A 49,665-nucleotide genomic window follows, 5' to 3' on the forward strand; every position below is an offset into this window, starting at 1 on the left:
ACTGAAGGTCCTGAACGGCGAGAAGTAGCCGTCAAAAAAACACTCACCCCTGTGCCCGTTTGCGGCGCAGGGGTTTTTGCATGTCCCGGTCAGGTCCACTCACACTGTGGACTGCCGACGGGCTGCGTTCTCCTTGGAAGTGTCCTGTGTATGCGCCGGACACCGCTTGCTGTGCTTCGTTGCAGCCATAGTGTCCAATGCAGTCACGCGCTGATGCCAATGGCATCATGAGGTAACGACATTGGACACGGTATCGCCGCTGTGCCATGGACAATGCTGTAGGAGAAGGACGACCGTCCTGACTTCGACTCCCTAGACGCCTGACAGCTCGCCAAGTTCGACGTGCTTGTCGGGCCGCTGTTCCTCCATCAGGCCGAAGCTGTTGCCTTCAGTGTCCTTGCAGGTCACCATGCGTCCCACCCCGGGGATGGTCCGGATGTCGCCCACAATCGTACCTCCGGCAGCAGTGACTCTCGCCATGGCCTCTTCCAGCGATGTGACGCCGACGGTCAGGGTCGTCTGGAGGGTCCCGCCCGTGGACGGGACAAACCCTCCGTTGATGCCGGGTTCGCCGGGCGCTCCCGTTATGATGTCGTAATACTCGAACGGTCCGTTCCATTTCTCCACGGTCCAGCCAAACGCCGCCTTGTAGAATGCGATCGCACGCGCCGGGTCTGTCGCCCCCAGGTCAAAGTGAATCGGTCGTGGCATGTCACGCCTCCTGTGGTCGTAGGCCTCTCGGGCCCCTAACCCAACCATACTCCATGCCCCTCACCTTGCAAGGCCATCCTTGACATTCACGTCACAATGCACAAAGCCATAATGTTGTAGTGGTGCTCGGACCACACTAGGAACCTCTCCGTGACGCCTGGGCAGACGAAACGTTGCTAGACATGCGACCGATATGCGCTCGTGTGTGAGGGCGTGCGGGAACCAGAACCCGCTGACTGTCGTCCAACTGGAAGAAGGATGGTGACCCTCAGGGGTCGCCAGATGGAGGTGAAACCGATGAAGAAACTATTGATTGTGCTCATGATAGCTGCTCTGGCAGTCACGCTAAGCGTGCGCCAGGTAAGCGCGGCCGACCCGCCCGTCGGCATCCGCTACGCACCGCCAACGGTGACGCTGGCGACAGGGAAGCTGTCGTACGTATCGGGTGAGGCCATCGACTGGCGCTACACCCTGTACAATGGCAATGACCAGCCTCTCGTCCTGACCTTCATGACATCCCAGGTCTACGACCTCATTCTGCGACAGGGCGGCAAGGTGATTGCCCGGTGGTCGACCGGCCAGATGTTCGCAGACATCGTGACCACCCGCACCGTCATGATGGGCGAGACCATGAAACTCAACGGCTCATGGCAACTGCCCGAGAAGCTCGCTCTCGGCACATATGAGCTGGAGTTCGTGCTGACCAGCACGACGACTGAACCGACCGGAGCGACGACACAGGTCGCGGTTGCCGAGGCGGGCATTCCGGGTCTGAGTGTGAACTTCACGACGGACAAGCTCATCTACCGTGTGGGGACGACCATCACGGTCAAGTACACGATCACGAACCTGACCAACAAACCACTCGTCCTGACCTTCCCCACCATACAGCAGTATGACTGGACCGTCACCGACGCCAAAGGCAACCTCGTCTACCGGTGGTCAGCCGGCAAGGCGTTCGCCCAGGTCGTCACCCACCTCACGATCCCCGCCGGGGCCAGCAATAGCTTCGAAAGTTCGTGGCCCATCCCGCGGGACCTCAAGCCCAATGGCTTCTACATTTATTTCACCATGCTGGACGACAGCCTCGGCGTCCTGAAGACGCAGCGATGTGCCGTCCTCATGGGCAGCACGCCCCCTCCACTCTAGACGCAGACGCCCCCTCGCTTGAGGGGGCGTTTTCTTCTTCCCTGTCCCTATTCGTCATTTCCGCGTATGTGAGTCCCTTGGTCTGTCATTCCCGCGTATGCGGGAATCCAGTCCTGACCAGGCGTACTTACCACTGGGGCACGTAATTACCAGCTGACCCCATATCAGACCCCATATCACCCCCATATCAATTCTTTTGGAACCGCTTTCGCGGTTAGAGAAGAGCAAAACTTGGAGAAGCGCTCAGAGTAGGTATTACATTATTCCCTGTATTCATCCTCTAACAGACTCATCATTATAAAGTCGGAGTATTTTCCATTATGGAAATATCCTTCTCTCTGTATCCCCTCTTTTTTAAATCCGATACTTTCCCAGAACTTCAAACCTATTTCATTAGAACCGACTACCCCTATTGCTAATCTGTGGAAGTTCAAATTATTGAAACCATATTCCAGCATCAGATTTGTAACTTCTTTTCCTATTCCTTTTCCCCAGTATTCCTTTTTTCCTATGATTATCGAAAGATCGGCTGTTCTCCATGGGTTGAATATTCTTAAAAATCCTGTCTCTCCGATAACTACATCATTTTCTTTGTCTACAATAACAAACCAGATTCTATCCTCTGTTTTCTGAGTCTCTTCATAAAATTCCTCAAGCCCTTTTTCTGTCATCGGGTAAACCTCACCTGTAATGGATCGGATCTCCTTATCATTAATCCATTCAGAAAAAGTTTTCAAATCATCTTTCTCAACAGGTCGTAAGTACGCACGATTGCCTTCAAGAAATTTATTCATCTTTAACTCCTGTCGTACTATTTAACCCAAATCGGGCGATTCCTTTTCTCAACTTAACAAGTTGAGCACTCTTTCGTCTCTTGGAAGTTGGATCATAGTATAGATATTTTCCATCCGACCTTAGCATATTGTCATTGTGTCATAATGCTTTCAAGTATCCAGCCTTGGCGAGCACGAGGGCCGAGAGATCGCCCCCTGGTTTGTCATTCCCACGCATGCGAGAATCCAGTCTTTCCCTTGGCTCTGGGACGTCAATGGCCGAATCGACCTTGTCGGGCAAGTGTAACATTCTCGGGACGATTCCATTTAAGGCGAGAGTGTTACAGTTGAATGTGTCATGCCCGCGTCTGCGCGCATCCAGTCCTGACCCAGCGTACTTACCACTAGGGCACGTAATTACCAGCTGACCCCATATCGGGGTCTACGCTAGACCCAGCTCCAGTTCGATTTTCGGCGATAGTTCCGGACTCCCGGAGACATCAATCCAACCCAGTGAAGCGAGGTTTCGAATAACTACCGCGATTTCGACCTTGTCAAGAGGTGGGCGGCGCCGTTCTTTCCATGCCACGACTTCCCGGAGAACATCAACTTCAGTCGGACGACTTGGATTCTTTTCATGAAGTTCCTTGGCAGCAAAATGAACTGTCGCGGCAACTTCAGCCTGTCGCGTATTCATCCTGCACATCAGATCGACCACTTTCGTAATCTGTTGGTCATTCTTGTCGATAGCAGCCCGATTTTCGGCTAGTTTTATTGCATCAGCATACGTCGGCCCCGCGCTAATCACGCTTCTACTACCAGTCCACGTCTCCGTCAGCAACCCATTGTTCAGAAGGGCGGACTCCACTAACTTAAGTCCAGGCGCAAAGGGACCATAACTGCCACGTGCATAGACGAGACCGGTATTCACCCCCAACATGGTGGCAAAATACCCGATCTTCTGAAACATTACCCTGCCAATTGGCCAGTGATAGGACATGTTTTCCAATCGATGAACGATTTCCACAAGAACCATATAGTCAGGAGTGATCTTGCGTTCTGACACGCTGCTTTCTTCAGCAACTAGCGTGCCAACAGTGCTATCCAAGAACGCACGGTCAAGTTGAACAGCAGGTGTATTCGTCGGCGCATATAGCCTGACATCGATGTCAAGTTCGGACAAACCTTGGTAGAGTGTCGGGCCAACGATAGACCAATCAAGGCCACCAAGGCCGCACCCTAATGGAGGCACGGCAATTGACGTAATACCCCACTCACGATAGTGTGCCGCGAGGTACGACAGCCCTGCTTGAATATCCGCCAGCCGAGACAACGACCGCCAATGTTGTTTCGTCGGGAATAAGAGTATGCAGGGAGGAACTACATAGCGGTAAATGTAGGGCTGCCCCAGATGAACCTCATCCCGGCTGCATCGATCGACGTAGTCATCATACATCTCGGGGTATCGCCGTCTGAATTCCAAAGCCAAACCCTTGCCCATGACGCCCACACAGTTGACTGTGTTTACGAGGGTCTGGACTCCCGAGTCAAAAATATCGCCAACAACAACGTTGATCATCTATGCCTCACAGGAAGAAGACTTCTCTGTTTATCGTTATCTTATCACACAATGGCGTCCCGATCAATTGATGAGCAGCCGCTGTTTTGGCAGACTCACAACTGACAAGTACCCCCGCCAACCAGGAAGCACTGACGACATCAGGAACAAGGATTTCTGCACAAACGGCACTTTTATGACGGTAGTACTCCACCTGATCCGAGCTTCTCTAGTCGCGTGCAAATACAAGGTTTCCATCAATGTCATTAAGACCATTAGGTGAGGGAAGAAACTTGCACCATCCTGATGCAGCATTGCAGTCAGTCAAAACAACATCGGGGAGGTCCAGGATCTCTGGACTAACCTGCACAACACATATTTCAGCGTGACGATCGAGTCTCCTATACATCATCGCGTTTCGAGCGTTGAAATAGAGGTTCGCGTACGAATGCAGTTCGCGCGAGCCATTCTTGCCTGGGACGCGCACCTTGTCACGGCGGTCCTGAACCGAGGGATCGGCAATCGAATCATGTGCTGTCCCATGCATACGATTGTTGGACAGAATGCCTTGTCGGGCAATCGATCCAAGGTTGACAATTGAGACAATATAGTATAGATGCCTTACATCTGACCTTTGCATGCTGCTATTGTGTCATAATGCTCCCAAATATCCAGCCTTCGCTGGAACGACGGAGGAGAGACTGCCTGCCGTAGTGTCATTCCCGCGTCTGCAGGAATCCAGTCCTGACCAGGCGTACTTACCACTGGGGTACGTAATTACCAGCTGACCCGCTATCGGCCAACCCCGACACTCGCTCCAACAGCACCTGTCGGTGAGCAGCCGACCAAATGACGAGATGGCTCGTCATTTGGTCGGTCCAAATGACGAAGTCCCTTGTCATTTCGTCAACCCATGCTATGCTTGCACCAAGCAGAGGAGGTATCCGCGATGAATATTGAAATCTTCAACATGCGCAATCCGTGGCGTACCGGCCGTCCATACGAGCATTCGTGGCTTCCACGCCGTGAGTTGGAAACGCTTGCCGGCTGGATGGACAACCCGTACGTTGTCGTCATCACCGGAGCGCGACAGGCTGGCAAGACGACACTGCTGTCCATGCTCGTCCAGCGGCTGCTTGCCAATGGCGTGCCCGCCGCCGACATCTTCTACTTCAGCATGGACGACCCTGGGGCAGCTGAGCTCATCAGCAACCCGGGAGACCTCCTGCGATTCTTGCGTGATGCCAATAGTGGTCCGCGCGCCTACATCCTCATCGACGAGGTCCAGCGGCTTCCAAGCCCCGGTCTAGCCCTCAAAATCCTGTATGATCTGGGCACCGGCATCAAGCTCGTCGTGTCCGGCTCGTCGTCACTGGAGATCCGCAGTACCACGCGCGAGCACCTGGTCGGGCGGTCACGCGAGCTCATCCTGTATCCGCTGTCGTTCAGCGACATCGTCCGACAGAACATCCCGGCAGCCAGCAGAAATGACGGCGATTTTGCTGCATTTCACCGACTTTACGGCCAGTCACTTGTGCCCCTGTTTGTCGACTTTGCCGTCTGGGGTGGATACCCTGCCGTCGTCACAGCTCCATCCGCAGCCGAGCGCGCCGAGCAGCTGCGCCAGATCTACGACACGTACGTCACCCGCGACGTGTCCCAGTTCCTGCACGTCGGTCGTCCCGATGTGTACAACCGACTCGTCAGGACACTTGCGCTGCAGGTTGGGAGTCAAATGACCTGGGAGGGACTGGCCAACGAGGTGCGGTCGTCGTCTGAGACTGTTCGTCACTACGTCGCCATGCTGCAGGGGACGTATGTCTGTGAGCTGGCCACGCCGTTCTCAAGCAACAAGCTGACCGGACTGCGCAAAACGCCCAAGGCCTACTTCGTGGACTGCGGCATGAGGAACAGCACGGTGCCCAGTCTTGCCGCCCTCGACAGCCGAACCGACCGCGGTCACGTCGTCGAGCAGGTCGTCTTCCAGGAGCTCCTCAAGGTCCTGCCTGCGACGGATGAACTGCATTACTGGCGCACCAAGGGGACGACGGACGAGGTCGACTTCGTCGTGACGCGCGGCGACCGCATCTTGCCTATCGAGGTCAAGGACACTCACTTCAGCGAGCCCAGTCTCCCCGGTGGCCTTGCGCGGCTAGTAGACGAAACGCATCCACGGTATGCAGTCGTCGTGACGCGCGACTTCGTCGCACAGCGCACCGTCGGCACAACGGCTGTGCACTTTGTCCCCGAGGGGACCTTCCTGGCACGCCGCGACATGCTCCTCCAGCTCCTGGACGACGCCCTCGGCTGACCAGCACTGACTTGTCATTCCCGCGCAGGCGGGAATCCAGTCCTGACCGTGAGCATGTACCACTCGGACCTATTTACCAGCTGACCCCATATCGCAGCAACGAGCAGAGAACTGAGAGCGCCTCCATCACACTAGATGCAGACGCCCCCCCACCTGAGGGGGCGTTTTCTTCTTCCCTGTCTTGATTCGTCATTCCCCCCCGAGTATTTCTTTTCAATACGAGGGGGTGCTTTCGGCGTCTGCAGGAATCCAGTCCTGACCGGGAGCATGTACCACTTCGACCTATTTACCAGCTGACCCCATATCGCACTGGATGACAGCCTCGGCGTCTTGAAGACGCAGCGAGCCGCCGTCCTCATGGGCAGCACGCCTCCCTCCCACTAGATGCAAGCGCCCCCTCACACGAGGGGGCGCTTTTCTTTCTCCCTATCCTGATTCGTCATTCCCGCGCAGACGGCGTACGAGGCCGATGCTACTTCTTGGCTCCCGAGGNNGTTGATCTCAGTTTCCGCCTTGGCCTTGTCATAGCCATACCGCTGCTGCAAGACACCGGAAAGTTCTTCCGTCTTGCCACTCAGTTGGGTAAGATCATCGTCAGTGAGTTTTCCCCACTGCTCTCGCACGTGGCCCTTAAGTTCATGCCACTTGCCAAGCAAAATGTCATTGGTTGCATCCATGTCAATTCCTCCTTGGTCTATCTACAACCCGTTATCGGTCGCTTACCAATACCCCGGACCGTGCTGCCGGTTGATGGCGTATCCTCGTGTCTCCGTTGCATCTCGCATGCCAAAAACAGGCCACCATCAAACCCCTTCTCTGATGAGGTTGGTGACACCACGCCATTCATTGCCATAGCCTAATTAGTTTGGCAGAATCGCCGATGCGCGTCAATGGCAGATTGGAGCGGATACCGAAGCAAGTCCATCCCATGTTTCCAGGCTCTGCTCTGCCATCACGCGCTCTGCTACTGCACGTGTTGTTTCAACAGAAGTCTCATCCGGCAACCGCCAGGCTGCCAGCAAACCTTGCAAGAATTTTGCATGAGTGCAAAATGTGTGGAGAGGGAGTGCGATCTACTTCACATTTGCTCTAGGAGGTGAGATGGCAGCACGGGACTTTCGAAAAAGCTTTCACACAAATCTAGAATAATCTGGGAGGGTTAAATGAGTGCAGGGTTGATCCAAACGATTCTTCTTGTGGTAACAGTTGGTCTGATTATCTTGTTCACCGCGAAATACAAAGTCAATGCCTTTCTCGTGCTGCTTCTCGCAGCTATCTTCTTCGGCTTCTTTTCCTTCGTGCTCACCGGCACTCCAATTCTTCTCAGCAAGACCGCCGACGGCACGACGACACAAGGACTGATCGACCTTATCACCGGCGGCTTTGGCGGTACCTTGACGAGCATTGGTATCGTCATCGTGCTTGGCGTCATTATGGGCTACTTCCTCGAGAAGACGGGAGCCGCCCTGGTCATGGCGCGAGCCATCCTGAAGCTGGTCGGCAAGAAGAACGCACCTCTTGCCATGGCTATTTCCGGATATGTCGTCTCCATCCCTGTCTTCTGCGACTCCGGCTTCGTCATCCTGCAGGCCCTGAACAGGTCTCTTGCGCAGAGCTCCGGCATCTCGCTGGCGGTCATGGGCACGGCCCTGAGCATGGGTCTCTATGCCACACACTGCCTCGTGCCTCCGACACCTGGTCCCATCGCCGCAGCCGCGAACATCGGAGCAGACCTGGGACTGGTCATCATGCTGGGCCTAGTTGCCTCCATTCCAGCCATGCTGGCCGGGTGGTTGTTCGCGACACGGATCGGCAAAAAGATCTGGATCGACCCCAATGCCCAGATGTCCTATGAGGACATGCTCAAGAGCTTCAAGAACCTGCCGTCCACGTTCATGGCCTTCCTGCCGATCGTCCTGCCACTGGTACTCATCGCACTGAACTCGATTGCAGCCTTCCCCAGCAGCCCCTTTGGCACGGGAGTCATCAAGACGGTCTTCGTGTTTCTCGGCAACCCCAACATCGCTCTGCTCATCGGCGTCTTCATTGCCGCAGCGCTTGTCAGGGGACACGCAGATGTATTCGGTGAGTGGACCTCGAAGGCCATCGAGTCTTCCGCCATCATCCTTGTCATCACGGCTGCCGGTGGAGCCCTTGGCATGGTCCTGCGAGCAAGCGGCGTCGGAACCTATCTGGGAACGACTCTTGCCCAGGCGCATATGGGTATCCTCCTGCCGTTCATCATCGCCGCAGCCATCAAGACCGCTCAGGGGTCATCGACGGTCTCTCTCGTCACCACCTCTGCGATCCTGTTCCCCATGCTCCATCAACTTGGCTGGACCACATCGCCCCAGAAGGCGCTCATCGTCCTGGCTATCGGTGCCAGCGCCATGGTTGTCTCGCACGCAAACGATTCGTACTTCTGGGTCGTCGCCAAGTTCTCCGACATGAAGGTCGACCAGGCATTCAAGCTGCAGACACTGGGCTCGCTGATCACCGGTATTGGAGCTTTCCTCGGCGTCGCCGTTCTCTGGCTGATCTTCGCGTAGCACAGGAGCTGATATGGACCTCAAGGAGTGTGCCTTTCAGATCATTGAGGAAGTGAAGAAGGCAGCAAATCCGAAGCAGTACATCAAGGAATGCATACGATTCGACCGGGACAAGCGCGAGATTTGCGTCGAGGACAAGGTCTTTGCGGCGCATGGACACATCTATGTCGTCGCGGTCGGCAAGGCTGCCCCCTTGATGACGGAAGGACTCCTTGAGGTCCTTGGAAGTTCAGTGGAAAAGGGTTACATGGTCATTCCACATGGGTATGACTTTGCGGCACCCGGGTTTACTGTCTTCAAGACGGGACACCCGGTGCCGGATGAGCAGGGAGAGCTGGCCGCAACAACAGTCCTGGAGTTCCTGGAACACACCGGTGAGGGCGATCTTATCATCTTCCTGCTGTCAGGTGGTGGTTCAGCGCTGCTGCCTCTCCCACGCGACGGCATCACCCTTCAGGACAAGATGGAAACGACCAAACAACTTCTCGCGTGCGGCGCCCGCATTCAGGAGATCAACGCCGTGCGAAGGCACCTGAGCAAGGTCAAGGGTGGCAACCTCGCCCAGAAGACGAAGGGGACGCTGATCACCCTGGTCCTCTCTGATGTCCTTGGGGACCCTCTTGACAGCATCGCCTCCGGCCCAACCGTCGCCGATCCGACGACGTTCGAAGACGTATCCAGCATATTCACGAAATTTGGCCTGTGGGGCAAATTGCCCGCAAATGTCGAGAACCTGGTGAAGAGGGGCCTCCAGGGCTTGGAGGAGGACACCCCCAAGGCGGTCCCGGAGCGGCACTTTGTCAAGATCATCGCCTCCAACAAGACCGCTGTCAGCGCGGGCACCGCGAAAGCAAAGGCGCTCGGCTTCAATACAATCCTGCTGACGACGTACTTGGAAGGCGAAGCGAGAGAAGTAGCGCATGTGCTCTCCTCTATCGCCAAGGAAGTGCTGCAGTCGGGCAACCCCGTCAGCACGCCTGCTGCCATCTTTGCCGGTGGTGAAACAACAGTCAAACTGACAGGCAAGGGGTTGGGAGGACGGAACCAGGAACTGGCTCTTGCGTTTGCCCTGGACGTGCAGGACATGCCCAATGTCCTCGTGGCAACCTACGCGACCGATGGCAGGGACGGTCCCACCGACGCGGCAGGGGCCATTGCGACGGGAGAAACGGTCCAAGCGGCACGAGCCGCTGGGCTTGACCCCGCCACCTTCCTCATGAACAATGACTCCTACCACTTCTTCGATAAGCTGAGAGACCTCATCCGGGTGCCACCGACCAGCACCAACGTCAACGACGTCACAATCGTCCTGATCGAATAACCCTGCCGTCACCGCAGTGCTCGTTCGTCATTCCTGCTTGCGTCTGTCATTCCCGCGAAGGCGGGAATCCAGTCTTCCTGCCATACATCTGTTGGCCAGCCGTGTCCGCATGCATGGGTGTGCCTCGTACCACGCTTCCCTTGCATTCTTGAGACTAGTGTATCCAATACCCCCATGACGTGATGCCAATGGCTTCATGAGATGACGCGAATGTACAGACCACGCTGGATGACCGATCGATTGAGGCTTTCAGAGAACGTCTGCCCGGCATCCGCGACGCCATGCCCGCCCAAGCTGCCCTCTTCTGGGAAAGCTACATTCAGACGTACATCGAGCGTGACCTGCCCGGCATATCGGCGGTCGCCTCGACGATCGACTACCAGTCAGTCATGCGCATGATCGCCATCACCACCGGATCCTTGCTGGAGTACTCCTCGGTCGCCAACAACACCCGTGTCAGCTCCTGGATGACGCCCTCCGCTGACCGGCCTACTGTAACATTCTCGGGACGGTCCCAATTTCGCGAGAGTGTTACAGTCAGATGTGTCATGCCCGCGCAGACCGGGAGCATGTACCACTCGGACCTATTTACCAGCTGACCCCATATCAGACACCTGTTCGAGGCGCTCGTCTGCATGAGTATCGAAGCGCTCGCAGACCTGGACAGCCTCTCCGTGTGGTTTGTCCAGACACGACTTGACATGCTGCTTTCCCAGACACTGTTCAGTCTATTCATGGTATGAATAACATCTATTCACATCGTGAATAGCCTGACGGCCAAGCCTTGTCAGCTGCTCTGCGACAGCGCTCAACGTAGTTGCATCTGATGACTAGTGTTCTGCTCCGGCGGTCCCTATCAACTCCATCGCCCATTCCTCGACCGCCCCGTGCCCATCCGGGATGATAAACTCCTGGCCCTTCTGCGCAGCCCTGAAGGTATCGCCGTGCCAGCCGAAGGCAGCGCTGCCGCAGTGATAGGTCATGTCGTCCACCTCGCGGAAGCAGCTCGGCAGCTCCCAATCGCAGAGACCATCACTCCCCTGTCGCGTCAGTCGGAGGCGCTCATCCCAGAGGAAACGCCCCCACCCAGGGATGTTCATTCCAGGCACCACCGGCGCGGCGATGAAGATCTGGTTGTGCTTGTAGGCCGGGGAGTCGAGGAAGCACTCCTGCGTGTGCGGATGGCGCAACGCCCAGTCCGGGAAGTGCGTTGTCCTGCATCCCTGCAGGATCTCGCCCACATACAGGTATCCAAACAGGGCGTGCATATCCCTTCCCTGCGCAAAGGACAGATACCTGTCGACACGTTCCGCGTGCCGGAAGCGCCCGAAGAACAGGAACAGGTCACCTGGGCCGACATTGTGGTTCAGCAGATGGCTGGACGCCGCATTGGCCTGCCCGAGCATGCCGCGCCACCCGGGAAGCCGCTCCAATGCGAAGGCCACAAGATCAGGGTCAAAATGCGCCTTGATCCCCTCGCTTGATGCCAGCCACTTCTTGTGCGAGAGAACCAGCCTGCCTTCATGCCCCTGTCGCAGCTCCCGCATGGTCTCCAGATAGGTCTGGCCATTGCCAGCAGAGAGATCGTCATAGGACACGAGTCCGTTGCTGGCCGGAATGGGCAATGAAAGCATTCTCCCATCAGGAAGAATGGGGCTTGCCCACCCACCATATCCGCTGTCGAACCCCTTGCGGCTCAGGATGACCTTCACGTGGTTCTTCCTCCGTTTTCCATGCGTGGCTCCACAATCGGTGTCCTGACTGCCTGAATGCTGGTATGGTTGCCTACCGAGGAGCCGGGTAATGAATTGATTGCTTTTTCTTATAGGGAAGGAGGATCAGATGGATCGAGGTGAAAGGCTCCCGTATCCATCCGTTCCACACAAATCTTCTTGTCGACGAAAAGACGCTCCTGCTCCTCAAGTAGAAGTTACGAGCGCGGCGGCGGCATTCCATGAGCATTCTTGCATCCTCTCCAAACGTCAGGCTCTCATCGAATCGGATGTCGTTCAGGAGGTCCCGGCGTATAAACTGGATGGATTTGGTCGTTCGGGTAGCATAGCTGATGAAATTGTAGAAATGATACCATCCTCTGGCGACCCTCGAGTCAGGAACGGGAAGGAGCGAAACCATGCCCGTTCCCAGATTTCTGCCGGCGTTCGCCCGCAGGAAGCGGTCAAGTTCCCCGAGAAAGGTCGCTCCAAAATAGGTGTCGGCATCAAGGAAGATGGCCCAGTCGCTTGCCTTGGAGACCAGATCTATGCCCCGATTCTTGGCGCGTGAAACCCCTGACTCTTCAATCCTGACGATTTTCCAGGACACAGGCGCGTTTGCCGCGACAACGCTCTCGGTCTGGTCTGTGGAGCCATTGTCCACGATGATGACCTCAACCCTGTCCGGCGGATAGTCCAGCTCCTTCAGCGCCGAGAGTGTCTTGCCAATATAGTTTTCTTCGTTGTAAGCAGGAATGACAATGGAGAAGAACAACACTTCATCGCTCATGTTCAGTTCCTTTGGCCTTCTTTCCGAAGCGACTGAGATTATTACTAGTTGCCTATTGCATAAAGGTAACCGTCCCATGACCCTACATAGATTGTTCCATCGGAAGAAATTGTTGGTGAAGAGAAAATCCCGTTGCCTGTTTCAAATTTCCACTTAAGTGTGCCGTCAGTATTCAGTGCGTAGAGGTAGTTGTTGTTCGACCCTATGTAGATTGTTCCCTCTAAAGAAATAGCTGGTGAAGAGGTAATCTCATCAAGACCTGCTGTCGACCAAGAAGGCATTCTTTTCAAAAGGTTCTGGAATGGACCGGCACTGGGCCAACCTGTCTTGAATGTCCACTTGAGAGTGCCGTTAGAGTTAATTGCAGACAGGTAGCCGTCCCATGACGCCACATAGATTGTTCCGTCTGCAGAAATGGCGGGAGAAGAGACAGACGAAGAGACAATCCAGTGGCCTGTCTTATATTTCCACCTTAGCGTACCATCAGGATTCAAAGCATAGAGATAACGATCATTTGATCCTACGTAGATTGTTCCGTCTGAAGAAATGGCTGGGGAAGACCAGATCCTGCCATTTGTCTTATATTTCCACTTCAGCGTACCATCGGGATGAAGTGCATAGAGATAACGATCGTTTGACCCTACGTAAATTGTTCCGTCTGGAGAAATGGCCGGGGAAGTCTGGATCCTTCTGCCTGCCTTGAACTTCCACTTGAGTGTTCCGTCAGGGTTCAGTGCGTAGAGGTAGCTTTGCAAAAAGTTGAAGATGTCAAGGTGGTTGATATTTGCTCCCACGTAGATCGTTCCATCCGAGGCAATAGCAGGGGAAGAGTAAATCACGTCACCTGTTTCAAACTTCCACTTAAGCGTGCCGTCAGGATTGATTGCATAGAGATAACGGTTTCTTGAACCTACGTAAACTGTTCCATCTGATGCAACAGCAGGTGAGGAGACAATCCAGCCACCTGTCTTGAACTTCCACCTGAGCGTACCGTCAGGGTTCAGCGCATAGAGGTAGCGGTCCCTTGAACCAGTATAAATCGTTCCATCTGAACCAATGGCTTGGGAGGACCAGATCTTCTCGCCTGTCTTGAACTTCCACTCGAGATTCCCATTGTTTGTTGACGTATCATACGGGCATTGCCCTGTATGCCTTGCATCGTACCCTTCCATTGGCCAGATTGGCTGGGTTTCTGCCTTCACGAGTTCTACTCTTGTCGTCCCCTGAAAGGCAGAAAACAGAACCAAGGCTATCAACAATACTCCGAGGTACCTTTTGATAAGATCTTCCTTTTATTTGAAATTCTTGTCGTGTGTCCTGTCTTCCTTGGGCCGGGTGCTCGTGCAACGACCGTGCTATTGCGGCTTCTTCTCCGAGATGATGACTCCGAGGATATCCGGCCCCACCTGGTTTCCGAGGACAGGTTCAATCTGGGCCAGGATGCTCGGCAGGTTGTACCTGGAGGTGAACTCACGCTGGAAGCCCTCAACCTCGGCCCGGTTGGTGCCGTACTGGAACCCGATGTATTCGATCCCCTTCTGCACATGCTTGTCGATGATCGCCCACAGACGTTCCAGCGCAACTTTCTTGGTGCGGGGACGGTCCTCGACATCCGTGACTCCTTGGGTGAAGGTGAGGATGGGCTTGATCTTCAGGACGCTGGCAGTGATGGCAGCGGCCTTGCCAATGCGCCCGCCCCGCTCGATATACGTGAAAGAGTCGAGGACGAAGTAGGTATGGGTCCGCAGACACAGTGCTTCCGCCTCAGCGACGACCTGCCACAGCGGCACTCCTGCCTCGGCAAGCTCCACTGCCCGCATTACCGGGAATGCGATGCCAAGACCGGCATTCCAGGTGTCTACAAGCTGCACGTGAACCGTTTCCAGCTGGTTGCGCCCGGTGAGAGCCGCGTTGAGCGTGCCCGACAAACGTGAACTGACGTGAAGCGACACGATGTCTCCTGCAGGATCCCTCTCCAGAATGGCACCATATGCAGAAGCGAACTCTTCGGGCGACGGCTGCGTGCTGCCCCCTTTCGCGCCCGCCACGAGGCGGCGGTAGAATTCGTCGTTGGTGATGTCGATGCCATCCCGGAAGTACTCTCCGTCGAGCGAGACCCTGAGTGGCACGACGGTGACGCCATGCTCCTGGGCATACCCTTGCGGCAGGCATGCCATGCTGTCCGTTACAATGTGGATCGCCATTGCTGGCTCCTTTCCCCGCGGGTGCATCCGTTCCCGGGTCCACAACAGCATACCCAGGGCGGCGATCTCATCAACTGGCACTCCCCTGACAGGGGCGCGTCAGGCCAACATCATTGCCTCGGTTGCTTGCCGGCCACGACAAACACAACTGACCATTTTGTTGACGCCAACAATATAATCAAACCCCGCTCAGCAAGCCAAGGTTGCATCCATGCTACTGAACTCAACCTCTCGAGACGTCCGACGTCATCTTTCAGTTTGAGCCATTTCCATTTTGGAAACAGCTGCCGCGTGATGGCCATGACGCGAGGTCTGGCACAAGATCTTCCCGTCACCCTCGCCCTCTTGACATTGCTCATCCACAAAGAATGAGCCGGACACCTCCGGACAAGGCTCTGAATGCTGCTTTATCGGATACCGAGCTGCCTAGTCCTGGTGCGAATAGCATCTATTCACGTCGTGAATAACATGAAGGACGAGTCCTGTCAGCCGCTCTGTGACGGCGCTGAGCGCAGCTGCGCTTGGCTAGACGCTTCTAGTTGCTGCCCTGGGAGCAGATGTGGTATCATGTGATTGCTGCAGATTCCTGAAGGGGGTGCAAGCATGTTGTTGACGCTTCTGAAACAATACTGGTGGATCGTCCTGGTTGTCTTGGCTCTTCTCGTGCTTCAGTCTACTAAAGGCTCTCGGAACAAGGGAACATCTTCGGAGAAATCCGAGGACCTGCCCTACGTCCTCAAACGGTACCTGATGACCAGGGCAGAACGCTCGTTCTTCGGCGTACTGGAGCAGGTGACGGACAGTTCGAAGTACTACATCTTCCCGCAGGTATCGCTGAGCAACCTCGTGACTGTCGAGAAGGGCACTGGATCCTACCAGGCCTACCACAACAAGGTGGACCGCAAGTCCGTCGATTTCGCGCTCTTTGAGAAGAGTACGATCTCACCTGTCCTCGCCATAGAGCTGGATGATTCATCCCACGACCGCGAAGATCGACAGGAACGTGACGCGTTCGTCGACGGAGTCCTGGCAAAGGTTGGATTGCCTCTCCTGCACGTCAGGGCGCAGACCACCTATGACCCAAAGCAGCTTGCTGCATCGATCGGCGAAGCGATCCGAAGGTAGACGGAAGGTAACATGGTACGCAGAAAGGCACAAGGTGGCACAATGGCAACAGTAGGAAACACTCCGGCACATAGTGTTTTCATTTGGTGGAAACATTTCGGTTTTGCATCGGAACCAATGCTATCCATCAACGGTGCAACCTGGAAGACGAGGAGAAGATCTTCGTTGGTAGAAGCGAAGAGATCGATCACCTGCGTGAATGGGCGGAATCCCAAGATAGCAACGTCGTCTTATTGACTGGACCTGCTGGATCGGGAAAGACCAGTCTCGTGCATCGTGCGTTTAGCGAGTATCCAGAATTTGTTCGCATCGATTTTGCCAGAGGAATGAAGCCGGAGTCTTTTCCATACCTGCTTGCGATGGAACTTCTCGATGCTTGTTCCCAACTGTCGAACCTGTCTACGGATGACACAAGCCGTATCAAGGATATCCAGACAAACCTCATGAACGATACAGGCGTGACAACAACTATTGCGGCTGGTGCCAGCGCAAAGTTTCTCGGAGCAGGTGTGGAAGCTAAGGGATCCCAGGCAACTGAGACCAAGCCCATCAAGATGCCCGACAGCGATGTGCCTGCATGCCGGCATTTGGCCGACATCCTTTACCGATCACACCATAAACATTTGATCCTGTCCCTTGACGAAGCCGATTCGGAACTCGTGCCAGGAATAGCACCAGCATACGTCCTGGGGTTGATACGTGCCCTGGAAATGCCTGATCACTCCGTGACAATCTGGCCTACTCGTGATCGTCAGATACGAGACAACTCCTCGAGTATGAAATCGGTTGAGAAACAAGTCTTCAGCGAGAGACTCACGCTATGCGGCTTGGGAGATGATGGCGGACCTGGAGCAGTAGAGATACTTCAGAGTCGTTTTGCCCAGGCCGGTACTTCGTGGTCAGATTCTCCCATTTCTTCAGAAGTGGCCGAATTCATCGGACGTTTGTCGCGAGGCAATATCCGCGAGTTCATTCGCTACACAAGAACTGCGCTGGAAGAGTCTGCAAGATCTGGCAAGAACGCTCCAATAGAGATGAGCTTTGCCAGGGAAGTCCCTGCAAGATGGTCAAGTGGTGAATTCGATTTTCTGAAAAACTGATTCCCAATCAGCATAAACAAGAAGCGGGGCCCGAGTCGGGACACAGTTTCTGCATATCAATATCGATTCATGATCTGGATTGATTTGATTTTCGAGTGAGTTGGGAGTTTTGTTTGATCTATTTCACCAGCTAGCCCCTTAGATCTCGAATACCAAATGTTTACATTAAACTCCATGGGCAGGTTGGGTATTGGCGTAGGGTCCCATTGCACTCTTTCATAAACAACATGTCCATCAACGTGCCAACGTAGAATATTCTCGTGCCACTCGATCTCGTATTGATGAAACTCTTTTGAAGCATCGAATCCAAGATCAATCAGAACTGGCGTCCCTCTGTAGCCATACTCAAGCTTCGTACCTTCCAAGCCTGGATTGTAGAATACATTTACCAGCATCTTAGTCGTATCTTTACCGAGAAACTCAATATCTATTTCTTGGCGGGGACTGTTCCTATATAGAAACATTCCAGTAACAAGACCTCGGGCGTTCGTAGGTTTAAGTGTTGCAACGAACTTGCCGAACAGAAGTTTCTGTTGAGTGACAATTGCCGCTGATGTAAACAAGCGTACGGCAGTAGTCTGCTCACGAAGCGTTAACTGAGTGACATCCTGACTATCTATTTCGACATTATCCGGCGTGAATATGGACAAGTTGTCAGGAAATGTATCATCGCGAAGTTTCCATTGAGGGTCATCAAGGCTGTTTCGACCAGACCACGCCGCAACAATCTTTGTTCTTGATTTAACATTTCCATCTGCCTTGGCAATTGTAATGCCTCTCCACCCATTCGACGATATTATCCAAGGCGAAGTATCAAACCTAAGTTGCTTATATGTAGTAAGCCTGTTGTTTGAATCACCCCTCTTTATGGTGACTTGCCGGTCAATATCATCGCATGTGGGATATGAAGATGCAGGATATTCACATTTGAGAAATCTACTTAGTACGGCCCATTTATCTTGATGTTCTTTGGAAAGAAATAGCACATTTTCTTGACGGGCCATTGTAGCCCGTCCAACATCAAGTGTAGTAAAGATGAACCTTGCATCCGGATACAGCTTAACAATATCCCTAATTGACCAATTGCGAAGTGACCCGACATTCACATATGCATTAAAACGGCGTCCGTGTCTTCTTGTAACGAGATCATACTGCTCTTGCTCCGGCAATTCTGTAACATCACTGCAACATGTATAACCTAGGATTGAAAGCGCCATAGCTAATCCGGTCAATCCGGAACTTGGGCTACCAAAAGCAAATATTGGGCCAAGAAGTTTATGCTTTGTGGCAATTAGCGGTTTCTCGTGTGTGTACACTCCTATTTGAGATAATACTGGCATTATAGAGTAAGAATTAGTAGAAGGAACGTCCACACGCTGTTCGATAATAGGTCGTCTTGTAAGGAAAACGTCGAGCCCTTCAAATTGTAGATTTAACCAAAGATCAACAGGACCGTATACCGGTAGCATTTTGAGCAGTGCTTGGGCTCCTTTTAGAGAAAGAACATATCCTGACGCTTGCCATATTCCACAATCTGGTTTTCGAACTAATCCTGCTTGCGATTTCTTGGTCTTTGAGCTAATGCCCACTTCTTGAAAAGATAAAAAAAGTATATCAAAAGCCGAGCCTTCTGAACCATGATCTATGATACTACGCCATGCTACGTCCATATCTCGGGCAAAGCCATACTGAAAGTAGACGTCGTCCTCCAAAATAAGAGTATATGGAACATTACTAGCAGCTACCGACTTCCAAACTTCAATATGGGATAGCGCCACAGCAATTTCTTGAGGCGTCATTTCTATGCGAAGCGCCTTGGCGTAAGCGTCATTTTTCACAAGTCGATTTGGCTCAACTCTCAGTTGGTCTGCTAATGAAAAGAATGGACGTAACATGCTATTGTCAATTTTGCCATCAAAATACCGCGCATCAATAGCTGAAAATCTTCTGCTGATACTCAATAACGATGCCCCTGACCGACTCCTAATTCTCTTGAGCTCACGACTAACTTGTCGCCATCGATCCGGTTTTCGATCAAGACTGATTATATAGATTCTTTGGATTGCATCGCCTGCTTCGCTACTGGTAAAGGAATTAGATTTGGTCTTTACGTCTAGTAATCTTGCCTGGGTTATCAATCTATATAGTAACCTTTTAGAGAACCCAGAATGCATTTTCCTATTCATAAGATAGAGCAAGTCCCAACTCTATATGTCAGAATTCTATATGTCGTTACCATCCCAGATCCTCCAATTCCGCTTATCTTTTCGATATTCTAATGGCCATTGTGGCAGGGATACGTCATCCCAATTAGCAACAAAAAGAAAATCTTGTACCTTACCAGCGTATTGAAATTCAAGAGCGTGCCGAACCAAACTAGCCGTCAAATTACCCGGTCCAGTTGTCGATTGAATATCTCTAACATTCTTTGTAGAAGCCAAAAGAATCTTTGTAGAACGTTCCAGTGCCATACGAATCAGCGGATGACTTGGAGGCGCAATAATGGGATCATTATTAACGTAATATACTAAATGATTAGAGTAGTTGTGGGTGGAAACGCAATCTGTTGCACTAACCATTAAATCCGTTGTTGTGTCGTAACATAGTGGTTGGATTTTAAGCCTTCCGTCATTAAACCACGCCTTAATGTCAACACCTTCATATACATCGTCAGCATCAACATAGAATCCACCTCTTTTATAAATGTAGCAGAGGCGAAAATAGTCAGATCTCATGGCTGGATGTTTGCAGCGTTCAAAGGCATCTAAGTAACGGCGATTGAAATTGCTCACAATAAAGTCCTCGGCGCTGTCATCGTCGAAAAGGAGCCTATCGAAACCATATTCATCGAATGGTTGCCAACTGTCTATGCATTTTTGAACATCTGTAGGTACAGCCTTTGCATCGTCCCAAAACTGAATTAATACACGAGGAATTATCGATGTAGTATCTTGGAAAATCTCATTTACAGAGTTGTGGATTAAGTGCCATATGCAGCGTGATCTCAAATCATCGTCTTCTGAAATATCAAGGGGAGAGAACCCATTTATAGAAATACCAGAGTCGGATTCCGATACCTTGCGGTTACTATCAACTTGAGCAAATAATGCCTCATCAAAGCAATAATCTTCATTCATATTACTATCCTTGGTTCGCTAATCTGCCCGTAGTACGATCCCGTTGTCGCCTTGCGGAAGGTTTCCGTATTGACAGTTCTGACGGATTGTTGATCATCAGCACTGGCAGTCGTGGCCGTTTCTGTGCCACCTGGTGACACAGTTTTCTCCGCTCTCTGCATTTGCAGGGTGATGCTGACATAGTTGAACTCGTCGATTGCCTTGGCGAAGCTTTTCCCATTCTTACGGAAGGAGACGCTCGCGAATCTATTCTGCATGTCCCTCAGGAACTCAAGGTAGTCCTCTGCACTGTCTCCATATCTCTTGATATCCCAGTCACCGCGTTTCACGATGTCGAGTTTCTCGTAGCTCTTCCTCGGCTTCAGTCCTCGTATGTAGGCATCCCACATGACGAAGAGGTCTCTGTTTCTCAAGTGCATCATCTTCGGCGCGCCCGTGTACTGGATCCCCTTGATCTGTGACAGCGTGTTGTAGATAGCGGAAATGTCCTCGCGCAAGCTGTCAAAATCGGCAGTTCGGATGTCCTTGCCGTCAAGGTGTTGGAAGTTCACCTCAAGCGACTTGACGGTGGCGTCGAAGGCAACCAGATCGAAACTCGTCACTGCGTATCTGAAACTGGCGAAGTTCCACGTGGCCAGAAGCAGCAAATACGCCTCTTTCGTGAATCCCCGATCGAGAAGATTTGCTGCGATATCGTAGAAGCTTCCGCGGCTTTCTTCCGCCTTGTATCTCAGAACAGCATCTCGAAACATCTCGTCGGTTATCATGGTCGTCTCCTTTGACTACACACGTCAGCTCGACTCCATTTGCTTATCGTGCCATCGCACCTGCGCTACGGCGTTCTACTTCTTCTCCTGTCCGAATCCCCTGGAAGTCGCACTGTACGTTTCGATCTGCATCTCGCAAGTCTCATCAAGAGGCCCTGAGAGCCGGTAGTAGCCAGGATTCTTGTTCTCCCGGAAATTGTATACACGATACAAGCGGTAGCGGCTGCCCTTCTTGTGTGAAACATCCAGTTCATTTCTGCTGACGAAGAAGAGACGGTCGGCATTTCCCGTAGTTGTCTTCACCTCAATGAACAGTTCGTCTCCTTCTTCGTCAAACGACGAGATATCGTAGCCTCTGCTGTCGTCCTCAAGGGAGACCATCTTCACCTTGTCCACGAGGTCTGTGCGTCCCAAATCCTCAAGCCGCTCCTTCTCCCAAAGCATGACGAGTTCCTCGCCAGCCTTCCCAAGCGCACGGTTGTTTGCGTCCCTCCGTGCGAAATCGACCTTCAGACGCCGGTTATCGCTCCTGCCAGAACTCGGTAATCTTGATGGCATCGGCGGCGGTGTCTCTGCTTCCTTCCACGGCCTAGTACTAGCCGGAGGGACTGGCGGCGTCGGAGTATCCAGAAACAGCATCACTTCGCTGGCTAGGAGCTTCTGGTAGTTGCCACGCGGCTTGTACCCGTGGATATAGCTCCTGCCCATCTCCGCCAGTACTGCGCTGATATTCTGGTGTTTGAACTCTATCGAGCCATCGCTTCGATTGCTGAGCTTGGCCTTCAAGAGCCTCCGGTGCTCGGTCTTGTCGTATGGATCGCCGTCGGTTTCCGCTTCAAACATGGCGAAGTAATCCTCGACGATTAGCTCAACCTCCTCTGCGCTCCAGTCTCTTCCGGTCGGACCGCCTGAAGCCTCCTCCAACAATCCCAGGAGAAGGTCCCCGTCAGCATCATTCTGAAATCGTGTCAGGCCGGTGCGCAGGAATCCTTTGTAAGTGCCCTTGTCCTCAGGGGTCTGATAGAAATCCACCTTCCCTTTGAGCCGCGCCATCGGCACGGCAGTGTCCAGATCCAGCAGAACCGCCGGCTCTACTTCCAAACGGACAGGGTAGATGCCAACGCCCCAGATCGGACGTTCGTCGGCACTTGGTCCGATGACTCTCATCGCTCCGATCCATTTCTGGACCACCGTGACGTAGCATATGAGAATGTCGCCAGGAGCAACCTTCTGGATCGTCTTCGCATGATGCTCGGACCAACCGGATGTACGAGCTCCGGCATCCAAGAACTGCTTCAGACTCTCAGTGGTGAAGAGATCTATCCAATAATGCACTGTCCCCTCCCTGTCATGCTTCTCCGTTGCTTCCATGCCCCTTACAGTTCTGGGCCGTGTTCCTGCTCTTGCCCTGGAGACCAAGGCAGGAACCGTTGTATTCTCTCGGATTTCCACAGCATGATGTGGTAATGACTACTGGTTCACCGACGTACGTTCTGCGACGATATCTTGCACGACCTTCTTGCACGCCTCCAGGGTGGTGGTGCTCATCCCAGTGCGGTGTCCCACGATGACGCTAATCAGGTCCTTGCCGTGCACAACACGAACGGGAACGGTAGCGTTGACGCGGCGGAGCTCAAGTCCGTCGGGGACCTTTGCTGCGGCTGGGAATGCCAGGATGGGCTCGACGAACACGCGACTCTCCTGCAGACGCTCGGACAGTGCGACTTTGAGTTGCCACGATGCACCACTAGCCTGTCGTTCATAGTCCTTCTTGGGTTCGTCGAGGCCCCGGATCTTGAGGCGCCCGTTCTCCATCTCAACAGTGCCACGATTGGACTTGGTCTCGATGACGAAGATGCCCGTTGGCCCTACCACGACGTGATCTAAATCGCCATAGCCCAGGTAGACATTCCGGAAGACAGAGTACTTCGATTCGTCAAGTCCCTTGAGCACTGCATCCACTGCGTCCTCAGCTGCACGCTCGCGCCGGTTCGTAGCAATCTGCTCATTGTAGGTTTTGACGACGGGCAGCAGTATGCGCGGGATGCCGAGAACCAGCACGAGCACGTAGATGCCGAGGAATCCTACTCCGACCCAGCCGAGGTAGGAACTCCGTTGGAACCATAGGTCATAGAGATGCCAGCCGCCGGCAACAACGACACCGAGAAACGCGATCCCGGCACACATTGAGAACGACCGCGTGAGGTTGACCCTGTCGAGCGCATCGGTGAGACCCTCATACTGAACATCCAACAAGCTTGATGAAACGTTCCCTCTATGCATCGCTCAACCTCCTTCGTTCGCCATTCCTACTATCGCCTTCGCCCCGCCATGCAAGAAAGGCAGGAGCGAACGCAGATCCTGCTCTGGTCTCATCAACCGTCCCGGGTATCCAAATATTATCCTTCGTCGCTGTCTTCACGTGGTCTGGTCCCGACGAAGACGTTCTCCTGTACGACTGTCTGTCAATGCCAGAACACAAGCAAGGATTGATCCTTTCTTCATCAGTTCACATTAGAGCAAAGTCTCGATCTGTCGGACCATATCATCAAGCGTACGACTGACATGGCCCTGAGCAGCAGCAAGTTCGAGGATTTGTCTGATGACCGACGAATTCTTGATAGCGTGTTCCTTCTTGGTTATCCCCAGTTCGGTCATGGCCTCTGAGAGACAACCCTCGAAAACCTCTGAAGTCAGCTCCTCTTCCAATGTTGCCTCAAGATCGTTCTTGAAGCATCCATATCGGTCACCAATGGTGGTTGGGGGCCAATCGGCTGTATCTCCCTGCACAAGCTTCAGCAAATACTGGTTGATTCGAGGGTCTGCCTTCTTGTCTAGAGCTCGATGACATGTGGGGCACACGCCGTCTGTCGGACCCAAGTGTGAGTCCCCATCCCAGATGACGTACGTCGGAATACCAAGGTCCTGGAAAACAGCCCAGGGGCGTGCCAAGTTGTTCTTGCCGTTACATGGTATCACCGCTATGCCCTGCCCCTGAAGGTCTACCTCGAGGCGCTTTGCGGTGGTGAGTATCGCGGCGCGATCGTCTTCCCCCTCCACCAGCACCACCAATCCGGCAAAGAAGCCCTCGTTCATCCACGGATTCATGAGAGTTTCCAGCTTCGAACACAGTTCTTTCTCGGTACATGCGTATGCGGACCCGAGCTTTGACAGGACGGAGGCGACAGAAGATTGGACAATGGATGTTTGTTTGGGTACACTTGAGTTCTGCCCCGGGACCCTGCGTACGAGGCGCACGCTGCTGAACTCACCCATACGTACGAACAAAGGAGAGTGCGTGCTGTAACAGACCTGGGTGTCATTGGACACGCCAGGAATACCAGCGCCAGCCAGCCGTGAGAAAACTTCTGCCAAGTAGCGCTGACGGTCTGGATGCTGGTACAACTCTGGCTCCTCCATGACAATCATGTAGCTTGGCAGACTGGCGGCACCTGCTGCAAGAGGACTGCTCCCGTCTGCTATCTTGCGTGATCCGTTGCCAGCAGCCAATTGCTCCATGAGGCTAATCACACAAGCTCTCTGCAGGCCGTTGCCAGCGTGTGTGACTGGCGCCCTATACCCACCCTCAACGAGGAAAGCCAGCGCGGTTGGAGGTTTGATCTCCACGGGCTGTGACGTGTCCCATTCGAGTTCAACGGAGGAGCCTGGAGCAAGCTTGTCCAGATAGCCAGTGATGCCAAGCGCCAGCACCCCCAAGTCGCTAGCGTGGTGAGACACCAAGTCAGAGAAACCTTGTTTCATCTGTTCACTGAACTCAGAGAAGTCAGATGCCCCCGCGAGAGCCTTACGAGCAGACATGTCAACCAGCTGAGTTAGGGGCGAACTCCTGCCTTCCTGTGCATCCTGCGCAGCGTTCTGGATAGCAGGAATGTAGAGAACTCGCCAGTGGTCCTTCAAATAGCCATTCCCGACGCCCTTCCATCCAAAAAACTCGCCATTGTCCGCACGGTAGGGACACCTCTCCGAGTGTTTCAGGACCCATTCCGAGAGATATTCATCTATGTCGTCGGCCTTCATCACACTGGGCATCTCTGAGTACTCGGGTTTCTTGCGCAGTTCGTTGTAAGCTGTCTTCTTCCCTGTGGCACCCCCCTCGGCATGCTCAATGCAATCAAATTCAGCGTTAGCACGACGAGTACCATGCGACTCTGGGCTAATCTTATCTCCCACATACGAAAAGAGCCTCTGTATGATGAGGTTTTCTCCGTCTAAATAGGGAGCGAATTGTGCCTTCTCGCCATCGTCCAAAAGTCCGAATGTCCCTGTCAGACCTATGGATTGTTCTATGTTCCTAGCATAGAAGTCCTCCCGACTAATGGGTAACGTTGGGTCCTGAAAAAGGCGAATCGCATTTAGGAACGCCGACTTTCCCGCACCGTTGGCACCGACCAATACGGTCAGGCTATCGAAGTCTAGAATAGCATCCAGTACGGATCGGTAATTCTGGACGTGAAGTGACTTAAGAATCATCTTCAACGCACCTTCGCGAAGTGGTATACAGTCTTGATGTGGCTACTGAAGTAGCCGCCATGAGATGCCGCCCTCAGCAACCCATCATAAATAGCGGCGGGCACGTGGTCATATCTGTAGACAGATGCATCCTTGAATCCGATGGTCAGTTGTTCAGTTTCAGAATCATACTCAACCCAGTCAAGATTGCTCGATTGAACTCGAACTCTCTCCGACATTATTCCTCCTCTGATACTCCCGAGAGCCTACTTCTTCCTCTGTTTCGTTTGTGCCAGCGCACTTGCAGCCGCCGACTTCGATTCTTTGCTCGTTCGACCGTCTCTAAGGACTTTCGATGCCGCTGATGCTGCAGCCGAAGATGTTGACTTCTTCGGCGCATGTGTCTGAGACAATGCACTGCCAGCAGCTGTCTTGGTCTTGTTGCCTGTCTCTTGACTTTGCAATGCCTTCGATGCACTGGATGCTGCCTTGCCCCCCGTAACCTTGTTCTTTGCCATGATGACTTCCCCTTTCTTGATTCGTGCTAGTAATTGGACCTCTGACACTCAGCCAGTACTCTGATGCCGTCCTGCATTGTCCATTCTGAAGATAGGGCCGATAGGCGCAGCTGGGCCCCGTTCACCATGCCGATGACCGCCTCGGCCTCATGCCATGGGACATCGACGTTGTGATGATCAAGAGTGTTGCGGAAGACGTCGTAGAGACCAGCCAGCAGGTTCCTACTGGCTTCACGTTCAACAGACCTCTCGACCATGTGTGGTGCCGCGCATCTGGGTAGTTGCTGTCAGCGGTCTTCTGTCCGTCGCATACAGAGTATAGGCGAGACAGTTGCCACACTTGTTGCATTCTCCTACGTTCAACGCTCAACCTCCTCCGCAAATCCCCTTATGAATCCTCTGATTCTATTCGTCGAAGAGCAAACCAGGCATGATTCCTGGTAGAAGTTGAACATGCCACATTCGTCAGAAGGCATCGTTTGCGTTCACAGGCAGCCCGGCAGCCTTCAACTCACGCAGCAATAGAAGTTTCCAACGCTCGTCTTCGGACCAAGGAATGAAAGTAACCCCAGAATAGTCCGAGGGTAGCTCTACTCCTTCTCCGTATAGAGCACAGACACGCGACCTGCCGAGCAGGCCGATGAAATACCCCAATTCGAAGATGACGTTTTGGCGGGCACGCGGTAGGAGGGTATCTGCCACCCGTCGCAGACGGCCCTCATCGTCGCCAGTCAGCAATACGACTGCGAACCCTACATCAGCATTCGACTCCACCTTCTCAATGATCGTCTGGCCTTTGTTCGGCTCGTCTTTGAGGATAGTAATAACCAAGCTCAGTTTCCTCAGGAATGCTTCAACACTCCCCAGTGCTCCAGTATCACGGCCATGGACCAAGAATACCTTTGTGGAAGAAGCCGGTTTGGAGGAAAACGCTTGAGCTGAGGCCGAAGCAGGATCAACCTCTTCTCGTATCAGTTCCAATCTTCCAATGATGGACTCCAGATGAGTCACCTTGTGCGTAATGTCCCTACGCTGATCATCAACCCGCCATTCGAACGAGGGTGACAGTGGAAAGACACCACCGTGCACGTGGGAGTATTCCTGCTGCAGTTCATCTGTCGTAAAACTTCGCCTGAGATACTGCGCGTTGAAATCATCCCAGACACAGTAGTCGTGCCGCACTTCGTCCAATTGCTGTTTGCTCTGAATGGGCTTGGCTAGTAGTTCCTTTCCCTTTGCGACAAGTTCTGTGAGCTTCGCTCTGGCTTCTACATGCGAAACCCTGAGATTGCAGTCTCCTTGTGGGCGTCCCTTGTCTGACTTCGTCGTCATTCAGTGCCCCCTATACGTGCAGGTGTATCGCTTGCCACAACACCACTCCTCGGCCCCACAGAATCCGTGTCAGAGGCTCTAAATCTGCTTGTCGCAGCTGCAACAGCGAGATAGTTCTCATCCAGTCGAGGTTGAAGAAGAATCAAAGCCGACAGGCGGCGAACCATCTCGGTGACGTACCGTGCTTCGTCAGTGGTCAGGTCACGGCCCAGAAGAGTCTTCTCGCGGTAACTCAACCACTTCTTGATGACCTGATAGCCACCGATGACGTAGTTCCAGACGTTGACCGGCACGTTCTGCCAGAACGCGAGGTCGTTGAGCCAGACGTCGCACGTCTGGCGACCCAAGACGGTCAACGCGTCATCGAGTGTCATGCCGGTCGCAACGGCGCCCGCTTCAATGGCCTCAAGTTCGGGAGCAGAGTAATCGCGCTTGGTCAGGCGACCCTTGCCAGGCATGGTGACGCCATCTTTTCCCCCGTGACCCCAGCCTGCGGTGATACCCAGATCACCAGCAACAGTATCCAGTACGTGCCCCGGGGACACTTGCAGCGTGCCCATACACCGTAGTTCGCGGCGGACAGTGCCGACGCTAACACCGTCGACCGGTGATTCAGTATCCAGTAGTGCAGCCACTATCTTGCCTAGTGCAGCTGAAGATTGCAGCAGTGCACGCGTTGCCGGCAACGGGATGCGTGGCCAGTCCTGGCGAATGCCATCAGCGTTCTCAGTCAGGTAGGCGGGTGAGTATCCGATGGCAAGGGCATGCATCCAGATGGCCCCGGCGGTGTCAACGTCTTTGTCCGGGTCAGTGATGCCCAGCGAAGCAAGATACAAACGAGCATACGTGGACACGTTGGCCGGGCGCTCTCTCTCGCCGAAGAGCTGCGGTATAGATCTCGCTTGAGATCGCAGGAAAAATGGAATGTGCTTAGCTTCGACTGCAAGCGTATGGTAGTCACACACCAACGATGAATAGTAGAATGGCGGGGAGTGGGGCGCCACAACGCTGGTCTCGCGCGTGACGAGATACCTGTTGTCAAAGACCCTTTGAGAAAGTAGTTCCGGGCTTGGTCGAGAGAAAAGGGGCTGCAATGATGCATCTAGGTATGCCACCCGGACGTCAAATGGTTTGAATGGATACCGTGTGAGATGACCCGGATCATACGTGACCTTTCCCTTGAGCGCGGTCCGCACAGAGACGTAGTGGTACTCGCCAGATGATTTCGTGAGACGACTATCCACTGCAGCCACCTGATCGTCGCTCAGTTCCTTGTTCAAGTAGGCTTGAAGCCCGGTCATCGTGGCTTCGGCACTAGAAAAGGCGAGCATTGAGTTCCCGCGGCGTTCGATAGGCCCGTTGATGGGATCCTGTGATGCCAGTTCGGCGATTGTGGGCCATGTCAGATATCGACGCGAGGCGTTTGATGGGCGGAACGAGAACTTGTTCCCGCGAGCTGGAGAAGCAATGGCATAGTGCGCGTCGAAGTCTGGGCTCTCTGTCGAGGCAACCAGGGCCCGCCTGCGATCCACGGCCTTTGCGTTGTCGATGTCGTCACGATAGGAAACCAATGCTTGGCTCCCCTTCCGTTTGCCGCTCTTGACCCACAGGGACGTTGCGACCCCTACCCTGATGCCCGAAGAGAAGCCCTTCACTGCGAAGATCGTTTCGCTCGTGCGACCATCGGGAGCGTATTCCGAAATCTTGCGATTACCATGCAGCTCATCGATCCAGAAGCTATCAAATGACTTGATCAGATGTTGGCGCAGAACAACGAACGATGGTTCCGTCAACCACGAGTGGTTCGAGATGAATGAGACGACTCCCCGGCCCGTTGCGTTTATTCGTCGCTCCGCGACCCCGAAGAAACGTACGTACAACTCATCAAGGTTGAACTTCATGATGCCCCAGCCGCCATCCTGCACGGCAGTATTGAGACCGTCCTTGTAGCAGTCGACCAGATCACCCTCTTCCTCTGCGTGGACGCCGGCAAAGGCGTTGTACGGTGGATTGCCCAGAACAACAAGAATCTGCTCCTCCTGCTTGATGTGTCGGGCTGCGTCACGCTCATCCGTCATCTCGGGGAACAGCAGTTCCTCTGGCGTCGGTTCATGAACGCCGGACGCAGTTGGTGTCCAGCCTGTCAGCGAGTTGGTCAGGTACACCCCGACGCGCTCCTCATTCTGCAACGGCGCACCCATCGAGGTGAGCAGCAGGCCCAGTTGCAAATGCGCGACAACAAAGGGTGCCGGCATGATCTCGAACCCATGGATACGCGTCATGGCAGCTGTCTTCACGTCCTGAGCGGACAGCGCATCCTCGCCCTCGCCCTTCAGCGTGCGCTGGATGCGACGCAGAACCTCCACCAGGTATGTGCCAGTACCGCAGCATGGGTCCAACACCACGACCCGGGGATCGGCCAATCCGCGCGGAATGTCCAGTTCTGTCCGCAGTACATGGTCAACCCGCTTCACCTGATAGCGAACGATCTCCTCGGGCGTGTACCACACACCCAGGTCCTTGCGAAGCACGGGGTCGAACTCCTCCAGGAAGGGCTCGTAGAAGTACTGCACCGCCTGTTCTTCTCTGAACGTCGCAAAGAACTGTGTGCGGTCGACCCGATTGAGGACACCCGCTGCCCATTCCAGCGGCTCCACCAGGTGCAGTGGCAGCAGCTTGCTGGGCTGAGAAACCTGCTCGAAGAGAGCGCGGATCATGGGAACATGCAGTGACCACTGGGCATCCTTCCAGTCGAAGTCCTCGTTGTCCCTGTGCGTTCGGCACCACAGTACCCACGCCGAGAACAGCCCATAGAAGAGCGTTTGAATCAGGGTCGACCGGAAGAAGTGATCACCCCTCTCTCCTTCAAACGTCAGCCCCAATGACGACTCCAGCGCCGTGCGCACTGCTGTCAGTGCCTGAAGGTCGGCGTGCTCGATACGTGCCCGAGCATCACGGGCGTACGAGGCGAGAAACCACGCCACCTGTTTTGGCGAAGCCAGTTCTGCCTTTGCCAGCATCACACGCAGCAGGTACTCCACGAACCGCTCGCCGAGCTCGTGTGCAGCCTTCTGCGGGTGGATAGTCAGGGTCCAGAACTCTGGTTCCGACGCAGCCAGTGTGAAGTGCTCCAGTACTTCGGGTGCACCTTGACCATTCCGCTGCACGAGCGCGAAGTCACGCAGGTTGGTCACCAAGACGAGTCCGTAGGTCTCGAGGTATTCACGCACTTGCACACTCATGGCCGTCATCGTGACATCGTCAGCCGGTGACTTGACCTCCAGTGCGCCGCGCTCGGGTGTCGGTCCGCTACCGTCCCAGCTGCTCACATCATGGCATTGCAACTGCTGGGTCGTGAAGAAGCCGCCATCTGGCATACCTGCGCCGATGTTCCGAAGCTGAGTCAAACAGCGAACAGCAGGCCTGAGTGATTTGCCGACATCATTGAGCAGATTGCTAAGCGCGGGGTAATACGAGGTCTCCCTGACGCCTGCCCCTGACCGGTGGATGTCGCCGATCTCGCGCAGATAGGTTTCTAGCGGACTTACCGGCATGGCAGCACCAGAACAGCGACGCGGACAGTGCTACCAGCACACACTTCACGAAGCAGAGTATGCACGATGAACCCTCGAGCTTTTGTCAATGCGTTTCACGTTATCGAAATTATACCACAAGAAAAGAGTTCTGGAGACACCGAGGAGCAGCAGGTAGTCTCCAGAGCACTGTACGATGATGTGTGCCCATAGACGGCAAGACCTCAGCACTCTGTGCCCGAGCGCGTCTCTGTCTGCGCATGCCCTTGAATCCGCAGACAAACGGACAGCAATGGTCGGTGAGCGACAGTCAACTTCTCGCTGTTGTCAGTCGCGTCAGCTGGTGCTGCCTGGTGGCGTCCTGCTGTCCCAGTTCCGGACGCTGACCTGCTGAGCGTCCGGAACCTCACGATCATTACTCCTTGTTCCTTGGCGCGATGAGGTACCTGAGAGCTCTCAGCTCCAGTTCTATAGCGCGCTCCATGACTTCATCCGTATCCGCACCCAGGCAGTTGCGTCGTGTCAGCTCCTTGGCTGCGATCTTGGCTAGGTATCTCAGATTCCTCTGGCTGGATAGGTTGCTGCATTCCTCGATGTAGTCAGGACAGTCCTCGTTGACAATAACTCTACCTCCTTCACCGAGTTGGCTATGTACAGTGGTACCAAGATGGCGCCAGTCAAGCATGAGCTGGGTATGATCTGATTTCGGTCGGGCCAATGCATCGGGTGGTCTTGGGGGAGGATTGGCGACTTTGTCCTGAGTCTCATCGCGCTTTTCGTGTGCTGTCCCCATATTCTCACCAGTTCCAGCAGTGCCACCAATGTTGTGTGATGCGTCTCGACTGCCCTCGAGTTCCAGATCATGCAGGGCGTGTCCCATGGCCTCCCGCAGCTTGCGCAACGCGTCCGATTGTTGTTCAGTGGAGTGCTTCTTGCGCGCATTTTCGACCTCGGCCGCCAGCTGCGTCTCGACAGACGCCACCGCATGCGCAAATGCCTCGAAAGCCTCGTCTCGCATGTAGTTGCTTCGAGTCGGGGCGACGGTCAAAAAAGATGCTTCAATGGAACCGTGCAGCACGCCCTCCGTCCATGGTGCATGCTGAAACTCGGGCAATCGTATGATTTCCTTCACGACACCTCGGCCCTTGCTCGTCACTGATACCCCGTCACCTGACTCAATGCCACTTGCAATTATGGAAAGCGACACGGTAGCCACTCCGAAACCGGGAACGTCCAGACTAGTGATACTGAAAGGAGTTCCTTCGATGGGCGGAGGGGTGACTCGCTGCCCTCCGACAAATACCATGATCGACCCATCCCGACGCAGCAGGTCCGCGAAATTCTTCGCCAGATACTGCTGGAGCGTCTTGGACGAAAACAACCGCATCGTGTCTCGCGATATGTCTCTCAATTCGGCATACGTGCCGTGGTCAAGGCCGAGCAGCTTCTCCTTGTCGGGCTCAAGTGCTGGCTCGATGCGGGCCGAGGCCTGCCCTCTTCCCATCGACAGCCGCCAGACCGCACTGCTCCCTTGTATCTTGGAGACAAACACGAGTTTCACCGCAAACGACTGGTATCCAAGGATGCCAATACCCATTTTTCCGATTACCTTGGCCGGGTCTATGTGCCTCTTTTGCAGCTCCTCCGAACTCGTCTTAATAGAGTTCGCCAGATTTCGCACGATGCGGACCATCTCCGACTCCGACATTCCACACCCGTCATCGACCACTGACACTGTGTTTACCTTTCCATTCTTGCACGCTATATGGATTGACTGTGCACCCGCGTCCATGCCATTGACGATGAACTCAGCCAGTGCGACTCGCGGATCCTCATACACATTTGCCAACAGTGTCATCACCTTCGCCTTGTCTGGAAAATCGAACGCAACTTCGCTCATGTTCGTCTACCCCCCTTCATTGGAAAATCCTGAAAAGCTTGCCACAACGTAAACTTCTGCTCGTCGAGTAATGCCCCGAGTAGCGTTGTAATATAGGCCACGTCCGCCTTGTTGATGCGTCTGCGAAACGCGTTCCGTCGACTCTCATCCGACGCCACGACTGCAAGGGTCGAGCTAAGATCGTACAGTTGCTGTAAGAACACTTCCAGCAGATGATCTGTTCCAGCAGGACTGTTCTCGGTTGCCTTGACTGCCTCTCCCAACAATGCAAGCTTCGCGTTGAGCTCGGCCGCAAGACTGCGTACTTCATCAATCAACATCTGCTCTGACCCCTTATCCGCGACTGTCCCTTTGGCCGCTACAGGTACAACATGCACGGATGGTCTGAAGGGCAGGCCATCCTCAGGCTCTGCTGGGATCGTTTCGGCCTGGATCAACATCATCAATTGGTCGCGGATTTCCTCATTCTTTGGAAGGACGCGCCCTGAAAACCAACCCCACGCCGTCTTGTATGGCACACCGAAGTACTCAGCGAGCTCCCGTGCTGTCCTTGGCGCCTTGCTCCGTGATTCCAAACTCTTCCTGATGTCATTCATGCTCCGTCACCTCATTGCCTTGCTGTCCATGATGCAGCTCATCCCACACTCCATTCCCAATTCGTACTAGTTCTTTCCCCTCGGCTTGCTTGAGCGCTGCGCGAACCGACGTTTCCTTTACACAGTATTTGTGCTCAACGAACAGAAACTCTCGAATCTCATTCAACGTTACTCCTCCCCCCTTGGTCCGAATCATGTGCACGACGACGTCTAGCGTACTACCGGCCGCCGGATATCCCCACTCACGCAGAGCATAAGTGCCTAGACCAGCCCACGTGAAACGGAGATCGCGTCCCAGGATGGACAACACTTGCCGAGTTTCTACGCTTGTCGCAAGTCCCTTCTCCTCAAGAGCTCTAGCGATATCACTGTAATGGCACGGTGAACCACAAGATCTCATGACTTGCCCAATCCGATCGGCCATGGTGGCATCGGGCAGGGCCGACAGCAATTCTGACACTGCGCCCGGAACGCAAGCAGAGGGAAGGTCCGAGTGAGACATGACAAACATCGTAGCTGCACCAATGGCGCTGTCACCTCGATATAGGCCCAGTTCGCGCAGGTAACCTAAGATGGCTGTGAGTTGGCCAAGGGTACCGCGAGCGTATTGTATCTTCCTTCGCCCAACCGAGTATGTGGCGAGAAGATGGCTTGATTTGAGGCTAGACATCAGAAATTGGGCGATGGCACTGACGTCAACTGTGTCTGCAGTGTCTCCCAAAGCCGATTGAATGGTGGGTGTAAGCGTCGCCGGGCTCACTACACAGAACTTCTGGAGCTGCTCCCAGAATCTCACGAAGCTTTCTTGCTCCTGCAGGTCCGCAAGGAGACGAGCATCGGCTCGGGTGGTAAGCTGCTGCACACGCTGATACGTAACGTCGGTCGCACGAGAGATGCTACGCATGTCTTTTCCCCATAGATATCGGAGTCGAAGATGCTCTTTGTCCTTCAGTGACAGCGATGGAGACTTGGCATCACGGAAGTCGCAGTACGTGGACAGCACTTGACTCAAGAGCAATTGCGGAACTACTCCTGGTCTCCAGGGCATTCCTCGGCGAGCTCCTGGCAGTGAACTGTTGGAGTCAATTAGGACAACTGCATGACTGTTGTCGCGCGCCTCCGTGGAAGATTCGAGCTCGGGGAACAGGACGTTATCGAATAAGGTTCGTAGTATGTGCATCACGGTCAAAACAAAGGAATCAACATAGGCGGTCGCGGGGTCATTTGTGCCGAGTCGCCGTGATACGATGTCGGTGACAGTCGCAACGCTCACAGGACAACGGCTCATGATCTCCACAAAGATATCCTTGAAGGCGGTACTTCCAGACAACACGTTGAAGAGATGGTGCACAGCTTCCGTCTCTAGCGGAGTCACGTTGCCGCTTGCATCGACAGCTACCTCACTGAACGTCGATTCACCAAAGAAAACGACCTCTAGCAGGGAATGGGTCTCCATTTCGCTCAGCACGCCGAGTCTTGATTGGGTACAATCGCCGTACGACTGCACCAAGATGCTCAGTTCGGTCCTCTCCGCGGAATCGAGTGCGCCCCCTTTACCCACGTTCGTCTCTCTAGTTTGCTCGATCACTTGCGCAGACTGAATCGGCCGCGTTTAGCTGGTCTAAATCTCCCCCGGGCTGTCCGCAGCGCACGTTCGACTTCGGCAAAGATGAGACTCAGTTCCTCGTCCGTATAGGCATACGTGTTCTTGTTTGAGCAGTTCCCTAGGATACGAATCTTGTCCAAGAGCTCGTTGGTACGGCGTTCAGCAACTCGTACGAATCGCTGGTGCTTGTTCTCATGTCCTATATTCTCTTGCTTGTTTTGACCATTCATGTCCATATTGTTCCATATTGTACATAAAAGTCAATTTTATGAACAAGAAATTGCAATACTTGTACATTTTGCACGCCTTGTGTACTGTTCGCGTAGAGGCGACGATAGTTGCTGAGAGACGCGAATCAGTCTTCGACTTTGAATGTCGGAGGCCCCGTGGACACAAGTGCAACGTTCCCGTTCGCCAAGGTGCACAGCACCTTCTGGTCCACTGCCACACGAATGACCCCTTCGATCCGCTCTCGCGTTTGGTCATGGACAGCCTGTATGCCCAGAACGCGGCCACAGCTGATGACGAGTCCGTCGATGGGAGCAGAACAGTCGGACTCGAGAATCAGGACGATTGCTGCCAGGATCTCCTCATCGCAGATCAGTTCGATGCTGGCCAAGAAGGCATCGTCTCGCCGACGTGGGGCTACTGTCCCCATGGATGCGGGCCACAGGTACTCGCCTTTCTGCACGATCGGTGCATCAAGAAACGTATCCAGCAGTCCGGCATATGTGACCTGAGGCCTAGCCATCGTGTTCCTGGCCTTGTCCCACGAGCAGGCATAGTTGATTGCCCGATACACCTTTTCCTGGATCCGTGGGCCTGCACGCTGGAATCCCCACAGAGTACGCACTCGCTTCACGACCTCAGTCTCGTGGATCGGCCCCTCTGCCAGCACGACCTCGACGACGACGGACGCGACCGCAACAATCGAGGCCTCTCTCAGGTCAATCGCAGTGAAGACGCCGCGCGTCGCTGTGCACATCGTGTATGGCTGAACGACAACGTTTTCTACCTCCCTCGGTCGCATAGCAACAGTCTGAGGTCCAGCCTGACCTGATGCCGGAATCCCCTCAACTGGGCCACCCTGCCCTGTACGAGCGCCAAAGGAAGACCTAGTCTGCCAAGCGCCTCTGCCCGTCATGCCAGGCGCTTCTGGTGAGCGTCCCCGGTCTCCGTCATGCTCGGCGATACGACGGACCTCGTCCAAGAGACGCGCACGAACGCGGGCGCGGTCTCGAAACCAGTCGGTCGACCAGACCCTGACGATGTGCCAGCCGAGCCCCTCAAGGATTTGCTGACGCAGACGGTCGCGATCCCGCGCGACGCGTGCGGAGTGATATGTGGCTCCGTCGCACTCGACCCCGCACATATACCTGCCAGGATGAACCGGGTCGACGACCCCAATGTCCACTCTGAAGTGGGCACACCCCACCTGCCGCTTGATCGTGAACCCGGCATTCTGGAGCAGTTCCCCGACGGCATCCTCGAAGGGGGACTCTGCGTCCTCCAGAGTGCCAGTCGTGACGGGAAGCGTCCTCGTCGCTGCGTACTGGAGGAACGCTCTTAGCGCTGAGAGTCCCTTCCCTGTCCCATCCGCCGGAATCATCTCGGCCTGAAAGTTGGCGAAGATGACGCACTCTACGCGCGCACGTGTCATGAGGACGTTGAGTCTGCGTTCGCCGCCCAGCTTGTTGATCGGGCCGAAGTTCTGGGAGAAGCCGTGGCTCTCATCATAGCCGTAGCCAACACTGACGAAGATAATGTCACGCTCGTCCCCCTGGATCGTCTCGATGTTCTTGACGAAGCAGTGTTCCGGATTGGTGCGGTCGAAGAACCGGTCGAGCTGAGGGTTCGTCTCGCGCAGGAGCACAAGCTCGTCGTCTATTGCGCGCTGCTGTTCCGTGTTAAATGTTCCGACGCCCAGGCTCAACCCGGGATGCTCCTGATAGTGCTGGACCACCCTCCGCGCAACCTCGGCTGCTTCGATGCGGTTTGTGCGGCTGCGTCCACGGTCGTAGACTCCATCGGGCACATGGACAAAGCTCAGCCCCAGCCCGGGGGCACTGTCGACGGCTGACGGATAGACACGGAGCCGGTTCTCGTAGAACTCGCGGTTTGACACGGCAATCAGGGACTCGTGCCTGCTGCGGTAATGCCACAGCAGCGATTTCTGGCACTGCACGGGCAGGGCATTCTTGCACAGATGGAGGATGCTCTCGATGTCTTGGGCCGATACGTCTGCGATGTCTTCATCGTCGATTTCATCGTCGGACACCATCCGGTCGAAGAACGAGGTGGGTGGAAGCTGCCTTGTATCTCCCATCACGATGAGCTGATCCCCTCTCAGCAAAGCCCCAAGGGCCTCCTCTGGCTTGACTTGGCTTGCTTCATCGAAGATGATGCAGTCGAAGCTGGCGGTTGTTGGGTCAAGGAATTGGGCCACAGAAAGGGGGCTCATCAGGAAACACGGTTTGAGGGCCTGGATGTAGCTTCCCGCCTCTCGCATGAGTGACCGGATGGGGCGATGGCGCCGCTTGCGGTTGATCTCGCCCCGCACGACCCCCGCCTCGGAACCGTGAGTTGGATTCGCAAGGATGGCGGGCCTGCCGTCTTCGATCAGCCGCGCAAGGCGATGCTGGTTCAGTTGGATGATTCGGCGGTCCAGCCGGACGTATTCCTCGATGGCAGCCTCATGAGAAGCGCCGCTGAAGCGGGCGAGCGTTGGGTGTTCGTTGAACGCCTTGCGCAACAGGGTGTCCGCCAGGCATGCATCGAAGTACGGTGCCAGTTCGCTTGGGAGGAACCGGCCGCTCTCTGCTGTCTCGACAAACGTACTGCCGAGAGCCTTGCGGCAATCGGACCGCGCAACAACATACTCGGACCATAAAGGGAGCAGGTTGACGGCCTGGATCCATGTATCCAGGAATCGTACGAGTTCGCCGAGCGGCGTGCCGTCCACGAGCTTCGTGCTCGTGTCGTAGCCAACGCGCACACACACGCCGAGGAGGGACGACCTCGCGTCCTGCCGTTTCTGCTCCATGTCATGGATCTGTGCCAGCCGCTCTCCCGCAGGACGCGTGACAGCCGCGAGTACTTTCGGGGTCAGTCTGCCCTCATCAATAGCAGCCCGAAGCCGCAACATCCATGTGGAAATACGTGCAAGCTGTTCCAGATCGCTGTCTTCGCCCTTCCATGCGCTGCCGAAGTACGCCGTGCCCGTGCCGGCCTGGCCGGCGACCCACTCCCGCTCCTTGAGGAGGTCCTTCAAGCGTGTGAGTAACTCGAGCATCCGCCGGTCACACACGGGCTCGTCAAGGACCAGAAGCGCCAGCACACTGGCGTGGGCGCGCCTGTATTCGCGACTGAACAGCCGGCCAATCCGCTGAGGGAACGTTTCGTAGTACCTGTGGGTCTCGCACAGCCACAGATATGGGGCAATGGCACCATCGACGTCCGCCGACGCCAGCCCCTCCTCGTACCTGAGTTCGGCATCTGAGCGCATCGCCTGGATATGGCGAACAGCGTCCACGAGCCCATCGGACGCACCGACTCCTCGATGCCATTCCGGGCTCGTGGAAACGGCGGATTCCAGCGTGGGGGCCTCAACTGCCTCAGGCGACCGCTCCATAGACGTGAGTACCTCAGCAAATGTGCTCGTGGCGGGAATGCCCAGTTCCAGCAAGCCGGCCATGGCTTCGCGCGCCCTCTCGATGGCCCCCTTCGCTGCCTCCAGCAATCGACCGACTGTTGGCAGGTCATTTGGCATGAGGAGTCCGACCTCGCACTCACGCCAGGGGTTCTCCGTCACGGAGCCCACGCTCTCCAGATGGCGACCCAGCGCAAGCACTGCCTGCCTGTAGATGTTGATCTCGTTCGCCGCCCATGTATCGGCGCCGTCGAACTCCTGCGTCTCCAACGGCAGCAACGACTTTCGAAGCTGCGTGACGGCTCTCTCCTTCAGGCCAAACAAGGCGAAGACCGAGGATTTGGCTGCTCCGACGGGATCGCCCAGTGCGCGGGCGTATGCCCCCAGCTGAGCCCGCAACGCGTCTACTCGATCGTAGTCGGCGATGTCCGTCGTGTGTGGACAGACCTCGTTCTCAAGCACCTTCCGCAGCTGGTCGACGAAATGCTCCTTTGTTGCCTTGTCGCTGTGCAACTCAAGGCACGCGGTACCCAGGCCCACCCCGTCGAGCCGCTGCTTGACCACGTCCAGCGCTGCCATCTTCTGGCTCACGAACAGCACCTTCTTGCCATTTCCCAGCAGCTCGGCAATGATGTTGACGATCGTCTGGGACTTTCCTGTGCCTGGAGGCCCCTCCACAACCAAGCTGCGACCCGTCTTGGCGTCCTCAATCACGGCTATCTGTGATGGGTCGGCGTCCATGACGTGCAGTATGTCCACGGCATGGAGCTTCTCATCGATGGTCTCCGGATCGAATCCCGGGCCGTCGTTTCCAGGAACTGGCTCGTTGAGAAGGAGGCTGCGCAGCAGCCCAGTACGCTCGAAGTGGGCTGTCTCTGACCACGCTTTCGGGTCCAGGTCGCGGTACAGCGAGAAACGTGCGAAGCTGAAGAAATCGAGCTCGACAAGGTCGACGACGCGCCACTTGTCGGACACGGCCCGTCCGACCGACTGATAGTACTCATCGAGCTCGGCGGCCGTCTCTGGACTGTTGAGCTCTGGCATCTCGATGGTCTGTTCACGTAGCTTCGCCTGCAGCGATACGTTGGCGACGACATCGTCGCCGTTCCAGACAATCTGGTATCCCCTGCCTTGCTGCAGCGCCTCGAGCCTCACAGGGACGAGCACAGCGGGAGCCCTCTGGGTCGTATCTGCCGCGTCTGTCTCGCACCACTCAAGGAACCCCAGTGCAAGGTACAGGACATTGTAGCCTCTCTCCTCGACGACCGATTGCGCATCTGTGTCGAGGTCGCGCAAGCGCTTCGCAAGGCGCTGCGGATCATACGAAGCCTCCGCAGAGAAGTTGCCCGAGGGGATGACGATATCACTCAACGGGCCCAGCGAAACCGGGGGTCGGTCTGTGAGTAAGTGTCCTGATGTCCTGATGCCACCATGTGATGACTCTGGATCGTCGGACGGGCCACGCCCCGCGTTCGTCTCACCGTCGAACAGCCCTCTGGCCGTAACGCTCTCCAGATCCGTTCGCCCACGAACTACGATGGCTTTCTCTTGATTCACCAACACATCAAACGCCACACGCGGATCAATGCCTAGTACGCGCAGCGAACGCGCCTTCGTGGGCCGATAGTTGAGGAGTCGATTGCGCATGGTCAGGTCAAGCAGACTCCGACGAGCATCATCTAGCTTTTGTTCAAGGCGTGGATCCATGGTAGCCTCCGGTTTCAGTCGGGTTCTTGTTCCTGCACGGAGAAGCGAATACGTGCCTCGTGGCGTACGAGACTATTCCGTGCATACTCCCTCGTTGTGCTGTCTGAATGCATCTCTACTCGGCCACGCATTTGGATCCTCTGGCAACAGGATGCGTGAACCGTGGAGTTGGTAGTACTCCTTGCCATTGTCGTAGTCTTCTTTGAGACGCTTGCTGACGACAAACCGGTAGCCGTCGGGGTCGATGGTGACGTAGCCGGCATCGAACAACTTGTGGATGTCAGCACGCAGGAGGATGCCGTTGGTGACGTCGTTGGTATGCGTGTCGGACCACTCGATGATATGCGCGGCTTCAAGGACGGGCAGCGAGTGCTCCCTGCTGACGGCACACTGACGATGATAGGCATCGGTCACTTCGACGCGGAACGTCCCCTGGCCTTGACGGACCTCACTCAGGGCATACTGTGGCGTGTAGTCAGGACTGTAGAAGGGCAGTGCATGAACCTGCGGTGTCGATGGCGTCAGTTCCAAGTTGCGGAGGACCTGTCGCACGACGGTCTGATCGTCAGCGCTGCCCATGTGTTTGCCACTGACGATACTGCCAGTGTAGCACGGGACCCAAAGTTCGCGGGGCAAGTAAACGACTTGATCGAGCAGTGCACACCCCACGTCAGTGTTCCATGAATCTGTGCCAGGTTTCTTGTGCCGCATGATGGCGGTTCGGAACTCCTCCAGAGTCCGTACACCGTTGCGGATGCCAAATGCATCCCAAGCCATTTGGAGGGGGAGGACCGAGTAATGCATGAAAACGCCAACCCCTGCGATGAAGTCGAGAGGACTATGCAGCTTGAGGAGCCAGAGAGAACCGGGCTCGACATGTTTGCGTGGCGGCGCGCTGGGAACCCAGAAATTCACCTCGTCGGTGATCTGATTCCGCCGCAAGTAGTCAAACCAGTTGTTGTCCGTAATACCAAGGTACGCCGACAGCATCTATCCTCCTCCACAATAGCGGACACCACTACTGTAGCCAATTGACGGGTTTGTCAACGTGCTTCGTCCGCGGCAGAGCGATGTCTTCTTCTGCAATACGCGTCGCAGCTGGCCAGTCGTTGGCTCTGTCAGTTAGTGTACTGTATTTGCCTAATTCCTTTTCAGCAAAACCCTCTGCTGGCTATCATTGCAAATCCTCCCATAATGGGTTTACACATGTGTACCGTTCATATCACAAGGGAGGCGGTTATATGAATGCATCGTCATTCCTTATCATTGGCATCGCGATAGGGATTGTTGCTGGAATCATTATCAGTTTATTGTTTCGCCACGTGCAAGCGACAACCAATCAGAAGATAATCGATCAAGCAAGAGAAGCGTTCAGCAGTCAGGCTGCCGTGTCATTCAAGAGTCTTTCGATGGACGCCCTCGGTCCCGTTACAAACCAACTAACAACAATGGCCAGCAGCAAGCTGGCAGAACAACAGGGCCAAGCAGCTCAATACCTGGACAATAAGAAGGCCCTTATAGATCTGACCTTGGCAACGATGAACACAGAGTTGTCCAAAGTTCAGAGCACAATGCAGGAACTCAAGGAAAAGGGAGAAAACCAGTTTGGCGGGCTTACTCAGCAACTCACTAATGCGTCTTCGCAAACCAGCAGGCTTACCGATATAACTACTGCTCTCAAGGAAGCCCTTGCCAGCGGCAAAACGCGTGGGCAATGGGGTGAACGCATGGCTGACGACATTCTTCGCGCCGCTGGGTTTAAGGAAGACGTCAATTATCGGAAACAAAAAGAGGAACTCTCCGGCAATCGCCCGGATTTCACGTTTTTCCTTCCCAAGAACTTGCGGCTAAACATGGATGTTAAGTTCCCTTTGGACAACTATATGAATCTCATCAGTGCTGCCACAGAAGAAGAGCGGTCCTCGTTCACCAAGAAATTTCTGTCAGACGTGCAGCAACGCGTCAAGGAGATCAATTCACGAGGGTATATCGATCCAGGAAATGGAACGGTCGATTGTGTCCTGCTCTTTATCCCGGTTGAGTCGGTGTTCGCCTTTGCACAAGAGCAGGATCCAGAGCTTCTCGACAATGCCCTAAGCCAACATGTCATCTTGTGCTCACCATCAACGTTGTTCGCGGTCCTTGTTATCATTCGCCAAGCAACGGACACGTTCTCTATTCAACAGAACATTGGCCAAATCCTGGCGAAGTTCACCGAGTTCGATAAACAGTGGGGGCAATTCACCGATAAGTACGAAAAGCTCGAAAAGCACATTCAGAACGTCGAGGAAGATTTCAAAGAACTTTCTGGAGTGCGAACGCATAAACTTGACGGAATCCTTGAAAACATCCACGCCCTCGAGGAGCAGCAAAAAGGCGTGGAGGGAGAGATTCTGGAACAGCCAACCGACACCTGATATTGACAGAGGCAAATCGTCTCTGCAGACGCTGCTCCCCTTGGTAATAAGCAAGATTCGAGGAACGACTGTCCGTCGGGGTCATTGGCTCTTCGTTGCGGCATGATTCGCACCCTGGTAAACATATGCTGCCGTTCTGGCCACTTACCACGTTGCTATCTATTTACCAGCTGACCCCAAAGATAAATCCTGCCGAAGGATTCATGTAAAAAGAAACTGAGCATCTACAGTTGTATGGGGCCTGCATCTCCCGTCATCTACGCAGGTACTCGTGATAAGGGAGGAACATTGCCGTGGAACCATCTCATTTGCTCGTGAGTTTCAAACTCGATGAGGGCATGAAGACAATCATTGACGATCATGTGGGCAATCTGGCCAGTCTGACGTATCTCAGTGCGGCTGAGGACCGGACGGCGGCTATTGAGACCGCCGATATCATTCTTTCGTGGAACCCCCCAAAGGAGTTCGCGGACAATGAGTATGCGCTGATGAAAAAGGCAAGGTTGATGCAGCTGTTGTCTGCAGGCGCCGACCATGTTCCGTTTAAGCTGTTTCCCGAGACGCTGGTGGTAGCCGGCAATGTTGGCGCCTACGCGCAGCCCATGGCTGAACATGTCATGGCCATGACCCTCGCCTTGGCCAAGAACCTCAGGGAGGGCCACAAGAAGCTCGCAGCTGGGAACTTCGACCAGTTTAGTATGAACAGGTCCCTCCATGGTGCGACATGCGCTGTCCTGGGTTTTGGCGGCATCGGCAAGGCCACGGCTTCTCTCATGAGGGCCTTTGGAGTCAGAATACTTGCAGTAAATACCAGCGGCAAGACCGACGAAGAGGTCGACTTTATCGGGACGACAAAAGACCTGGAATATGCCCTGAGTCACGCCGACATCGTCGTCATATCGATGCCGCTGTCCCGTTCTACGAAAGGGCTCATCGGGGAGCGAGAGCTGACATGGATGAAGCCTGACGCCATCCTGGTGAATGTGGCACGAGGGGAAATCATCGACGAACGAGCCTTCTACGAATATCTGAAGTCGCATCCTGAGTTCAAGGCCGGCATCGACGCCTGGTGGGTCGAGCCATTCAGACATGGAAGGTTTGAAATGCACTATCCCTTCCTCAATCTCCCCAACGTTCTGGGATCGCCACACAATTCCGGCATGGTGCCCGAGGCTCTGGCGGAAGCAACACGAGAGGCTGTCGAGAATGTCAAGAGATTCATGGCAGGAGAGAGCGTCAAGGGAGTATTCAGGAGAGAAGAATATCTGTTTTGACCTCCCTTGGGGTCAGCTGGTAATTACCCGCCAAGTGGTACATGCGTGGAGTCGGCCTGAGCTAGCCATCGACCTATCCTAGACAAGGACTAGGGAATGGATTCCCGCTTGCGCGGGAATGACGAAAAAGGGCGAGGGAAGGATGGAAGGAAGCAGGAATGACGGAGTAGGATTTGTCAGGAGTCAAACGGTGGCAGGACCGCTCCTGAAACATTCCGCAATGATACCACTTCCAGATGGTAACGCTTGAGCCAGGGAACGCCACGTACTACGTACTTTTTCTGATAAGTTTACGGAGACATTTGACGTACATTATTGATGAGTCGATGCGCACTTCCAATCTTTTCAAAAAGGCTCTATAGTTTTATTAAGTGATAAACAATCGCTCAATCTGGGTAAAATACTGTAGGAGGTGAATTATGGCATTCAAAGCTTTGTTTATGGCGCACGCGCCTGATGCAGACCCCGAAAGGGATCACTGTATCCTTGAGACGGAGAAGTACAAACTTTACGTAACGCTTGTAAAAGGCCAGGGTCAGGCATTGGAAGTTTGCAGAAAACTTGTCAAGGAAGAGGGCATCGAAGCAATAATGCTCTGCCCGGGCTTCACACACAAGGACATTGCAGAGATTCTGGAGGTAGTGGGACCCAATGTTGCAATAACCGTTGCAAGAGGGGATGGACCAAGCAGTAAGATTTCAATGGAAGCAATGAAGAAAGCGGGCTGGTTTTGATATACTGAAAGCCTTTCTGTTCTTGGGGTCAAGCGTTACCATTTCCAAGTGGTAACATTTGACTGCAACGTGCCAGAGTCATATAGCGGGTTCAACGGAAAAGGACTGGATTCCCGCATACGCGGCAGAGCGCCACTCCCATGACACCAACATGCTCGTGGGAAGCACCCCTCGCCTTAGACAAAAGGGCTCGGGGGAATGACGGATGGGTGGCACGAGCGAAGGGAGGGCCAGAGTAACGAGACTGGGTTCCCGCCTGCGCGGGAATAACGAAATGGAACGCGGGAATGACCGCGTGGCCTGCCGGATAGTCTATGAACGCGGGATGTGGTACTTGTCCTGGAAGGCGTTGAGGATGCTGATGAACTTCGGGGTCAGGCGAGCACGTGCCTCCTTGGCGATACTCTCTGGGACTCCACCATAGAGTGCCTCGGCCACCGAGCCTGCGATGGCGGCCTGCGTGTCGGCGTCACCGCCCAGAGCAACTGCGCGGCACACCGCGCCCTCGAAGGACATGGAGGTCAGCGCGCAGATGAGCGCCTCGGGTACCGACCGCTGGCACGTCTGGTCGAACGAGCAGGTTGCTTGGATGTCCTCGTAGGTACGGTGCAGATCGTACCCAAATCGAGCCTCGAGCACGTCCCGGATGACAACCTGACTGGTCCCCTGGCGGGCAAGGAAAATGGCAGCCGCCGTGGCCTGAGCACCCTTGATGCCCTCCGGGTGGTCGTGCGTCACCTCGGCTGAACGCTGCGCCTCCTCCAGCGTTTCCTCCAATGTGTCGAAGGCCCAGCCCACGGGGCTGACGCGCATCGCCGACCCGTTGCCGAAGCCGTTGTAGGGTTTCGAGCCTGGCGTGGTGAACCACTGCCTGAACCTCCCACCGAAGCCGGCATCTGGATGCTCCAGCGCAAACTCGCGCAGCGTCTCTTCGTACGGACGGCCTGTCAGCAGCGTCTGGGCCACGGCCATGGTCAGGACCGTGTCATCTGTCCACTCTGAACCTTGGCTGAACAACGGGAAGTCCATCGACTTGATGGCGTGAAACTCATAGACCGAACCGATGATGTCGCCTGCCACTGCTCCCAGCATACTGGCCTCCTGAGGTCGGGGCATCATAGCTCACACCTCACCATACCATTGGTGTAGTATACAACTAATTGCTGCGCTGAGAGACGAACCGAGGGGAAACTTGCCCAGGTCAGGGACAAAAGGTCGGGGGATGAGACTGGATTCCCGCCTGCGCGGGAATGACGGAGCCTCCGCGGAAATGACAAATAGGACACGGGAAGGACCAGCAGTATTCTGTCATCCTTCACCTCCATGTTGAATGAGTCGATGCGGCATCTTCGAAATTTCTTCAACAAAGGGCCTATAGTACCTTGAAATGATATTTTCGTGGCAGAGGCTGACAGTTTTATCTTGACCCAGTTCTCATTGCATCTCAAATTGTTGTTTCATTGCAAAGAATAGTTTCGAGAGAAACTGACCCAATAGATTCAGTCGTTGTACCTCATTTATCGGGAGTCAATATATGAGCGAAATGCCACTTCTAAAGATAGGTGATCTGGAAGCTCGTGTACCAATTATTCAGGGGGGCATGGGCGTTGGTGTTTCTTTATCGGGTTTAGCGTCAGCAGTTGCAAAGGAAGGAGCTATTGGAATTATTTCCTCTGCAGGAATTGGTATGTTAGAGCCGGACTTTGCCAAAGATTTCAGAGAGGCAAACGCAAGAGCTCTTAGAAAAGAAATAAGAAAAGCAAAAGAAATGACGAAAGGCATCATCGGTGTAAACATAATGGTAGCTCTTTCAGACTATGATGACCACGTGAATATTTCAGTGGAGGAGGGTGCTGATCTCATTATTTCAGGAGCGGGGCTTCCTCTCAAAGTCCCGGAGAAGATTTTGCACGGTAAGATTGAAAAGAATAGGACGAAATTTGTTCCTATAGTTTCCTCAGGAAGAGCTGCAGAACTTATCTTCAGATATTGGGCGAAGCGGTATGGTTTAGTACCAGATGCAGTAGTTGTTGAAGGCCCGATGGCTGGTGGGCACCTTGGATTCAAAAAGGAAGAAATTGATAACCCTGATTATGCCTTAGAAAGGATACTTCCCGATGTTATTTCCGTAATGAAAATTTACGAACAACGTTACGGGGAAAGCATTCCTGTCATTGCCGCAGGTGGTATATTTACTGGAGCCGACATTTACAGGTTTCTTCAGTTAGGGGCAAGTGGAGTTCAGATGGCAACAAGGTTTGTAGGAACTTACGAGTGCGATGCTTCAATTGAGTTTAAAGAGGCTTACGTGAGAAGCAAAGAAGAAGATACTGTCATCATAAATAGTCCTGTCGGAATGCCAGGACGAGCGATCAGGAATAAATTCCTGGATGACGTAAACCAGGGAATTAAAAGACCAGTGAATTGTCCCTGGAAATGTTTAAAGCCGTGTGATTATGCTAATTCTCCTTATTGTATTGCACTTGCATTAACGAACGCCAAGAAAGGATATCTTGAGAATGGTTTTGTTTTTGCTGGTGCAAATGCGTATCGTGTAAAGAAGATTATTTCCGTGAAGGCACTTATCGAAACTTTGCAAAAAGAATATAGAGATGTATCATGCCCTGAATTCTATAAATCCTCTTGATGTCGTATGATTTGGGCGGGAGGTCTTAGTTGAAGACGAACACGAATAAACTTAAGTTGTCCAAGGGGGATATAGAAAGAATACTCCCTCAACGAGAACCATTCCTCTTTGTCGACGAGATAACTGACCTTGTGCCCGGAGAAAGCGTGACAGGCAAGAAGACTTTTACTGGAAAGGAAGATTTTTTCAAGGGGCACTTTCCACAGATGCCAATTGTTCCTGGTGTTATTCTGATGGAGTTTGCTGGGCAGGTATCTGCATTCATGATACTTACCGTTCCAAAGAATAGAAACTTATTTGGCTTTTTTGCCGGAGTGGACAAGTTCAGGTTTCTGAAGAAGGTGGTTCCTGGACAGACTCTTATTGTAGAATCAAGGCTTATTTCTTTCAGGCATAACGTTGCAAGAAGTGAGAGCAAGATTTATTGCGGTGATTCTCTCGTAGCGCAGGGTGTTATTGCTGCGGTTTTTGTTGAAAATGAAACTCTTTAATGCAGGAGTTTCTTGATGGTAGGAATCGTTGGGTTGGGTAGTTATGTTCCTGAACAGGTTGTTACCAATGCTGATCTTGAGAAGATTCTCGACACGACTGATGGATGGATAAAGAGCAGGTCAGGAATTACGGAAAGGCGTTTTGCGAGAAAAGACCAGGCAACGAGTGACCTCGCACAAATTGCTGCTGAAAGAGCGCTGGAAGATGCACATCTGTCTCCGAATGATATTGATTTGATCATTGTTGGAACAAACTCTCCTGACATGCTTTATCCTGCTACAGCTTGCCTGCTGCAAGAGATGATTGGAGCAAGAAATGCAGCTGCTTTTGACCTTCAGGCAGGTTGTCCAGGTTGGGTATATGCAGTTACTGCTGGAACTCAATTCATTCAATCAGGCATGTACAAGAATGTTCTTGTCGTAGGAGCGGAAGTTATCACCAGGATGATGGACAATACAGATAGAGGGACTTATGTTCTGTTTGGTGATGGAGCAGGCGCTACCGTACTAAGCACCGTCGAACATGGTGGCTTCCTTTCATTTGAACTGTTTGCTGATGGCTCTCTTGCACAATACCTCACGTTACCTGCTGGTGGCTCGAGGAAACCTTTTAGCAAAGAAGTGCTAAAAGAACGAAGTTACTTCACCAAAATGGATGGCCAGGCAGTATTTAGATTTTCTGTCCGTGAGATCTCGCGTATTTCAAAGAAAGTTCTTGACAAAGCAAATGTTCCCCTTGAGAGTGTTGATTGGTTCGTACCTCACCAGGCAAACCTCAGAATCATTCAGTCTGGAGCTCAAGAACTGGGTATACCTATGGAAAAAGTCGTTGTTACTATTGATAAGTATGGCAATTCTTCTGCCGCTTCCATCCCTATTGCGCTTGACAAGATTTACACAGAAGGAAAGCTAAAAAATGGTGACAAAGTGCTTATGGTTTCTTTTGGCGCTGGAATGACTTCCGGTGCGATTATTATGGAGTGGTCCAGATGAAAGCATTTGTCATCACTTCCAGCATCAAACGGGAGCATCCCCAATTGCTGCAGTTCGTACCCCTCGGCTGTCACCACACCGTCTGACAGATCCAAGACGACGTAGGTGGCCGTGCGGGCGGGGAAGCGGCCCCCGATGCTGCCCGGGTTGACGAGGAGGATGCCGTTCTGGCGCTCGATGAGACGCCGGTGGGTATGGCCGAAGAGGACGACGTCGGCCCGGTCCTTGCGCCCCTGTTCGAGGAGCAATTTCACCCCATACTTGGTGCCATAGTTATGGCCGTGCGTCATGAAGATGCGCCTGTCGGCAATCCGCAGGAGGCGCTGGAGCGGGAACAATGCACCGAGGTCACAGTTGCCTCGCACGGCGTCGAAGCGCACGGACGGATACGCTGTGCTGAGGGCAGCGACGTCGGCCTCGCCATCCCCGCAGTGGAGCACGCGGGTGATCTCGGGATGCCGGCGCATCGCCTCCTTCAGGTTGGACGTGTTACCATGCGAATCGGAGACGACCAGAATGTGCATGCCAGGAACAAGGGATGGATTCCCGCCTGCGCGGAGAAGCACCCCTCGTATGGGAACAAAGTGCTCG

At 54.1% G+C, this 49,665-nt stretch carries 39 protein-coding genes; 13 read left to right on the top strand and 26 right to left on the bottom strand.

Going from position 1 to position 49,665, the window contains the following annotated elements; all coding sequences use genetic code 11:
- Positions 1-312: 312 nt before the first annotated feature.
- Positions 313-711 (bottom strand): VOC family protein, encoded by a 399-nt coding sequence (locus SMC1_RS05340; RefSeq protein ID WP_119085757.1) that lies wholly within the window; start codon positions 709-711, stop codon positions 313-315.
- A gap of 297 nt (positions 712-1,008) precedes the next feature.
- Here SMC1_RS05340 and SMC1_RS05345 point away from each other — a divergent pair, with 297 nt between their 5' ends.
- A complete protein-coding gene (locus SMC1_RS05345) occupies positions 1,009-1,860 on the top strand; it encodes a BsuPI-related putative proteinase inhibitor (protein WP_165849245.1) in 852 nt (283 codons plus the stop codon).
- A 260-nt stretch (positions 1,861-2,120) separates the two neighbouring features.
- Here SMC1_RS05345 and SMC1_RS05350 read toward each other — a convergent pair whose 3' ends face one another.
- The 3 genes from SMC1_RS05350 to SMC1_RS11255 form a co-directional block, all read right to left on the bottom strand.
- On the bottom strand, positions 2,121-2,654 hold the full coding sequence (locus tag SMC1_RS05350) for a GNAT family N-acetyltransferase (protein ID WP_119085759.1): 534 nt from the start codon (positions 2,652-2,654) through the stop codon (positions 2,121-2,123).
- A gap of 421 nt (positions 2,655-3,075) precedes the next feature.
- Entirely contained in the window at positions 3,076-4,212 is a 1,137-nt protein-coding gene (locus SMC1_RS05355; protein ID WP_119085760.1) for a macro domain-containing protein, read from the bottom strand.
- A 208-nt stretch (positions 4,213-4,420) separates the two neighbouring features.
- Positions 4,421-4,831 carry a DarT ssDNA thymidine ADP-ribosyltransferase family protein gene (locus SMC1_RS11255; protein ID WP_119085761.1) on the bottom strand — a complete coding sequence of 137 codons (411 nt, stop codon included), beginning with the start codon at positions 4,829-4,831 and terminating at the stop codon, positions 4,421-4,423.
- A 309-nt stretch (positions 4,832-5,140) separates the two neighbouring features.
- On the opposite strand from SMC1_RS11255, the gene SMC1_RS05365 reads away from it, so the two are divergent.
- Complete coding sequence (locus SMC1_RS05365; protein WP_165849246.1) at positions 5,141-6,502, top strand: ATP-binding protein; 1,362 nt, start codon at positions 5,141-5,143, stop codon at positions 6,500-6,502.
- 398 nt (positions 6,503-6,900) lie between these two features.
- On the opposite strand, the gene SMC1_RS11260 is transcribed toward SMC1_RS05365, so the two are convergent.
- Positions 6,901-7,179: a CsbD family protein gene (locus SMC1_RS11260; RefSeq protein ID WP_119085763.1), complete on the bottom strand. Its 279-nt coding sequence runs from the start codon at positions 7,177-7,179 to the stop codon at positions 6,901-6,903.
- Between the two features lie 486 nt (positions 7,180-7,665).
- Here SMC1_RS11260 and SMC1_RS05375 point away from each other — a divergent pair, with 486 nt between their 5' ends.
- The 3 genes from SMC1_RS05375 (at position 7,666) to SMC1_RS10345 (ending at position 10,971) form a co-directional block, all read left to right on the top strand.
- Positions 7,666-9,051: a GntP family permease gene (locus SMC1_RS05375; RefSeq protein WP_119085764.1), complete on the top strand. Its 1,386-nt coding sequence runs from the start codon at positions 7,666-7,668 to the stop codon at positions 9,049-9,051.
- A gap of 13 nt (positions 9,052-9,064) precedes the next feature.
- Positions 9,065-10,372, top strand: a complete 1,308-nt coding sequence (locus SMC1_RS05380) for a glycerate kinase (RefSeq protein ID WP_119085765.1) — start codon at positions 9,065-9,067, stop codon at positions 10,370-10,372.
- A gap of 281 nt (positions 10,373-10,653) precedes the next feature.
- Positions 10,654-10,971 carry a hypothetical protein gene (locus SMC1_RS10345; protein WP_126855177.1) on the top strand — a complete coding sequence of 106 codons (318 nt, stop codon included), beginning with the start codon at positions 10,654-10,656 and terminating at the stop codon, positions 10,969-10,971.
- 231 nt (positions 10,972-11,202) lie between these two features.
- On the opposite strand, the gene SMC1_RS05390 is transcribed toward SMC1_RS10345, so the two are convergent.
- The 4 genes from SMC1_RS05390 to SMC1_RS05405 form a co-directional block, all read right to left on the bottom strand.
- Entirely contained in the window at positions 11,203-12,084 is an 882-nt protein-coding gene (locus tag SMC1_RS05390) for a hypothetical protein (RefSeq protein WP_119085767.1), read from the bottom strand.
- Positions 12,085-12,157: 73 nt separating this feature from the next.
- Positions 12,158-12,874, bottom strand: coding sequence for a glycosyltransferase family 2 protein (locus tag SMC1_RS05395; RefSeq protein WP_119085768.1), 717 nt, complete (start codon positions 12,872-12,874; stop codon positions 12,158-12,160).
- Between the two features lie 44 nt (positions 12,875-12,918).
- The gene (locus tag SMC1_RS05400; protein ID WP_207799318.1) at positions 12,919-14,076 is read right to left on the bottom strand and encodes a PQQ-binding-like beta-propeller repeat protein; all 1,158 of its coding nucleotides are present in this window, start codon (positions 14,074-14,076) and stop codon (positions 12,919-12,921) included.
- A 153-nt stretch (positions 14,077-14,229) separates the two neighbouring features.
- Positions 14,230-15,078: a DegV family protein gene (locus SMC1_RS05405; RefSeq protein ID WP_165849247.1), complete on the bottom strand. Its 849-nt coding sequence runs from the start codon at positions 15,076-15,078 to the stop codon at positions 14,230-14,232.
- A 603-nt stretch (positions 15,079-15,681) separates the two neighbouring features.
- Between SMC1_RS05405 and SMC1_RS05410 the strand changes: the two genes are divergently transcribed.
- Both SMC1_RS05410 and SMC1_RS05415 read left to right on the top strand, forming a co-directional pair.
- The gene (locus SMC1_RS05410; protein ID WP_119085770.1) at positions 15,682-16,203 is read left to right on the top strand and encodes a DUF2726 domain-containing protein; all 522 of its coding nucleotides are present in this window, start codon (positions 15,682-15,684) and stop codon (positions 16,201-16,203) included.
- Between the two features lie 86 nt (positions 16,204-16,289).
- Complete coding sequence (locus SMC1_RS05415; protein WP_165849248.1) at positions 16,290-17,303, top strand: ATP-binding protein; 1,014 nt, start codon at positions 16,290-16,292, stop codon at positions 17,301-17,303.
- A gap of 56 nt (positions 17,304-17,359) precedes the next feature.
- Here the strand turns inward: SMC1_RS05415 and SMC1_RS05420 are convergent, their stop codons facing one another.
- The 15 genes from SMC1_RS05420 to SMC1_RS05500 form a co-directional block, all read right to left on the bottom strand.
- A complete protein-coding gene (locus SMC1_RS05420; RefSeq protein ID WP_165849249.1) occupies positions 17,360-19,489 on the bottom strand; it encodes a family 16 glycosylhydrolase in 2,130 nt (709 codons plus the stop codon).
- Between the two features lie 36 nt (positions 19,490-19,525).
- Positions 19,526-20,440, bottom strand: a complete 915-nt coding sequence (locus SMC1_RS05425) for a glycosyltransferase family 32 protein (RefSeq protein ID WP_119085773.1) — start codon at positions 20,438-20,440, stop codon at positions 19,526-19,528.
- The gene (locus SMC1_RS05430) at positions 20,437-21,207 is read right to left on the bottom strand and encodes a hypothetical protein (protein ID WP_119085774.1); all 771 of its coding nucleotides are present in this window, start codon (positions 21,205-21,207) and stop codon (positions 20,437-20,439) included. Before SMC1_RS05430 ends, SMC1_RS05425 begins: the two co-directional genes overlap by 4 nt.
- Positions 21,208-21,282: 75 nt before the next feature.
- Positions 21,283-22,542: a protein NO VEIN domain-containing protein gene (locus SMC1_RS05435; protein ID WP_165849250.1), complete on the bottom strand. Its 1,260-nt coding sequence runs from the start codon at positions 22,540-22,542 to the stop codon at positions 21,283-21,285.
- 135 nt (positions 22,543-22,677) lie between these two features.
- On the bottom strand, positions 22,678-23,490 hold the full coding sequence (locus SMC1_RS05440) for a nuclease-related domain-containing protein (protein ID WP_119085776.1): 813 nt from the start codon (positions 23,488-23,490) through the stop codon (positions 22,678-22,680).
- Between the two features lie 231 nt (positions 23,491-23,721).
- On the bottom strand, positions 23,722-25,698 hold the full coding sequence (locus tag SMC1_RS05445; RefSeq protein ID WP_119085777.1) for an ATP-dependent nuclease: 1,977 nt from the start codon (positions 25,696-25,698) through the stop codon (positions 23,722-23,724).
- Between the two features lie 2 nt (positions 25,699-25,700).
- Entirely contained in the window at positions 25,701-25,916 is a 216-nt protein-coding gene (locus SMC1_RS05450) for a KTSC domain-containing protein (RefSeq protein WP_119085778.1), read from the bottom strand.
- A gap of 305 nt (positions 25,917-26,221) precedes the next feature.
- Positions 26,222-26,452 carry a hypothetical protein gene (locus SMC1_RS05460; RefSeq protein ID WP_119085780.1) on the bottom strand — a complete coding sequence of 77 codons (231 nt, stop codon included), beginning with the start codon at positions 26,450-26,452 and terminating at the stop codon, positions 26,222-26,224.
- A 208-nt stretch (positions 26,453-26,660) separates the two neighbouring features.
- Positions 26,661-27,527, bottom strand: coding sequence for a TIR domain-containing protein (locus SMC1_RS05465; RefSeq protein WP_119085781.1), 867 nt, complete (start codon positions 27,525-27,527; stop codon positions 26,661-26,663).
- Positions 27,524-31,081, bottom strand: a complete 3,558-nt coding sequence (locus tag SMC1_RS05470; RefSeq protein ID WP_119085782.1) for a type ISP restriction/modification enzyme — start codon at positions 31,079-31,081, stop codon at positions 27,524-27,526. Before SMC1_RS05470 ends, SMC1_RS05465 begins: the two co-directional genes overlap by 4 nt.
- Positions 31,082-31,475: 394 nt before the next feature.
- Positions 31,476-32,960 carry an ATP-binding protein gene (locus SMC1_RS05475; RefSeq protein WP_119085783.1) on the bottom strand — a complete coding sequence of 495 codons (1,485 nt, stop codon included), beginning with the start codon at positions 32,958-32,960 and terminating at the stop codon, positions 31,476-31,478.
- Positions 32,957-33,556, bottom strand: coding sequence for a hypothetical protein (locus SMC1_RS05480; RefSeq protein WP_119085784.1), 600 nt, complete (start codon positions 33,554-33,556; stop codon positions 32,957-32,959). The genes SMC1_RS05475 and SMC1_RS05480 overlap by 4 nt, the downstream gene beginning before the upstream one ends.
- The gene (locus SMC1_RS05485; RefSeq protein WP_119085785.1) at positions 33,549-35,117 is read right to left on the bottom strand and encodes a hypothetical protein; all 1,569 of its coding nucleotides are present in this window, start codon (positions 35,115-35,117) and stop codon (positions 33,549-33,551) included. The genes SMC1_RS05480 and SMC1_RS05485 overlap by 8 nt, the downstream gene beginning before the upstream one ends.
- Positions 35,118-35,517: 400 nt before the next feature.
- Positions 35,518-40,518 carry a DUF3320 domain-containing protein gene (locus tag SMC1_RS05495; protein ID WP_119085787.1) on the bottom strand — a complete coding sequence of 1,667 codons (5,001 nt, stop codon included), beginning with the start codon at positions 40,516-40,518 and terminating at the stop codon, positions 35,518-35,520.
- Positions 40,519-40,590: 72 nt separating this feature from the next.
- On the bottom strand, positions 40,591-41,508 hold the full coding sequence (locus SMC1_RS05500) for an HNH endonuclease (RefSeq protein ID WP_119085788.1): 918 nt from the start codon (positions 41,506-41,508) through the stop codon (positions 40,591-40,593).
- 251 nt (positions 41,509-41,759) lie between these two features.
- Here SMC1_RS05500 and SMC1_RS05505 point away from each other — a divergent pair, with 251 nt between their 5' ends.
- From SMC1_RS05505 to SMC1_RS05515, 3 genes are all read left to right on the top strand, one after another.
- The gene (locus SMC1_RS05505; protein WP_165849252.1) at positions 41,760-42,935 is read left to right on the top strand and encodes a DNA recombination protein RmuC; all 1,176 of its coding nucleotides are present in this window, start codon (positions 41,760-41,762) and stop codon (positions 42,933-42,935) included.
- A gap of 338 nt (positions 42,936-43,273) precedes the next feature.
- A complete protein-coding gene (locus SMC1_RS05510) occupies positions 43,274-44,209 on the top strand; it encodes a 2-hydroxyacid dehydrogenase (RefSeq protein WP_207799320.1) in 936 nt (311 codons plus the stop codon).
- 419 nt (positions 44,210-44,628) lie between these two features.
- On the top strand, positions 44,629-44,943 hold the full coding sequence (locus SMC1_RS05515) for a DUF6506 family protein (RefSeq protein WP_119085791.1): 315 nt from the start codon (positions 44,629-44,631) through the stop codon (positions 44,941-44,943).
- A 312-nt stretch (positions 44,944-45,255) separates the two neighbouring features.
- On the opposite strand, the gene SMC1_RS05520 is transcribed toward SMC1_RS05515, so the two are convergent.
- Positions 45,256-46,035 carry an ADP-ribosylglycohydrolase family protein gene (locus SMC1_RS05520; RefSeq protein WP_119085792.1) on the bottom strand — a complete coding sequence of 260 codons (780 nt, stop codon included), beginning with the start codon at positions 46,033-46,035 and terminating at the stop codon, positions 45,256-45,258.
- A gap of 442 nt (positions 46,036-46,477) precedes the next feature.
- On the opposite strand from SMC1_RS05520, the gene SMC1_RS05525 reads away from it, so the two are divergent.
- Genes SMC1_RS05525 through SMC1_RS05535 form a run of 3 tightly spaced genes read left to right on the top strand, consistent with a single transcriptional unit; the run spans position 46,478 to position 49,074 of the window.
- Entirely contained in the window at positions 46,478-47,590 is a 1,113-nt protein-coding gene (locus tag SMC1_RS05525) for an NAD(P)H-dependent flavin oxidoreductase (protein ID WP_119085793.1), read from the top strand.
- Positions 47,591-47,619: 29 nt separating this feature from the next.
- Positions 47,620-48,081, top strand: coding sequence for a 3-hydroxyacyl-ACP dehydratase FabZ (fabZ, locus tag SMC1_RS05530; protein ID WP_119085794.1), 462 nt, complete (start codon positions 47,620-47,622; stop codon positions 48,079-48,081).
- 15 nt (positions 48,082-48,096) lie between these two features.
- Positions 48,097-49,074: a beta-ketoacyl-ACP synthase III gene (locus tag SMC1_RS05535; protein ID WP_279386564.1), complete on the top strand. Its 978-nt coding sequence runs from the start codon at positions 48,097-48,099 to the stop codon at positions 49,072-49,074.
- Here SMC1_RS05535 and SMC1_RS05540 read toward each other — a convergent pair.
- The coding region (locus SMC1_RS05540) for a metallophosphoesterase (protein WP_133299408.1) at positions 48,975-49,665 on the bottom strand (691 nt) is incomplete at its 5' end. The two genes, SMC1_RS05535 and SMC1_RS05540, sit on opposite strands and share 100 nt — an antisense overlap.

Origin of the sequence: Candidatus Cryosericum septentrionale (genome assembly GCF_003570995.1) — a bacterium.
Taxonomy (GTDB): Bacteria; Caldisericota; Caldisericia; order Cryosericales; family Cryosericaceae; genus Cryosericum; species Cryosericum septentrionale.

What these genes read in the sequence shown, in the direction of transcription:
- SMC1_RS05465 (WP_119085781.1), bottom strand. Translation starts at nt 27,527, where the DNA reads ATGACGACGAAGTCAGACAAGGGACGCCCACAAGGAGACTGCAATCTC.
- SMC1_RS11255 (WP_119085761.1), bottom strand. Translation starts at nt 4,831, where the DNA reads ATGCAAAGGTCAGATGTAAGGCATCTATACTATATTGTCTCAATTGTC.
- SMC1_RS05480 (WP_119085784.1), bottom strand. Translation starts at nt 33,556, where the DNA reads ATGAATGACATCAGGAAGAGTTTGGAATCACGGAGCAAGGCGCCAAGG.
- SMC1_RS05430 (WP_119085774.1), bottom strand. Translation starts at nt 21,207, where the DNA reads ATGATAACCGACGAGATGTTTCGAGATGCTGTTCTGAGATACAAGGCG.
- SMC1_RS05460 (WP_119085780.1), bottom strand. Translation starts at nt 26,452, where the DNA reads ATGGTCGAGAGGTCTGTTGAACGTGAAGCCAGTAGGAACCTGCTGGCT.
- SMC1_RS05375 (WP_119085764.1), top strand. Translation starts at nt 7,666, where the DNA reads ATGAGTGCAGGGTTGATCCAAACGATTCTTCTTGTGGTAACAGTTGGT.
- SMC1_RS05515 (WP_119085791.1), top strand. Translation starts at nt 44,629, where the DNA reads ATGGCATTCAAAGCTTTGTTTATGGCGCACGCGCCTGATGCAGACCCC.
- SMC1_RS05495 (WP_119085787.1), bottom strand. Translation starts at nt 40,518, where the DNA reads ATGGATCCACGCCTTGAACAAAAGCTAGATGATGCTCGTCGGAGTCTG.
- SMC1_RS05475 (WP_119085783.1), bottom strand. Translation starts at nt 32,960, where the DNA reads ATGAGCGAAGTTGCGTTCGATTTTCCAGACAAGGCGAAGGTGATGACA.
- SMC1_RS05355 (WP_119085760.1), bottom strand. Translation starts at nt 4,212, where the DNA reads ATGATCAACGTTGTTGTTGGCGATATTTTTGACTCGGGAGTCCAGACC.
- SMC1_RS05470 (WP_119085782.1), bottom strand. Translation starts at nt 31,081, where the DNA reads ATGCCGGTAAGTCCGCTAGAAACCTATCTGCGCGAGATCGGCGACATC.
- SMC1_RS05410 (WP_119085770.1), top strand. Translation starts at nt 15,682, where the DNA reads ATGTTGTTGACGCTTCTGAAACAATACTGGTGGATCGTCCTGGTTGTC.
- SMC1_RS05450 (WP_119085778.1), bottom strand. Translation starts at nt 25,916, where the DNA reads ATGTCGGAGAGAGTTCGAGTTCAATCGAGCAATCTTGACTGGGTTGAG.
- SMC1_RS05500 (WP_119085788.1), bottom strand. Translation starts at nt 41,508, where the DNA reads ATGCTGTCGGCGTACCTTGGTATTACGGACAACAACTGGTTTGACTAC.
- SMC1_RS05510 (WP_207799320.1), top strand. Translation starts at nt 43,274, where the DNA reads ATGAAGACAATCATTGACGATCATGTGGGCAATCTGGCCAGTCTGACG.
- SMC1_RS05345 (WP_165849245.1), top strand. Translation starts at nt 1,009, where the DNA reads ATGAAGAAACTATTGATTGTGCTCATGATAGCTGCTCTGGCAGTCACG.
- SMC1_RS05380 (WP_119085765.1), top strand. Translation starts at nt 9,065, where the DNA reads ATGGACCTCAAGGAGTGTGCCTTTCAGATCATTGAGGAAGTGAAGAAG.
- SMC1_RS05420 (WP_165849249.1), bottom strand. Translation starts at nt 19,489, where the DNA reads ATGAATAGGAAAATGCATTCTGGGTTCTCTAAAAGGTTACTATATAGA.
- SMC1_RS05525 (WP_119085793.1), top strand. Translation starts at nt 46,478, where the DNA reads ATGAGCGAAATGCCACTTCTAAAGATAGGTGATCTGGAAGCTCGTGTA.
- SMC1_RS05425 (WP_119085773.1), bottom strand. Translation starts at nt 20,440, where the DNA reads ATGAATGAAGATTATTGCTTTGATGAGGCATTATTTGCTCAAGTTGAT.
- SMC1_RS05365 (WP_165849246.1), top strand. Translation starts at nt 5,141, where the DNA reads ATGAATATTGAAATCTTCAACATGCGCAATCCGTGGCGTACCGGCCGT.
- SMC1_RS05350 (WP_119085759.1), bottom strand. Translation starts at nt 2,654, where the DNA reads ATGAATAAATTTCTTGAAGGCAATCGTGCGTACTTACGACCTGTTGAG.
- SMC1_RS05395 (WP_119085768.1), bottom strand. Translation starts at nt 12,874, where the DNA reads ATGAGCGATGAAGTGTTGTTCTTCTCCATTGTCATTCCTGCTTACAAC.
- SMC1_RS05340 (WP_119085757.1), bottom strand. Translation starts at nt 711, where the DNA reads ATGCCACGACCGATTCACTTTGACCTGGGGGCGACAGACCCGGCGCGT.
- SMC1_RS05440 (WP_119085776.1), bottom strand. Translation starts at nt 23,490, where the DNA reads ATGCATAGAGGGAACGTTTCATCAAGCTTGTTGGATGTTCAGTATGAG.
- SMC1_RS05405 (WP_165849247.1), bottom strand. Translation starts at nt 15,078, where the DNA reads ATGGCGATCCACATTGTAACGGACAGCATGGCATGCCTGCCGCAAGGG.
- SMC1_RS10345 (WP_126855177.1), top strand. Translation starts at nt 10,654, where the DNA reads ATGCCCGCCCAAGCTGCCCTCTTCTGGGAAAGCTACATTCAGACGTAC.
- SMC1_RS05535 (WP_279386564.1), top strand. Translation starts at nt 48,097, where the DNA reads ATGGTAGGAATCGTTGGGTTGGGTAGTTATGTTCCTGAACAGGTTGTT.
- SMC1_RS05520 (WP_119085792.1), bottom strand. Translation starts at nt 46,035, where the DNA reads ATGCTGGGAGCAGTGGCAGGCGACATCATCGGTTCGGTCTATGAGTTT.
- SMC1_RS05505 (WP_165849252.1), top strand. Translation starts at nt 41,760, where the DNA reads ATGAATGCATCGTCATTCCTTATCATTGGCATCGCGATAGGGATTGTT.
- SMC1_RS05445 (WP_119085777.1), bottom strand. Translation starts at nt 25,698, where the DNA reads ATGATTCTTAAGTCACTTCACGTCCAGAATTACCGATCCGTACTGGAT.